The following is a 55,385-nucleotide window of genomic DNA, read 5'->3' on the forward strand; positions in this document are numbered from 1 at the left end:
TATCCAGCGCGGTGCGCGCTACCAGCAAGGGCTACTGACCCCATGACTTCTCCATTGGTACTGGACACGCTGGACGCGGCCATCATTGCCGGCCTGCAGGGCGGCTTTCCGTTGCTGGATACCCCTTATGAGGTAGCCGGCCAGCGCTGGGGCATAAGCGGCAGCCAGCTGCAGCAACGCCTGGCCGCGCTGTTGCAGTGCGGCGTGCTGACCCGCTTCGGCCCCTTGTACCAGATAGAGCGTATGGGCGGCTGCTTCCTGCTGGCGGCGCTGGCGGTACCCGAAGCGCGCTACGACGCGGTGGCTGCGCAGGTGAATGCGCTGCCGGCGGTGGCACACAACTACCGGCGCGAGCACGCATTGAACATGTGGTTCGTGCTGGCTACTACCAGTCAGGCGGGGCTGGCCGAGGCGATGGCCCACATCCAGTTGGATACCGGCCTGTCGGTGTATGGCTTTCCCAAGCTGCGCGAGTACTACGTGGGCATGCAGTTGCTGCCCGGTGGCGACAGCGCGGTGGGGCGGCAGTCGGCCACCGTCACCGATACGCCTGCGCCGGTGCTGGACGACGCCGACTGGCGGCTGATCCGCGCTACCCAGGCCGGCTTGCCGCTGCTGGACGCACCGTGGGCGGCGCTGGAAGCCGGCTGCCAACTGGCACCGGGCGAGGCTTGCCGGCGGCTGGCGGCCTTGCTGGCGGGAGGGGTGATCCGCCGCATTGGCGCGGTGCCCAACCACTACGCGCTGGGCTATGGCGCCAACGGCATGGCGGTGTTCGATGTGGACGACGCGGCAGTGGACGCGCTGGGTACGCTGCTGGGGGCGCAGCCGGAAGTCAGCCATTGTTACCGCCGCGCGCGGCAGCTGCCATCCTGGCGTTACAACCTGTTTGCCATGTGCCACGGCGCCAGCCACGCGCAGGTGACGGCTACGGTAAACCGGCTGCGCGGCCTGCTGGGCGAAGCTTGTGGCGACCATCAGGTGCTGTTTTCCAGCCGTATCCTCAAGAAAACCGGCTTGCGGGTGTAAGGGGCAGCCCAGCTGCGCACCGGTGCGGAAAGGCTTGATAGCCATCAAGGAGCCGGCTCCGCGCCAGGAAGAGCATGAGGCCATTGTCATCCGCGGAGCCTGCCATGCTGCGCCTCAGCCATTACCTGCATACCTTGCTGCATCCCGCCCCCTTGCCGCCGGCGCGCCGCCCGGCCGGCCCGGTGGTGATCTGGAACCTGCTGCGTCGTTGCAACCTTACCTGCCAGCACTGCTACGCCACCAGCGCCGACCGCGACTTTGCCGGCGAGCTGTCGCTGGACGAGCTGTACGCGGTGATGGAAGACCTGAAAGCCTGCGGCGTGTCGGTGCTGATCCTGAGCGGTGGCGAGCCGCTGCTGCACCCGGCTATTCACCAGCTGGGGCAGCGCGCCAAAGCGATGGGCTTCTACGTGGGCCTGTCCAGCAATGGCACGCTGGTGGACGCGGCCAATGTTGGCCGCATTGCCGAGACGGGTTATGACTACGTGGGCGTCAGCCTGGATGGCATAGGCACCACCCACGACCGCTTCCGGCGGCTGGCCGGGGCCTACGACCGTTCGCTGGCCGCCATTCGCCTGCTACGCGATGCCGGCATGAAGGTGGGCGTGCGCTACACAATGACCGAAGGCAATGCCCACGACCTGCCAGCGTTGCTGCAGCTGGTGGCCGACGAAGGCATCGACAAGTTCTACTTTTCGCACCTCAATTACGCCGGCCGTGGCAACAAGCACCGCGACGGCGACGCGCGCCACCAGCGTACCCGCTGGGCGCTGGACTTGCTGATCGACGCCGCGCTGGGCCACGTGCGCGCCGGACGGCAAAAGGATTTCGTCACCGGCAACAACGATGCCGACGCTGTCTACCTGCTGCAGTGGGCGCGCCGGCGCTATCCGCTACAAGCGGATGCATTGGCGGCCCGCTTGCAACAGTGGGGCGGCAACGCCAGCGGCGTGGGAGTAGCCAATATCGATAACCTGGGCAATGTGCACCCGGACACCATGTGGTGGAAAGTGTCGCTGGGCAATGTGCGGCAGCGGCCGTTTTCGGCCATCTGGGCCGACGCGGCCAACCCCTTGCTGGCCGGGCTGCGGCAACGGCCGCGGCCGGTGGCGGGGCGCTGCGGGGCGTGTCGGCACCTGGCCATCTGCAACGGCAATACCCGCATCCGCGCCTGGGAGCTGAGCGGCGATTTCTGGCAGGCCGACCCCGGCTGCTACCTGCACGATGCCGAAATCGGCGTGCCCGATGGCGCCTACCCGCTGCCAGCGCTGTCGCCGTGGCAACGGCCACAGGCACTACTGAGCGAGGTGCAATCATGAGCGCCCGCCACCTTGCCGCCGCGCTGGCCTGGCTGCTGGCTGCGCCACTGTGGGCGGCCACCCCCGTCACCCCCGTCACCCCCGTCACTGGCGCGCGCGCCGCAGCCCTGTACGACCAGCATTGCCTGGCCTGCCACGGTACCGGCCGGCTGGGCGGTATGGGCCCGGCGCTGCTGCCACAAAGCCTGGAGCGGCTGAAACCGGGTGAGATTCTGGCCACGCTGCGCCAGGGGCGGGCGGCCACGCAAATGCCGGCCTTTGCCGGTCGTCTCGACGATACCGAGCTGAACGAGCTGGCCGCCTGGCTGGGCACCCCTCCGGCCCAGCCGCCACAATGGACGGCTACCGATATGGCCGTGTCCCGCGTGCAGTACGTGGCCGAGGCCAGTCTGCCAGCCAGTGCGCAGCTGCCTGCCGGGGTAGACCCGCATAACCTGTTTGTGGTGGTGGAGGCGGGCGATCACCATGTGTCTGTGGTGGACGGCGACCACTTCACGAGGCTGGCGCGCTTCCAGAGCCGCTTTGCCCTGCACGGCGGGCCGAAGTTTTCGCCCGATGGCCGTTTTGTCTACTTTGCCAGCCGCGACGGCTGGGTCAGCCAGTACGACCTGTACAGCCAGCGCATGGTGGCCGAGATCCGCGTCGGCCTGAACACCCGCAACGTGGCGGTATCGGCCGACGGGCGCTGGGTACTGGCCGGCAATACGCTGCCGGAAACGCTGGTGCTGCTGGACGCACACGGCCTGATGCCGCGCCAGACCTGGCCGGTACGCGACAGCCATGGCCGATTGTCGCGGGTGTCGGCGGTTTACGATGCCGCACCGCGGCAGAGCTTTATCGTGGCGCTGAAAGACAGCGACGAGCTGTGGGAGATCAGCTACAACCCGCAGGCGGCGCCGGTCTACCCCGGTATGGTGCACGACTACCGCATGGGCGAGGGCGTGGCGCTGCCGGGTTTCCTGCAGCCGCGTGTTACCGCGCTGGACATGGTACTGGACGACTTCTTTTTCGACCCGGCTTACCGCCACGTGATGGCGGCGTCGCGCGAGGGCCGCGCCGAGGTCATCCAGCTGGACACAGGCGTGAAAGTGGCCGACCTAGCGCTGGATGGCATGCCGCACCTGGGCTCGGGCATTACTTTCGAGCGCGACGGCCAGCGCCTGATGGCCACGCCCAACCTGAAAGGCGGCAAGGTAACGGTGATCGACATGGACCGCTGGCAGTTGGTGAGTCAGATTGCCACGCCGGGGCCGGGGTTCTTCCTGCGTAGCCACGAAAATTCGCCCTACGCCTGGGTGGACGCCATGATGTCGCCGCGCAAGGACACACTGGGCATCATCGACAAGGGCACCTTGCAGCTGGTGAAAACCCTAAGCGTGCGCCCGGGCAAGACCAACGCCCACGTCGAGTTCACCCGCGATGGTCGCTATGTACTGCTGAGCATCATGGAGAACCCAGGCGAACTGGTTGTGCTTGATGCGACCACCTTTGCAGAGGTAGTTAGCCTGCCCATGAGTAAGCCAATCGGTAAATACAATGTGTACAACAAAATCAATCGCTCTGAAGGTACCAGCCACTAGGACTAGGTCATCTGGCCAGTGCCTTAGTCATGGTCGCCTGCGCTAGGCTGCCACTTTTGTCTTGTGGGGGCTTGGCATGAGTCAGATTGATATAGGCGCTTTTTTACAGCACCAGCCATTGTTTCAGCAGCTGTCACCAGCGCAGCGTGCAGCTTTGGTTCCTGGTACGCATGAGGTACGTGGTCAGAAAGGACAGGTCATTTTCCAAAAGGGTGACCCTTGCGATGGCATGTATGTGGTGGTGTTCGGTAAAGTCAAGCTGGCATTGACCGCACAAAATGGCAGTGAAAAGGTGATGGAAATATTGCATCCTGGGCAGAGTTTTGCTGAGGCAGTGATGTTTCTCAACCGGCCTTGCCCGGTTATGGCACAGTTTCTGGAAGATGGGCTCCTACTGCACGTCAGTGCAGAAGTAATCTTTGGTGCTATTGCCAGTGACCCAGGTTTTGCTCAGCGTATGCTAGCCGGTCTATCGCTGCGTTTGCACAGCATGGTGCGTGATGTAGAGCGCTATTCGGTGGAAAACTCATTGCAAAGAGTGATCAGTTACCTTTTACAAGAGGGTCAGCCAGCATGTAATGGTAGGGTGGTGCACTTGCCTGTAAACAAGAACCTGATTGCGTCACGTCTAAATTTGACCCCGGAAACTTTCTCGCGGGTCCTGCATCAACTGGTTGAGTCGGTATTGGTAGAGGTTCGTGGACGTGACATTGTCCTTATGGATGTAGAAGGTATGCAGCAGCTGGTGTCTTGATGGCTGCTGCATCCCGGCTAGCTGTTTCGTAATGAAAAGTGCTCAAAGCGTGTTTTAGTCTCGGACAGTAAGGCTAGGTCTGGCCAGCCAGGGGGAGCGGCCCCTACTGGTGGTATTTGATCCGGTGCTGGGCGCAGCAGTTGCCAGGCGTAGTGGCGTACACCGTGTGTGGAGAGCCAAGCCGCCATCTGCTGCAGCGTTTGTCGGCTATGCCAGTGTGGATGAATGCTACTACGGCACTCAAATGTCACATTGCTGGACAGTAGTAGTGACAGGCTGTTCTGCACATGCTCGCCGCTGCCGGTCACGCCGGTCAGCGCCGCGTAATGTGACGGTAGCGTTTTGATATCTAATCCTACCCAGTCTAGCAGAGGCAAGGCCTTGGCCAATCTGTGTGGATAGCTGCCGCTAGTATGTAGGCCTGTTGCAAATCCCATCGCGCGAACTTGTTGCAAGAGCAGTGGCAGGGAGGGTTCCTGTAGTGGCTCTCCGCCTGAAAATACTACGCCATCTAGTAAACCGCACCGATTTGCCAACCAGGAAATAAAACGAGGCCAGTCCGTTTGCCCATTTTTCCTACGCAGCAAATGAGGATTGTGGCAATAACCACAGCGCCATGGGCATCCGGCCAGAAATACTACCGCACATAGCCGTCCCGGCCAGTCGCAGGCCGAAAACGGCTGCCAGCCACCCAGCCGCGCGCTAGTGGCGTCCTGGTTCGTCAAAGTGACGGCGTTCATAGAATTCGCCTTGTTTACCGGTGTTGAACGATGCCACTGGGCGGTGGTAGCCCATTACTCGGGTCCAGATTTCACAGCGAGTGCGCTCGCTGTCGTCCAGTAGCGGGCGTGTATCGGTGGTAGGTTGAGTCATGCGATAGCTCCTTCAGTGTTGGCCGCAGCGGTGGTCTTGCGCGCCAGAAGTTCGGCATCGCAGCGCGGGCAGAACTCGTGGCGGCCAGACAGATAGCCGTGTTGCGGGCAGATGGAAAATGTGGGAGTGATAGTGATGTAGGGCAAACGGAAGTTTTCCAGCGCCCGGCGCACCAGCTGGCGGCAGGCGTCGGCGCTGGACACCGCCTCGGTCATGTACAGGTGCAGCACGGTGCCGCCGGTATAGCGCGATTGCAGTGCCTCCTGGTGCGCCAGCGCGGCGAACGGGTCGTCGGTGTGGCCGACCGGCAGCTGGCTGGAGTTGGTGTAGTACGGCTTGTTGGCGCTGCCAGCCTGCAGGATGCCGGGGTAGCGCTTGCGGTCTTCGCGGGCAAAGCGGTAGGTGGTGCCCTCGGCCGGCGTGGCTTCCAGGTTGTACAGATGGCCGGTGTCGTGCTGGATGGCCACGATGCGCTGGCGGATATGATCCAGGTAGCGGCAAGCAAAGGCGTGCCCGCTGTTGCTGCTGATGTCGTCTTGCCCGGCGCTGAAGTTGCGGATCATCTCGTTGATGCCGTTTACCCCCAGCGTGGAAAAGTGGTTTCGCAGGCTGCCCAGGTAATGCTTGGTGTACGGATACAGCCCGGCATCGATGTGCTGTTGCACCACGCCGCGGCGCGCTTCCAGCACCTCGCTGCCCAGCGCCAGCAGGCGGTCGGTGGCGGCAAGCAGCGCGGCTTCGTCGCCGGCGTGCAGGTAACCTAGTCGTGCGCAGTTGACGGTAACCACGCCAACTGAGCCGGTTTGTTCGGCACTGCCGAACAGGCCGTTGCCGCGCTTGGCCAGTTCGCGCAGATCCAGTTGCAGGCGGCAGCACATGCTGCGCACCATGTGCGGCTGCAGGTCGGAGTTGACGAAGTTCTGGAAGTAGGGCAGGCCGTACTTGGCGGTCATGGCAAACAGCAACTCGGTGTTGGCGCCGTACCAGTCGAAATCGCGGGTGATGTTGTAGGTGGGGATGGGGAAGGTAAACGCGCGGCCACGGGCATCGCCCGCCAACATCACCTCGATGAAGGCGCGGTTGATCATTGCCATCTCGTCGGCACAGTCGCCGTAGCGGAACGGCATTTCTTCGCCACCGATCACCGGAATCTGCTCGCGCAGGTCGTCGGGGCACACCCAGTCGAACGTGAGGTTAGTGAACGGTGTTTGCGTCCCCCAGCGGCTGGGTACGTTCAGGTTGTATACCAGCTCCTGCAGGCATTGCCGCACTTGGAGGTAGTCAAGCTCATCCCTGCGTATGAACGGTGCTAGATAGGTATCGAACGAGCTGAATGCCTGGGCGCCGGCCCACTCGTTCTGCAGCGTGCCCAGAAAGTTCACGATCTGGCCGCAGGCACTGGAAAGGTGACGTGGTGGGGCCGACTCTACTTTGCCACCGACGCCGGAAAACCCCAGCTGCAGTAGCGTACGTAGCGACCAGCCGGCGCAGTAGCCGGACAGCATGTCCAGGTCGTGGATATGCAGGTCCCCGTGGCGGTGGGCCTGCGCTGCGTCGGCGCTGAACACGGCGTTCAGCCAGTATTCGGCGCTGAGCTTGCCTGCCATGTTAAGGATCATACCGCCCAGGCTGTAGCCTTGGTTGGCGTTGGCCTGAACCCGCCAGTCGGCACGGCTCAGGTATTCCCGCACGGTGCTCACAGCGTCCACGTGGCCGGCGGTGAGGGGTTTTGAATGCATTTCGCATGGCTCCTGATGTAATTAAGTGCAATATATAGTTAAATTTTTCTTTTAAATTACTAGATGTTGTTTTCTTGATCGTTATCAAGCGTGCTAGCGCCGCAGGGCGGGCTCCCCGAAAGTCTTGATATGGGGCAAGGCTGCGCCGCCATCGCGCCGCGTAAGGTCGCCCCGTCTTGAACGGAGGGTTACACCATGCAGCTACCAGAGCTGGTCTGTCCGGCCGGCAACCTGCCCGCCCTGAAGGCCGCCGTGGATCACGGCGCCGACTGCGTTTATCTGGGCTTGAACAACGACACCAACGCCCGCCATTTCGCCGGGCTCAACTTTGATGCCGCCAGCGCCCGCGAAGGCCTGCGCTACGCTCGCCAGCGCGGGGTGAAGGTGCTGCTGGCCATCAATACCTTTGCCCAGGCCGGCGAAGAAGCCCGCTGGCGCGCGGCGGTTGACGAGGCGGCAGCACTGGCGGTGGACGCGGTGATCCTGGCCGATTTCGGCTTGCTCGATTACGCCAGCCAGCGCCACCCGCAGCTGCGCCTGCATCTGTCGGTGCAAGGCTCGGCCAGCAATTACGAAGCCATCAACCTGGCGCAGCGTATGTTTGGCGTGCAGCGGGCGGTGTTGCCGCGCGTACTCAGCCTGGAGCAGGTGGCGCAGGTGATAGCTGGCACTACGGTGGAAATCGAGGTGTTCGGTTTTGGCAGCCTGTGCGTGATGGCGGAAGGGCGTTGCCATCTGTCCAGCTACGCCACCGGCGAATCGCCCAATACCCACGGTGTATGTTCGCCAGCCCGTCACGTGCGCTGGTTGCCACACGCCAACGGTACCGAGGCACGTCTGAACGGGGTGCTGATCGACGATTTTGCCCACGACGAGCCGCGTGGCTACCCCACGCTGTGCAAGGGGCGCTTTCACGTGGGCGACAGCCTGGGCTACGCGCTGGAAGAGCCTACCAGCCTCAACGTGCTGCCTTTGTTGCCAAGGCTAATCGACATGGGCGTAGCGGCCATCAAGGTAGAAGGGCGGCAACGCAGCCCAGCCTACGTGGCGCAGGTAACGCGCACGCTGCGCCAGGCGCTGGACGAGGCACGCCGGTCTGGCTGGCAGCCGCCAGCCGCGCTGATGCAGCAACTGGGCCGGGTTTCCGAAGGACAACAAGTGACACTGGGGGCGTACAGCAGACCATGGAAGTAAGCCGACATACCGCATTACCACTACAGCTGGCCATCGGCCCCTTGCTGTATTTCTGGCCGCGCGACGAAGTGATGCGCTTTTATGCTGACGCGGCAGAGTGGCCTGTGGACCGCATTTATCTGGGTGAGGTGGTGTGCTCGCGCCGCCAGCAATTGAAGGTAGACGACTGGCTGGGTCTGGCGGCGGATCTGCAGGCTGCTGGTAAAGAAGCCGTGCTGTCCAGTCAGGGTTTGCTTGAGAGTGAATCTGACCTCAAGCGCCTGCGCCGCCTGATCGATGGGGCTGGTGTGCTGGTAGAGGCCAACGATACCGGCGCTGTCGGCATGCTGCAGCAGCGTGGCCTGCCATTTGTGGCTGGCCCACACCTCAACATCTATAACGCCGCTACCTTGGCACTGTACCAGCGCTGGGGAGCACAGCGCTGGGTGCCGCCGCTAGAAATGCCGGCACAGCGAGTGCAGGCTATTACTCATGCCTTGCCGCAGCTCGATACCGAAGTGTTTGCATGGGGGCGGATGCCGCTGGCGTTTTCATCGCGCTGTTTTACCGCGCGGCATGAAGGACTCCATAAAGACAGCTGCGAGTTTCGTTGTTTGGCGCATCCGGACGGGATGCCATTGCTCACCCGCGAGCAGCAGGGCTTCCTGCAAATTAATGGTACCCAGACACAGTCGGCCGCCTGCCACAGTCTGCTTGATGAGCTGGATGCCTTGCCTTCGTCGGGTGTGAATGCTATTCGCCTCAGCCCGCATAGCCAGCACTTTGCTGAGGTGGTCCAATGGGCAGCCGCCTGTTTGCGTGGCGAACCGGCTGGCATGCCGCTAGCTGGTCTGGCACCCGCACTGCTGGTCAATGGCTTCTGGCATCGACAGCCCGGTATGCAATTTCACGGAGTGCGCCATGACTGCTATTGACCCCCGTTTCGGTAAGTTGGCCGCACGCTTGTTGCGCGCTTGTCCTGATGCAGCTGCAAGCCAGTTGCTGGCACAGGCATTGAACCTCATGGGTTGGCGCGGTCTGATTCCATTGGATGACCCTATGCTGCAACAGCGCACGTTCCTTGTTGGTGTACGTGATGCAGGCCTAGTGCTATCACTAAGGCACGATGGCAGTACCTTTCGTGCCTGCCCGCGGCTTGCAGCCCCTGACTTTTTCTTGCACGCTGACTTGGCCGATCACTTGGCCCTGCTATGGCGGCAGGAAGATCCGGATACGCTATTTTTCCAGCGCCGTATCGACATCGGCGGCGATACCGAGCTGGGTTTGTGGGTGAAAAATGTGTTAGACAGCATTGATTGGCGATCACAGCTAAAGTTGTATTAATGCGATCAAGCGATACATGCGTTCAAGACAATTCAACGGGCTAGGCCTGCTGCACATGACGGGCTGGGACTTGATGCCAAAGATCAAACAGACTTGGGCCCAAGCCCTTGGCATCCAGTTGTTTCAGGACTCTGAGCTGGTTACTGGTGGGCAGCTAGTAGTGGATTGCCGTTCACATTCAGACTAAAGTATGGCAGGAAGGAGGCGTGCGCTTTCCTCGTCGATTTAGCAGGATGATACGGTCGGCACCGCCGAATTTCTGACCGTCAACAGTCATCCAGAGCGAACCCTGTAACCGGATAGTCTTGTCGTTAGCGTTCATACTTTGCCTCTGTTTATTGCTAACTTTTTGACATAATCAGGTATTGGTCCTGGCGCTTGCATGTTGGGACCTAATTGGTTTTCTGATGGCAAGATGCTGTTACTTGGCGGTCCAGATATCCGTCGCGCAGCTCGACGACATGGTCACCAAAGGTTTGTACGTCCAGCGGGTCATGGGTAATCAGCACCATGGGTATTTGTAATAGCTGCTGTAAATCGCTCAGTTCCCGACGCATGGTATTGCGCAGTGATGGATCGAGTGCTGCGAATGGTTCATCCAGTAACAGTGCCTGCGGTTCGGCAACGATTGTCCGAGCCAGGGCGACACGCTGCCGCTGCCCTCCGGACAGATCATCCGGCAGCTGGTGTGCCATGGCGGCTAAGCCGAAGGTGCGTACCCAGTATTCCACCTTATCGTGTCGATCTCGTGCTCGCGGGTTAAGCCAACCATGACTCAAGCCGAAAGCAATGTTCTGACGCACATTGAGGTGAGGAAATAGCGCATAGTCCTGGAATAGATAACCGACACGCCGCGCTTGCGGAGCCAAGTTCAAACTGGCCGAGTGGTCAAAAAACGTTTGGCCATTGATACGGATATGACCGCGCTCCGGGGTAAGCAGTCCAGCAATCGCCTTCAGAGTCAGGCTCTTCCCGGCGCCGGATGGGCCGTAGATCACATTGCGCTGGCTGCCAGACTGTAATTGCACGTTCAGCGTAAAACTACGCGTGCCTGCGTGCAAGGTCTTGTAGATATCGATATCAAGCTGCATTGCCTGCCTTACTCAATGCCGAACAATGCGCCCAGGCGCAAGATAGCCGGCAGTCAACAGTACCGCTATGCAAACGGCGGAGATGATGTACACAAGGATGTTGGCCAGATCGTCCTGCCCGGCCTGCACCGCCTCGTATACCGCGACGGACAGGGTCTGGGTCTTGCCGGGAATACTGCCAGCCACCATGAGCGTGGCGCCGAACTCGCCCAGCGCCCTGGCGAAGGCGAGTAGCAGCCCGGCCAGGATGCCGCGCCACGCTAGTGGCAGAGTCACCCGGAAAAAGACGGCGACATTGCTGATCCCCAATACCTTGGCGGCTTGCTCCAGCTGACCATCCACAGACTCGAATGCCGCTCGCGCCGGCTTGAATACCAAGGGAAAGATAACTGTGGAGGCCGCGATGACCGCGCCTTGCCAAGTAAAGATCAGGTTAATGCCGAACACATCGAACAACCATGCGCCAAAAGGGCTGCGACGACCGAGCAGAACCAGCAGGTAATAGCCCAATACGGTGGGTGGCAGCACCATGGGCAGGGTTAGCAGCGTGTCTAGCACATTACGCCCCGGAAACTTACCCCTGGCCAACACAAATCCTGCTGTCACACCCAGTACTGTTGTGGCAGTAGTGGCCAGCCCAGCCACTTTCAACGACAAGGCCAAGGCAACCCAGACCGATTCCATGATTGTGCTACTCCCGGGTCAGGGTTTCAGAAAACCGTACTTGCCAAGAATGGTTTGGCCGGCGGGAGACAGGACGTATTCGATGAAGCTCTTGGCTTCCTTTGCATTGCTACTGCTGGTGCTCGCAGCAATCGGGTAACTGATTGCTGAATTGAGCGGCACGGTAAACGCTACTTTCACCTTGTCCGGCATCACCGCTGCGTCTGTTGCGTACACGAAGCCAGCCTCAACCTCGCCTCGTGCTACATAGTCCAAGGATTGGCGAACATTCTGTGTATTGATAGCCTTGGCCCGGATCACTGACCACAGGTTGGCAGTTTCTAGTGCAGCTTGGGTATAGCGGCCAACTGGCACACTGGCAGGTTTTCCAATAGCGACTTTGTCTATTCGAGATTGGGACAGGTCTCTGAGACGCTTGATCGCCAGTTTGCTGTCGAATGGCACAATAAGCACTAAGGCGTTACGTACAAAGTTATGCCGGCTGTTTGCAACGATCAGGCCCTGCTTGAAGGCCTGATCCATTGTTTCCTGATCAGCGGAGGCAAAGACATCCACTGGTGCTCCTTTGGCTATCTGCTGCAGCAGGGCTCCCGAAGCGCCGACGTTCAATAGGACCTTGGTGCCCGGGTGTTGCCCCTCAAATGACTGCGCCAGATCTTTGAAGGCATTGGTCAGACTAGCTGCAGCTGAAACAGTCACATTGCCTGCAGCAGCAAGGTTGCTGAGTATGAGCAGTATGGCGCTCGCAATTGAATTCAGAGTGGGCTTCATGACGTCTCCATTCATGATCATTTTTTCGCAATATAGCCAGGTACATAACGGTGCTCAATACTCCTTACGGCCTAGTCTGCGCTTCGGCAGCTGGGGTTATGAGGTAAGAATGTGACGGCTTAGATATAGACCTCGATCCTAAATTTTTTCACCCACATATCACCTCCATGTCAGCAGGGTGATGATGCCCTGGATTCGCCCCCTCAAACCCCAGCCTAGCTTGGGGTTTTTCTATGGAGTCTGTGATATGTCTCATCTTGTCGAAACCATGGCTTACGTCGGTGCTACCCCTTGGCATGGCCTGGGTAACCAGCTCACCGAACAACAGCCGATTGATGTCTGGCTGCACGAAGCAGGTATGAACTGGACGATCGAGCAAAGCGATGTGCTGTTCAATGTCTCGCAGGACGGCATGCATATCCGCATGCACCGCGATGCGAAGGTGCTGTATCGCTCCGATACTTTGGCACCGTTGTCTGTCGTTTCCCCGCGTTACAAAGTAGTCCAGCCACATGAAGTCCTGCACTTCTATAACGACCTGGTGCATGCCGGGGGCTTTGAGCTGGAAACAGCTGGCGTATTGAAGGGGGGTAAGAAGCTGTGGGCGTTGGCCAAGACCGGTCAGGAAACGTTGGTCCGTAGTGGTGACCGTGTGAAAGCCTACCTATTACTAGCGACCAGTTGCGACGGCACGCTGTGCACCACGGCGCAATTCACGTCTGTCCGAGTGGTATGCAATAACACGCTGCAGATTGCTGTGGGGGATAACCTGGGTGCAGTAAAGGTACCGCACTCGACCGTGTTCGACCCTCTGGCGGTGAAGGATGCCCTAGGTCTGGGGCTGAGCGATTGGGATGTGTTCATGCGCAATATCAAAGCGCTGAGTCAACGGCCCATCTCGCCCGAAGAAGCCCAGCAGTACTTTGCCGATGTGCTGGATGAGCCAATGCCGGTAGAAGACGCCACACCTTCCAAAGCGATGCAGCAGCTCCATGCTTTATATAGTGGGGCAGGGATGGGCTCGATGCTAACCGGTACCCGTGGCACCGCTTGGGGGCTGGTGAATGCCGTGACCGAATATGTGGACCACCACCGTCGGGCACGTAGCAGCGACTACCGTTTGGACTCGGCCTGGTTTGGCCAGGGGGCTACGCTGAAACAACGCGCAATGCATAAGTCATTGATTTTATTGGATTGAATCGCGTCTTCGCTTAACGCTGTCTCTTTCTCTCGTTATCTGCCCTGCAGTGCTCGCCACTGCGGGCGCTGCTGTGGCCAAGGAGTGCTTTATGACTGCTCTGGCTCATTTCCCTAAAACCCTGCGTATCCAGCAACTGAACGACGCCCTGCGTACCCAGTTTGTCGGTGGTCAGGTGCTGCTCACTGCCGGCTTTCAAACCCTACCTGGTGAACAGCAAGCCGCCTTGTTGCTCGCTATTCGCCACTTCAACGACTTCACCCCCGACAATGATCCCTACGGCGAACACGATTTCGTCGCGGTCGAGGTCGATGGTGTGAAGGTGTTCTGCAAGATCGACTACTACGACCCTACGCTGCAGCAGCACTCGGCGGATGCGGCCAACCCTGTGCTGACCCACCGCGTGATGACGGTGATGTTGGCCGCAGAGTACTAAACCCTTTTACTCAAACCGATAGCCCGGACTGGCACTGCCAGCCTGGGCTTTATGCTTTTGGAGGTTTCTATGCGTGAACGCTACGGCCAGGCCAAGCGCCTGGCATCCACCCTCAATCTGCCGCGTGAACAATGGCTGCAGCTGCGCCAGCTGGGCATTGGTTCGTCCGATGCGGCAGCTGCCGTTGGGCTGTCTCCTTATAAGAGTGCACTGTCGCTGTGGCTGGAAAAAACCGGTCGCAAACCGGCAGAAGACCTGTCCGATAAAGCCCCAGTGTTCTGGGGCACCATGCTGGAGCCGGTACTCGCCACCGTGTACGCCGAGCAAACCGGGCGCAAGGTACGGCGGGTGAATGCGGTACTGCAAAGCCCGCAGCACCAGCACATGCTGGCCAACCTGGACCGCGAAGTACGTTGCGGGCGTGATGGTAACGGCATCCTGGAAATCAAGACCGCCAGCTGCCACAGTGCGCCGCAGTGGGAAGAGGGCATTCCTGTTGCTTACCAGTGCCAGGTCCTGCACCAGTTGGCTGTTACCGGATTGGACTGGGCCGACGTGGCCGTACTGATCGGTGGCCAAGACTTCCGCATCTATCGCATTGAACGCGACGACGACAAGATCCTGGACCTGTGCGAACGCGAGGATGGCTTCTGGCAACAGGTCACCCAAGACCAGCAGCCATCGCCCGATGGCTCGGACGACGCGGGTAGGGCACTGAGCTGGATGTTCCCCCGCGACCAAGGCATTACCCTGGACCTGTCCGAATCCATGGAAGCCAACAGCCTGTTTGGCACCTTGCTTGCTCTGCGTGCCAAGCAAGACGACCTCAGTCTGCTGGAAGCCCAAACCCGTCAGCAGCTGCAAAACATCCTCGGCACCGCCAGTGCCGCCGTGTTTGCCGACGGCAAAGTCAGCTGGAAGAAAACCAAAGACCGTACCAGCCCAGACCTGGACAAACTCAGCGCCGATTACCCCGACCTGCTGCCGCAATACAGCAAAACCGTCGAAGGGAGCCGGCGCTTTCTCATTCACACCGCAAGGAGCGCAGCATGATCAAAGGCCTCGCCATCACCCCGCCCGTGATCGGGCGCATCAGCATTGGCAAGCTGGTACAAAAGAACGACAAGTGGCTGCCAGAGAAAGACGACAGCTTCACCCTTACCACCCAGGTACAAAACCGCGACGGCTGGTTGCTGCATCCGTTGCACCAACCGTTGGCCGACCAAGCCAATAACGGCAAGATTCGGGCCATTCCGGTACGTACCCTGTTCAACAGCAGCGAGCTCAACCTGCGTGCTGAATATTGCGCCTTCGACCGCGCCACCGGCCGCCCGCTGTGCGTGGGCAACGGTGAAAGCGCCAAGCTGTACCGCAAAGAAGGCCCCGAAGACGTGAAATGCACCGGGCCAGACCGCTGTATGTACGCCAAAGAAGTAGGCTGCAAGCTCTATGGCCGGCTAAATGTGCAGGTAGACGGGCAACAGGACGCGCTCGGTACCTTCATCTTTCGTACCACCGGCTACAACTCGGTACGCACCTTGGCCGCTAGGCTGCGTTACTTCGAAGCCTTGAGCGGCGGACTTACCCACTACCTGCCGCTGATGTTACGCCTGCGTGCCAAATCCACCACCCAGTCGTATCGCACCCCCGTCTACTACGTGGATCTGACACTGCGCGAAGGTGTGGAGCTGGCCGACGCCATCTCACAAGCCCGGGCCGAAGCGGAGGCCGCGATGGAAGCAGGGGTCAACATCGAGCAATTCGAACAAACCGCGCTGCAGCTATTGGGTACTGGCCTGTTTGAAGAAACGGAAGAAGAGCTGCCACAGGTGATGGAAGAGTTCTACCCGGTAGAAAGCCCACCGCCAGAAGGGAATACACCCCCAGACAGCAAACCTGTGCGGCTCACCGCCAGGCTGGGTAAGCAGACGGCCAAGTCCGCTTAATCACTGCTGTAGTCGGGCACTGAGCTGTTCTACTACCGAGATCACTATGGTGCGATCGGTTGTCGATAGCGGGGACAGGAGACGGGCCAGGTGTTGAGCCTGGCCGTCCGCGTGGCTGGACACTTCGGAGAGTAAAGCCGCGACATCACATTCCAGTATCACGGCAATTTCGACCAAGCGAGCGACAGTGGGCATAACGATCCCGCGCTCCATACGCGATACCGCTTCATTGCCAATGCCGAGCTGTTCCGCCAGTTGCTCCTGCGTTAGTCCTTTGCTCAGACGGTGGCGAGTGATGGCCTTGCCAATCACCTTCGCTAGTTGATCCAGGTCGATAGTTGTCATCACGCTCTCCAGTTCAACCTGAATAGTCGTAACTCAACCCATTGACATGAAGTGCCTGCCGGGTTGAAACTCAACCTATTGAGTTGATAAGCGACGTTTAAAGTTAGCGCCGTGCCAAGAGTTGCACCTTGGCCTGCGCTTTCTTCCATCAAGGAACCCTCATGAAAACCAAAGTACGCACCTTCACGGTGCTGTGTCTGTGCGCAATGGCGTTAGCCGGTTGTGGCGACAAAATCATGGATTTCCGTAATGCCGAGATAGCAAGCGGGAAGATGTACCGCCAGGGTGCAGATGAGCCTTTCAGTGGCAAGGTCACCAACGTGCCACTAGAGCGCCTGATCGATCGCCATGCAGGCTACTTCAAGGTGATGCCGATTGCTTTTGTGGGGACCGGCACCCCAGCACCAGGGCTCGTGTTCCAGGGGCTACAGGTGTATTCCAGCGGTTTGTTTGCACTGTGTGATGCTGACTTTACTGATGGCCAGATGGATGGGGCTATGTCATGCCGTAAGGAAAAGACCAACGAGAAATTGCTGGATGTCCAGTTTGATAAAGGCATGCTTAGTGGCCCTTTCACCTTCTACACCAACCAAGCCTCGGCCAGTATCACGTTCAAGCAAGGCATGCCAGAGGGCGTGTTGACGGTCAAGCTTAGCAAGACAGACAAGCCTGTTCATACCTACACGTTCCAAGGCGGCAAGCTGAATGGCCGCGAGGAGGTGCTGAATGAAGAGACGGGTGCGGTGACCAGCTATGCCAACTATGAGAATGGCTTGCTGGAAGGGGAAGTCGCGAGGTTTACGCCTGATGGTAAACAGATGATCTACCTGGCGACCATGGTGAATAACCTGCAGGACGGCCCAGAGAAGTTCTTCTACCCCTCCGGCAAGTTAATGAAGGCCGGTCAGTGGGTGAAAGGGATGCCTCAAGGCCGCTTCCAGCTCTATGACGAGCAGGGGAATGTCACCCAGGAAGAAATGTGGAAAGACGGCGTAAAGCAAAATCTGAACACCAGTACGCCTGAGTCGTGCCTTGAGGAGAAGATCAATGCATTCCACGCTGAGAACGGTGATGAGCAACCCATCATGAATGACGTGATGACGGAGTGGCAAGGCGAATGCGGTCTGCCTGCTACCGGTTACAACTAGCCCCAAACGGTTATCTAGGAATGCATATGAAAACCAACGTTAGAGCTGTCACGGTGCTGTGTCTGTGTACGATCGCGCTCAATATCAGCCATGCCAACTTGCTGGATTTCCGCCACGCTGACATTGCCAATGGCAAGGTATACCGCCAGGGTGCCAATGCGCCGTTCAGCGGGAAAGTGACCAATATGCCGCTGGAACGCTTGATCAACAATCAAGGCGGCTACTTCAAGGTGATGCCCATCATTTTTTCGGGGACGGGTACCCCCGCACCAGGCATTCTGCTGCAGGGCTTGATGGCGTATTCAAATGGCCTGTTGGCTATCTGTGATGCTGACTTTACTGATGGGCAGATGGATGGCTCGGTCCAGTGCCGTAAAGAAAAAACGGGTGAGCGGCTCCTCAAGATGCAGTTCAAACGAGGGATGCTCAATGGCCCGTTCAACTTCTACGGCAACGTCGCGACAGCCAATGTGAATTTCCAGCAAGGTCACGCGCAGGGTCAGATGACTATACGCATGGTGAAGTCCGGCAAGCTGATCCACACCTTCCAGCTACAGAATGGCCTACTGCACGGGCGTGAGGCTGTACTGAATGAGCAAACGGGGGCAGTGACCAGCTACGCCAACTATGTCAACGGCTCGATGGAAGGGCAGATCGTCAGATTGACCCCCGATGGAAAGCAGATCATTTACCAGGGCACCATGGCCAATAACCAGCAGCATGGCCCAGAGAAGTTCTTCTACCCCTCCGGTCAGTTAATGAAAACCGGCCAGTGGGAGAAAGGTGTACCCGAGGGACTCTTCCAGTACTACGACGAACAGGGCAAGTCGACCAAGCAAGAGCTATGGAAGTATGGCGTGAAGCACGATCCTGTCGTCTATGCGAAGGGTCAGTGTGTGCGAGAAAAAATAGAAGCATTCGAGGAGACCAATCGTGACCCGGACATGATACGTCACGAAATGAGAAGGCTGCAGGACCTGTGCTACGGGCCAAGCCCCGTCGAGGAATAACAGCGAGTAAACAAGATTTCTAAACCATCAAAGCCACCTTCGGGTGGCTTTTTGTATTTGTGAGAGGACGCATAATGCAAGAACCAGACTTCCAGCCAGACCAAGCCCTGGCGCAATTCAAGCAACTTATCGACCGCGCAGAGCTGCAGCTCACCAGCCAGCAGCGCCAGCAGATCCTAGGCGTGGTGAACCAGGTACTGAACTACCACGCCGTAGTAGGCGTGATGGGCAAGACCGGTGCTGGCAAATCCTCGCTGTGCAACAGCCTATTTGGTGCCACGGTTACCGAGGTAAGCGATGTGGGCGCATGCACACGCCACCCTAACGAAATCTCTCTGGTAGCCAAAGGCGATCGTGGCCTATCGCTGATCGACATGCCCGGGGTAGGGGAAAGCACACAACGGGATGTGGACTACAAGCAGCTGTACCAAGAGTGGCTGCCCAAGCTGGACTGCATCCTGTGGCTAATCAAAGCTGACGATCGGGCACTGAGCGTAGATGAAACCTTCTATCGCGATGTGGTGTTGCCAGCCTTGGCCGACAAACCCATCCCCATCCTGTTTGTGCTGAGCCAGGCCGATAAAGTCGAACCCTGCCGCGAATGGAATTGGCAGTTCCAGACGCCAGGCTTCATGCAAGCGGCCAACATTCGCGCCAAAGAAGCGCTGATCTGCCAGCTGTTCAACCTCAGCCCGAAAAGTGTCTGCAGCATCTCGGCAGAAGAGAACTACGGCCTACCCGGCTTGCTAGAAAAACTGGTCTTAGCCCTGCCCGCACAAAAAAAGTGGGCCATGGCCCGTGAAGCGAAAGCAGAATGGGTCAGTGCGGCGACGAAACAAGAAGCGCAAGACGGGTTGTGGTCAGTCGTGGTCGGCACGGTCAAGGAGGTGGCCAAAGAAGCCTGCGACTACGTGGTAGACCGCATCACCACCTTGGCCAGCCGTGTGTTTGGCTGGCTGTGGTAAGCCAAGCGAAGGAACGACGATGAAGATCCTGAGAATCCGCGACGTGATGGCCATGATCGGCTTGGCTAGATCGACCATCTACAAGTACATCGCAGAGGGCCACTTCCCCAAGCAGATCCGTCTGGGTCGAAGGGCCGTGGGGTGGCTGCTATCTGACATCGAACGTTGGCTGCGAATGAAAGTGGCAGAGCGGTGATGTGCAAGCACCATGTCCCATCCGCTTCAAGGCGGGTGGGGCGTGGTATTTCTTTGCTATTGGTAGGCTGATTTAGAGCTGTCTGCTGCTCGGCCATAGCAGTCAATCCACAATAAAAGCAATACAGGCTGCTTTGTGATGGAAAGCAGGCATGTAGGTGGAGCTCTGATGGTCTCGAAAATCCAGACCTGACACAACGCTTGTGACAAGCCGGCCGCTCTACCAAGTCTTGATAAAGGTCATTCTCATGGCATCGCTTCTTCCATAAAAATGCCTCCATTCCCTATCGTTTCATTTCCGCTGCCATGCGTTATATATCAGATTATATATCGATCCATTACATGAACCATGGCAACGATCTACCTAGACAAGGAACATACAAAATGAACTGTTCAACGTACCTAGCAGCTGGCTTACTGTGTTTTTCCGGCATGGCTCAAGCTGATGTCACACTGTTCGCCGCCGGTAGCCTTCGGGGCGCCATGACAGAAATATCGACAGCCTTTACCGATCAAACAGGTATCGTCGTCAAAGGGGAGTATGGTCCTTCGGGCCTGCTGCGAGCCAGGATTGAAAAAGGCGAGCAAGTGGACCTTTTTACCTCGGCAGATATGAATCACCCGCGTAAGTTGGTCGAATCGGGGAAGACTCCCAACGTGGTACGCTTTGTCGGTAACCGCTTGTGTGCAATGGCAAAACCAGAGGTTGGGCTGACATCCGGAAACTTGTTGGATAAGGCGCTTTCACCTGAGATCAAGCTTGGCACTTCTACTCCAATTGCAGATCCTTCCGGGGATTACACTTGGAAAGTCTTTGACAAGGCCGAAGCACTCAGTGCTGGAGCTGGAAAGGCTTTGAAAGCCAAGGCATTGCAACTTGTTGGTGGCCCACAATCGGAAGCCATTCCTGCGGGGCGGAGTGCTGTTCCGTACATGTTCGCCACAGGGAAAGCCGATATGTTTCTTGCTTATTGCACGACAGGCCAGGCGGCCAGCAAGGAAGGCGTAAAACTGGATGTCGTGAATCTACCCCCTGCATTGGCGCAGAGTGCGGATTACGGTATGGCCGTTATCGGGAAAGATGCAGCAACGGCCCAGCTCGCCCTGTTCATTCTGTCAGAACAAGGACAGGTCATTCTTGCAAAGTGGGGGTTCGAGACACCAGGTAATCGCTGAGCAGCCGCTCTAGACATGCTTTCGATTGATAGCTGCCAACACCGGTGTTGGCAGCTATCAACCATGAATGCAGAACGTGATACCGAAGCAATGAATACTGGCTTCAGCTAAATCCTGCTGTTTTGAAAGTAACTTAAGCTGGTACAGCGATTACCACGCTCGATGCCTTGAAAATGGCCGAGGCAGTTTTACCAGCGGCTAACTCTAGGCTATTGCAGCTGTCATTGGTCACAATAGCTGCGACACTTCCGCCACCAGGCAAATCAATAACAATCTCCGTATTGACGGCACCTGGCTGTACCCGAGCGATAACGCCGCTCAATTTGTTGCGGGCGGAAAAGCGTGCACCTTCCTCGTCGGTAACGACGATAATGGAAGAAGACTTGATCAGCGCGAAAGCCTCCGCACCCGGTTTCAGCCCCAGACTCTCGGTGCTTTCATGCGTAACAATGGCGACGATGGCTTGGCCACTGGCAGTTTGAAGTTCGATCTCATCATTCACCGCGCCAACTTTGACCGAAGTCACTTTGCCGAGGAACTGATTACGTGCACTGGTTTTCATTGCCATTCTCCTGATTAACAAGTAGTCATCGGCCAGGCCCTCTGCCTGCTGCGCCAACTGACTAACAAAAGTTTGATGTTCACGCAGGATGGACTGGAAGTTCGCCACCAATTGCACTCCGCGTTGTGTCAGCCGAGTTCCTCCCCCGCCCTTGCCGCCGGTGAGCCTTTCCACCAATGGCTCACCAGCCAGGTTGTTCATCGTGTCGATGGCATCCCAGGCGGTTTTGTAGCTCATCCGTGCCGCCTTGGCGGCCTGTGTAATGGAGCCGCACTCGGCAATTTTGGCTAGCAGGGTTATCCGGTCGGTACCGCCGAAATTCTGACCATCAACGGTCATCCATAGCGAGCCCTGCAATTGGATTGACTTATCAGTAGCGTCCATACTTTCGCCTCTGCGCGTGGTCAATTCGGGAAGCATATCAGGAAATGGTCACAGTGCTGGCACCCCGGAGGGCGTAGTGCAACTAGGCCTTTTGACTTACCTAGCTCGGAGAACAGGAAACGCTTCCACTTCAAGTTGGCCGCATTACCTTGATACAACGGCAAGAAACACGTGGCCAGCAACTCATCCACCTCCTCCCGGCCACTCAGCCCCATGTCTTGCCACAAGTGGCGATTACCAAAGCTTGCGGCAGCAATGACTCGCGCCAACCATTCTCCGAGCTTGCTATCAGTTGACACGGAGCGTTGGGTGCAGAGCATATTGACCAGGTCAGTAAAATCGACCGGTGTGGTCAGCAGAAAATGAGCGTACTGCGTATCCGGCAGCGGCTCAAGGCCGCTTGCCAGCTCGGGAAATATCTCGGCAAGCATGCCAAGCAGCTGTTCCTGGGATAGTCCCAGCGTCCAGGTAAACAGCGGCAGATTACCGTCTTGAGCACCACGCAACACGGCTGCCAGACTGCGCCGCAACAGCTGTGCGATGCGATCTTCTGGCACAGGGTAATTACTTAGCGAATGGATGTGTCTTTGCATGCAGGAGCCTCGCAGGCTTTCTGGAGACAAGACGCCTGTACCTGGTGATCCAGCTCGCCGTCACGCAGCTCGACAATATGGTCACCAAAGGTTTGTACGTCCTGCGGATCATGGGTAATCAGCACCATGGGGATTTGCAGCAACTGCTGTAAGTCACTTAGCTCCCGGCGCATGGTGTCGCGTAGTGAGGGATCGAGTGCCGCGAATGGTTCATCCAGTAGCAGCGCCTGTGGTTCGGCAACAATTGCTCTGGCCAAGGCGACACGCTGCCGCTGTCCACCGGACAGGTCATCCGGCAACTGGTGCGCCATTGCCTCAAGGCCAAAGGTGCGAATCCAGTACTCCACCTTGTCATGCCGCTCCCGCACTCGCGGATTAAACCAGCGGTGACTCAGACCGAATGCAATGTTCTGACGCACGTTGAGGTGGGGGAAGAGCGCGTAGTCCTGGAACAGGTAGCCAACCCGACGCGCTTGCGGCACCAGGTCCACACCGGCCTCACGGTCAAAAACTGTGTGGCCATTGAGCCGGATATGGCCACGTTCCGGTGTGAGTAGCCCGGCAATAGCCTTCAAGGTCAGGCTCTTCCCGGCACCGGACGGTCCATAAATCACGTTGCGCTGGCGGCTAGACTGTAGCTGCACGTTCAGTGTGAAACTACGTTTGCCAGCACGTAAGGTTTTGTAGATATCGATATCAAGCTGCATTGTCTGCCTCACTCAACGCCGAACAATGCGCCCAGGCGCAAGATAGCCCGCAGTCAATAGTACTGCTATGCAAACGGCAGAGATGATGTACACAAGCATGTTGGCCAGATCATCTTGCCCGGCCTGCACCGCTTCGTAGACTGCTACGGACAGGGTTTGCGTCTTGCCAGGAATACTGCCGGCCACCATGAGCGTGGCGCCAAACTCGCCCAGCGCCCTGGCAAAGGCGAGCAGTACCCCGGCCAGGATGCCACGCCATGCCAATGGCAGAGTCACCCGAAAAAAGACGGCGATATTGCTGATCCCCAGTACCTTAGCGGCTTGCTCCAGCTGTCCATCCACAGACTCGAAAGCCGCCCGTGCCGGCTTGAACACCAAGGGAAAGGCAACCGTCGAAGCGGCGATGACAGCGCCTTGCCAAGTGAAGATCAGGTTAATGCCGAACACATCGAGCAACCATGCGCCAAAAGGGCTGCGTCGCCCCAGCAGAACCAGCAGGTAGTACCCCAGTACGGTAGGAGGAAGCACCATGGGCAAGGTCAGCAGGGTATCCAGCACATTACGCCCGGGGAACTTGCCCCTGGCCAAGACAAACCCTGCCGCCACACCCAGTACAGTTGTGGCGGCAGTGGCCAGCCCGGCCACTTTCAACGACAAGGCCAAGGCGACCCATACCGATTCCATGCGTGGGCTACTCTCTAAGTCAGGGCTTCAAGAAACCGTACTTGCCAAGAATGGTCTGCCCGGCAGGAGACAGTACATAGTCGATGAAGCTCTTGGCTTCCTTGGCATTGCTGCTGGTGCTCGCCGCGATCGGGTAACTGATCACCTCGTTGAGCGGTACGGTAAAAGCCACTTTCACCTTGTCCGGCATCACCGCCGCGTCGGTAGCGTACACGAAGCCAGCCTCGACCTCGCCACGTGCTACGTAGTCCAGAGACTGACGCACGTTCTGGGTATTGATGGCCTTGGCACTGATTGCCGGCCAGAGTTTGGCTGCCTCCAGAGCCGCTTGTGTATAGCGGCCAACCGGAACACTGGCAGGGTTGCCAATGGCGACCTTGACCACACCTGACTGGGTCAGATCCTTGAGGCTCTTGATGGCCAGCTTGCTGTCAGACGGCACAGTCAGCACCAAGGAGTTGCGCACAAAGTCATGCCGACTGTTTGCAACGATCAAGCCCTGTTTAACGGCTTGGTCCATTGTTTCCTGATCTGCCGAGGCAAAGACATCCACCGGTGCCCCCTTGGCCATCTGCTGAAGCAGGGCACCCGAGGCACCAAAGTTCAAAAGAATCTTGGTGCCGGGATGCTGCGCCTCGAATGACTGCGCTACATCCTTGAAGGCATTAGTCAGGCTTGCTGCAGCCGAAACGGTGACATCGCCTGCGGCAGCAAAGTGGCTGACCATCAGTAGTGCTGCACTTGCGATTACTTTTAAAGTGGACTTCATGACATCTCCTTGGTGGTCAACTTTCATCGCAATATAACCAGATATATAACGCTGCTCAATACTCCTTACGGCCTAGTGCATGCACGGGACAGCGAGTTCTTGGCATTCAGCGTGGCCAGCTCAGCCACGGCAGATACGCTGGAGGAGATGCCATCAGCCTGCAGTCGCAGGCAGTCTAGCGAGGCTTCAAATGCCACCACCAATCGGGGCGTGGCATGTCCGCATTTCTGTGTAAACCGGCAGTTACTTAGCACTTTGCTGACTGGCCGCTTTGGCCGAACTCAAGCTCTTCCCGCCATGCAGTTCATGACAGCCAATACTCAGATTCCTTCTAACAGAAAAGGAGTCTGACATGGACACTGCGCAAAAACGTGAAGCCTGGAACAAGGGCAAGATGATTGGCCAAAAGCCACCACTCAAGCCAAAAGATATCTGGGCTATCCGGATCCATCTGCAGAACAAGCATGCAGTACGTGACCTAGCAATGTTCAACTTGGCCATCGATAGCAAACTTCGTGGATGTGATCTTGTAAGTTTACGGGTACGTGATGTGACACATGGAACCCAGATTCTGCCCCGTGCGATTGTCATTCAACGCAAGACTCAACGGCCGGTGCAGTTTGAACTGACAGAGCCAACAAGACTGGCGGTGTATGCATGGCTAGAGAAAGCACACTTGCGAAGCGATCAGTATCTGTTTCCTAGTCGGTTAGCAGACTCTCCACACCTATCGACTCGCCAATATGCACGGATTGTGCATAGGTGGGTCTCGACAGCAGGTCTGGACTCATCCATCTATGGCACACACTCATTACGTCGGACCAAGGCAACACTGATCTACAAAAAGACCAAAAATCTGCGTGCTGTACAAATCTTACTTGGTCACACCAAGCTGGAGAGCACCGTTCGGTATCTGGGTATCGAGGTCGATGATGCTTTGGAAATTTCAGAGCAGATTGAAATCTAGTTAACCACAAGGAAGTTGGCAGCGAACGGTCGCTGCCAACAGTACCCTAATCGGCCAAAGCGGAAGTCCACATGGCAAAGCTCGGATGGCTTCTTTCGTGAGGCAACCCGGCGAAGTATCTAGGAAAGCAGGGCGATTCATACCTTAGATATGCTTCTTTCCGTACCCCTTGCATTTGGCAATTGTGCCCTTATGTCATGTAAAAGAAAGCATTCAGGGGATGCAATGACCGACGAAAAAATCAGACCCAACATCCAGCAACGAATCACTACTGCCCAATGGGTTCTTGAGCGTCACTTGGCGTGGATTGCAGCAGCCGAGATCAAAGTCAGTGTGATTGTGACGATAGATACTGCGCTATTGGGCGGGCTTGCCGCCGCCTTTGGTACGTCAGAAAGTGTCGCGAGAACCGCTTGGGCTTATCATTTCATACTTACTGCTTCTGGAGCTGTGGTGCTTGGATTGCTCTGTGCTGCCATGGCAGTTCTCCCTAGAACCAATGGTCCAAAGAACTCGCTACTCTTTTTTGGCCCAATCGCAGCTCAAAACGTGACGAGCTACTGCGCAGAGTTTAAGGATGCAACCGACGAACAGCTACTTACAGACTGGACTGAGCAGATTCACCGGAACGCACAGATAGCGCGAGACAAGTATGTATGGGTGAGAAGAAGTATGGTCTGGTCGTTCTTCGCGGTTGTCCCGTGGATTGCTGCGATCGGTCTACTGGTCAAGTTTTAAGGGGAGAGGATGGCGCTCAAGGATGACTTGTACTCTGAGGTGAGTCAGATATTCAAAGAGCCATGGACCGTAGAGAAAACTCAAGGCGTGCCCGATCCAGATCAACTTCGACTGTACAACCATGCCAAAGATCTTGAGAGAGCAACTGTGCTATACGCGGATCTTAACGGCTCGACGAGCATGGTAGACAATCATGATTGGCATTTCAGCGCAGAAGTGTATAAAGCTTATCTGCGGTGCGCCGCCCGTATCATTGCTGCAGAGGGTGGTATTGTCACTGCCTATGATGGTGACCGCATCATGGCGGTGTTCACTGGTAACATAAAGAATACTAGTGCAGTACGTGCAGCGATGAAGATCAACCATGCTGTGGTCAAAATTATTCGTCCGGCGATTAGAGCGCAGTATCCCAACAAGATTTTTGAATTGAACCATGTCGTCGGTGTGGACACTAGCCAGCTTCGAGCTGCCCGAATCGGGGTGCGTGGGTACAACGACCTTGTTTGGATCGGTCGGGCAGCAAACTACGCAGCTAAGCTCACGACTCTGCCAGGGAAATCACTTTGGATTACCAAGGCAGTTTATGAGGCGATGAACGAAGATGTGAAGTACTCAAGCGACAGGAAAGCTATGTGGGAGAGACGTTCCTGGTCTGCTATGAACAACCTGGACATCTACTGTTCCGATTGGCTATACAGCGTTTGATAACTGCGGGTCTTTCCCGCTCCTCGTTGGAACGAGCTCAAACAGCTTTCACCGTTGCATAACGTTGCACAGGACGAGGGGCATACTTATCAAAGTGGATTTAGCCTATCGCCGCTAACGCCATGATCTTCGGGTAGGCAATGACGGTAAAGCAGTTGAATAGCGTCATACCCACTTGCTGTTCCGCTACTTGTCGATCGGACATGTACGGAATCCCGTGCAAACAAGTCATTATGCACCTCCCTGTGGAAAGATCGCTTCGGCCGACGATCTGCCGCCGATCCCTCACGGGAAGCTGTAGGTCGACCAAGGTGGCCATTTGAGAATGATGATCTTCTGTCAGCTACTTATCAAATAGCGTCCCTCCAGAGCGACTCAAGCATGTCTAGTGAGCTGGGGCCTTTCACCTGGCCAGTCTTGTGGTGAAGTTCGAGAAACCATCTACCGACGCAAAATGGTGCGATGTCGCCGGTCGGGACTGTTTATAGATACTGCCTTGGTATTTCCCCTCATGCGCAGCGATTACCTCTCCCAGTAGTGCGCTGATGCGCATGCAAATGGCATAGTGGCTATGTATGACTAGGAGATGAGGGTGCATAAGAGCGCTACGATCTACTTGAGCTGAGGTGAAGTCGGCCTAGTGGGAGTGCCGGTAGAGTGTCGGTTGTAGCTATCGACCTGAGATGTGATTTGTAACGGTCTGGTTAGAAAGAAATCTGGACACGCCCATTTCAGAGACGGGATCAATCAAAAGCTTGATTTCAGCTGTGTTGCCAATATGCAAATTGCATGAATGCGAGATCATCATGCTGCGGTTTGCACAACATATGGTTGTGTTTTGTTAATTTTTGTGTATATATTGTATAAATGGCTCAGTGCTAGAACGATTGAATATGTGTGTTTGGCTGTAGCGATGCGCTACCAGAGGGGGTGAAATGGCAAGTCGGAAATGGGACAGGAATGAAGCTGAGCGGCGCATCGACACTCGGATGGCTGAGGTCGAGGAAGTCACTATCAAAGAATACGTGCGTGAAACCGACCTGACGGGGCTTCCAACTGGGACAGCTTACCGGGTGGATGGCGTTCATCTCTACATCGACATTCTGAATATCGATGAAATGCTGGACTCCGGTGGAGTGCGAGCTCACCGGCGAACCTTGCGCTTTTTGAACCTGCACTACCGGGCGGTACGCAATATTCTTCTTGATGTTGAAGCCATCCAGGTTGACTTCCACAATCAGCGCTTGCATGCGGTCTTCGCCAAACCCTATGGAGATGAAGTCGCACGTATTCATAAGGCTGTAGCTACTGCAAAGCTGATCTGTGATGTTTTGGCGCGCACCGGTGAAGATAGCGATGATCCTTTGCCTGCCGCGCAAGTACGTGTGGGCATTGACTCTGGCAAAGCCTTGGCAGTTACGAATGGCCGACGTGGTAGTAGGGAGCCGTTGTTCTTGGGTGAACCCGCGAATCTGGCAGCGAAGCTTTCTGGTGGTGGGACCGCTACCGGAATCTACATGACCAACTTTGCGCGCAGTACTGTGGAGTGGGCATCCGTCAAGGATGAGAAAGCTACCAAGCTTTCTGACAAGCAGGTGGAAGAGTCGCAGGACAAGGCTAACCTCGGAATCACAGTAGATGATGTGATTGCGGATTGGGAGGCTGATTTGGACAAGAATCCGATCGGCTCTTTCGATTTCACTCGCCATACCCCACCTTTCGGTAGCCTTGATCTTGACTTGCTGTCACCCAAGAACTCTCGTCGCCAGGAAGCTACCTCCATTTACGCGGATATTGATGGCTTTACAAAGTACGTTGCTGAACGTATTGAAGATGACGAATCGGCGAAGGATGTCGTCAGGACACTTCATGTGCTGAGAGCGGAGCTAGACTCGGTTCTGTATAACGACTTTGCAGGTCTCAAGATCCGTTTTATCGGTGATTGTGTACACGGAATCCTGGTTGAGGGAACCGCGCATACAACAGATGACGATGAGACTGCGAAGAACGCCATGCTTTGTGCGGCGGCCATGCGCAGCAGTTTCGAGTTGGCCATGGAGACCCTTACGGAAGAAGGCGTCGATGCCGGGAATCTTGGATTGGCAATCGGCTTGGAGCATGGATTTTTAGTTGTAACAAGGCTTGGCATTAAAGGAGAGATGATCCGCTGCTGTATTAGCAGGTCGGTCCTTAGCTCTGAAGAAGAGCAGCTTCGTTGCGATGGGTCTGAAACTGCTATCGGGCCGGAACTTAACAAGTCAGCCCCGGATACTTTCAAAGAGCTGTTTGGTGAGGAAAGAATCAGGTCGGGTTTTGACTATGATGAAGCCACCCTCAGTCTTGAGAAAAAGACAAAGGCATCGACCGCACGTGCAGAGGGCAATTTGCTCCGCCCTGCTACTGTTGCGACCGCTGTGGCAAGCACCGCGACCGCAGGGTTTAGTTTCCCCTCGCAAGCAGCATCTCCGTCTAAAATTCCGCCGGGCTTTGCCTGATGTGGTTCGTCAGTAACCTTGAGAGACTTGATACCGAGATGGCGGCTCTTAAGGTATTGAGTTACGAGGGCTGGATAGACCAGGCAGAGTGGCAGGTCGAACGGGAGAGCGGCACGTTACGAGTTAAACTCGATTTTCGTGTGGGCGAAAAAGTATACGAAGCTTGGCTCTCCTATCCGCATGTATTTCCCTGGGCACCTCCACAGATAGTACCTCGCAGAGAAGGAGAGATTTGGTCGGGGCATCAATGGGGTGTCGGAGGCGAACTGTGCTTGCAGATCCGTTCAGACAATTGGAGCCCCCTCTACACTGGCGCTGACATGGTCCGTAGTGCACGTTCGCTGCTGTTGACCGAGTGCGCCTCCGACGGGAAGGGGTATCGGCGGACTGCACCTAGCTCTCATGTGTTGAGCGAAGGGCAGCAAATGCTCTGGCAATTCCAGCGTTTGGTAGTTATGCCTGCCTTCCTGAATAAGCTGATGGAGCAGCCTGCAGGATGTAGATGTCGCCTTGCTATCTCCTTCAGCGAGAGTGCAGTGATTTATACTCCGGCCACCCTTATGCTGGCCGATGGAACAGAGTGGGCGGACCCTAGTGTCCCCGCTGCATTTAGGGGGCGTGCCTTTACTAATGGTTATGCGCTTCCCCTTGCCACTGACGATGCCAATGCGAGCCTTGCAAAACGGCCTGATAAACTCACTGCTACCGAACTATGGTCGCAGTTCTCCGTTGAGCCGTTGACGGAAGATATGGTGCTGTTTCTCGCTCGTCCTGAGGAAGTCTATTGTCATTACCTGGATGCCAAAAAAGACACCGTTTCGAAGGTCGGGATACTTAAGCAGGAGTACGCGGCACGGCTATCTCCATCAAATGCGGTCCTTGCTTCAAAACGTATTGGACTGATCGGCGCTGGCTCCATGGGGAGTAAGATTGCCGCGAGCATTGCGCGTGCTGGGGCTCGGAAATTTCTGGTCATTGATGATGACTTAATGACTGATGGTAACTTGGTAAGGCATGATTTAGATTGGAATTCAGTCGGTGCGCATAAAGCCGAAGCAATAAAAAAACGGTTAGAGCTGATCGCTCCAGGTATTGATGTTCAAGTATTGCGCATGAAGTTAGGTGGGCAAACCTCAAGGCTTTGTTGCACAAATCAGTGCTTGCGTCCGTCCGGTAGAATGACCGCATGAGCAAGCCCCTTCCTCCCAAGTACCAAACCATCAACTGGCAGTCATACAACCAGTCCCTCAAGCAACGAGGGCAGCTCCTTCTCTGGCTCGACAAAGGCATGAACTGGTTGGCACCGGCTACCGGCAGGCGGGGACGGCAGCTAACTTTTTCTGATGCTGCCATCCAGTTCTGTCTCACCATCAAATGCCTCTTTGGCCTGGCGCTACGGCAAGCCACAGGTATGGTCGAAAGTATGTTGCGCCTGGCTGGCCTTGACTGGGCCGTCCCCGACTTCAGCACGCTTTCCCGCCGCCAGAAAGACCTGCAAGTCCGCATCCCGGTACAGAAAAAGCAAGGTTGTCTGCATCTCTTGGTGGATAGCACCGGCATCAAGATGATGGGTGAAGGCGAGTGGAAGGTGAAAAAGCATGGCGCTGATTACCGCCGCCAATGGCGCAAGCTGCATCTGGGCATAGATGCGCAAACGCTGGAAATCCGGGCAATGGAAGTGACCGACAATCGCACTGGAGATGCCACGATGCTGCCAGAGCTGCTATCGCAAATTCCGGCGGGAGAGGGACTGGTAACCGTCACCACGGATGGGGCGTACGACACACGCCTATGTTACGCAGCGATTGCAGAGCGTGGGGCGGCAGCCATCATTCCCCCACGTCGAAATGGCCAATTCTGGAAAGGGAATTTACGGGGCAATCAGGCTCGCAATGAGTCGCTACGAGCGGTGAAGTATCTGGGGCGCGCGCTCTGGAAAAAGTGGAGTGGCTACCATCGCCGCAGCTTGGTCGAAACGAAGATGCACTGTTTCAAATTGCTGGCAGATCGGGTTAAGTCACGGGACTTTGACCGGCAAGTAGCGGAGCTTCAAATCTGTGCAGCGATTCTGAATCGCTTCACAGCACTGGGCACGCCGCAAACGGTCCGTATGGGATAAATCCGTCTGGGGATTGGGGTAGTTCGACCTACGGCTGATTTGTGCAACAAAGCCGATAGACAGAGAAACACTTGTAGATGCTATTAGTCTGGTTAGATGGTATATCAATGAGTTTCAAGTTGTATTCACAAGTAAAGAAACAGGTGTTGCATATGAGAGGTATGCACAGGAACTAGATGCATGGTTTGATAAAGTTGCACAAAAATCAGACCGGAGATTTTTCAAGAAAAATGAAATAAGGCGACATGGTCCAAATAAACTGAGGAACAAAAATAAGCTGGAAGGTGCTCTGTTGTATTTAACGCATAATGGCAGAATTGAATTTTACGCGGAAGACTCAGTTGTGGATCTTCGTCCGCAGCAGCCGTTTGATCCTGATGAATACTACGAAACTATCGTTGCTTATAGAAAGGGTGATTTAGCATTCTATCATTCGTAAAATGGCCATTGAGTGTTTTATATGCTTGACATTATGGAGGTCTCTCACCAGGCCTCCATAATGCTGAGTGAGTGTGACATCATTTGGAGTGAAATTTTTTCAGCAGGATGATCAGCGTGAGTTGGTACTCTCAAGGCTCCTAGCACCAGCCTTATCTCGTATTTTGGATCCAACCTTCTAATAGAGCTAGGTTGACTGTTGCCGAGATATGGTTGATGGCACAAGCGCTTCCAGGGTTCAGTGAGTGGAAATTGGCCGCCCCCCCCACCGACTGATGCAATGCAAGCCACTGCTCATCGTCGACCGTTGAGGTGTGGTAACCGCGAACCTAAGCGTCATCTGTGGCAACCGCCAAGATCTGGCAGCTTTTCGAAACGTCGAAGGGCTACCATGACACTTCTTGCTGTGATCAAATTATAAGCTGATAAGAGTTGCGATATTGACTAGTGCAGCGAGGCTCTCATGTATCGCAGCGTCTATATCGCATGTTTTTGACATGGATCTATCTACTTTGGAAGGTGTCTAGGTGCGCATTGCATCTTATTCATGCTCGCTTGTTTCTGATTTTCCTACGCGTTGTTGACAGGATTTATTGCCAAGTATTCTTAGTGCCCGAGCGGCGTTGGTGGCATTTTGCAAAGTATCACCTGCGTTTTTGCTACTCAGCAGCAAAAACGCAGCTGTGCCATACCGCAGAAGTTATGTAATGGCCCAGACCTTTCTGCACAGGTCAGGCTATTGATACGCTATCGCAGGCGTCTTCATCCCCAGAGCCTGGTGCGGGCGCCTGTAGTTGTAGAACCCGATCCAGTCTGCAATCACCCGACTGGCGTGCGCCAAGCTTTCAAAGCGGTGCCGATGCGCGCATTGCTCTTTCAAGGCGTTGATCACCTGTTTCTCTATGAGATTCTGTTTTCCAACAGGAACCACTCTGGTACTCGTTTCAAGCGACCAAAGAGGCTGATCTGCGCATGCTACTACGCCGACTCTGCTATTTTGAACCGGCCTCTGTGCGACAGGTGCCAGATCAGTGGCTCGTAGGTGCTTTGTAGCCAATGACCAAACCAGGTGGCTCTACTAGCTTTGTCGGCCCAAGTACGGTGCAGGTCGTTCAAGGTGATGAGATCATTACCTTTGTTAAGGATAGCCAACCCCTACAATAGCCCTACAAGTTTTTTGTGCAAAGAAAAAGGACCTGCAGCATGTGCTGCAAGTCCTTGTTTTCTTTGGTGGGCCCCCCGGGAGTCGAACCCGGCACCAACGGATTATGAGTCCGCTGCTCTAACCAGGCATGAGCTAGAGGCCCTAAAGGGGGTCAATTATAGCAAATAATTTGCTTATTGGTTACCCGGTTCGTTGTCCAGGAAGCTGCGCAGGCGCTCGGAGCGGGTAGGGTGGCGCAGCTTGCGCAGGGCCTTGGCTTCGATCTGGCGGATACGCTCGCGCGTTACGTCAAACTGTTTGCCTACTTCTTCCAGCGTGTGGTCGGTGTTCATGTCGATACCGAAACGCATGCGCAGTACCTTGGCTTCGCGCGGGGTGAGCGAGTCCAGTACTTCTTTGGTTGCGTCGCGCAGGCTGGCGTACATGGCGGCTTCGGCCGGAGCTACGGTCACCGAATCTTCGATGAAGTCGCCCAGGTGGCTGTCGTCGTCGTCGCCGATCGGGGTTTCCATCGAGATAGGCTCTTTGGAAATCTTCATGATCTTGCGGATCTTGTCTTCCGGCATCTCCATTTTTTCGGCCAGCTCGGCCGGGTCCGGCTCGCGGCCGGTTTCCTGCAGGATCTGGCGGCTGATGCGATTCATCTTGTTGATGGTTTCGATCATGTGTACCGGAATACGGATGGTACGTGCTTGGTCTGCAATGGAGCGGGTGATGGCCTGGCGAATCCACCAGGTGGCGTAGGTGGAGAACTTGTAGCCACGGCGGTATTCGAACTTGTCCACCGCCTTCATCAGGCCGATGTTGCCTTCCTGGATCAGGTCGAGGAACTGCAGGCCGCGGTTGGTGTATTTCTTGGCAATGGAGATCACCAGGCGCAGGTTGGCCTCGATCATTTCGCGCTTGGCCAGGCGGGCTTTGGTTTCGCCCGACGACATCTGGCGGTTGATCTCTTTCAGATCGTTGATGCTCAGCATGGATTTCTGCTGCATATCGGCGATCTTGGTTTGCTTCTCGATAATGGCGTATTTGAAGCGGCCCAGTACGTCGGACCAGTCTTTGCCACTGGCGATTTCTTTTTCAACCCACTCCAGCTTGCATTCGTTGCCGGGGAAGTTTTTCACGAAGTACTGGCGGTCCATGCGTACGCGTGTGACGCAGATGTCCAGGATTTCGCGTTCCAGCTTGCGGATGCCGTTTACGCTGCTGCGCAGGCTTTCGCACAGGCTTTCGATCTGGCGGGTGGAGAAGCGCACGCCCATGAACAGCTCGGTGATGGCAGCTTGGGCTTCGTTGTACTGTTTGCTGGCGAAGCCGTGTTTTTCCAGGGCTTTGAGCAGGGCGTCGTATTGCTCGCGCACTTGGGCAAAGTGGGCCAGGGCTTCTTGCTTCAGCTCTTCCAGATTGGCTTCGCTGACGGCAGCTTCGTCGACGGCTTCGTCTTCTTCGTCTTCTTCTTCGTCTTCGTCGGCCAGCTCGGCGTCTACTTCTACCGGCTCGGCAAACTCGACGGCGACAGCGGTGTCGGCTTCGGGGTCGATCATGCCATCGATGACTTCATCGATGCGCAGCTCGCCGGCTTCGACACGGCTGATCAGCGCCAGTACCTCTGCCACGGAACCCGGGCAGGCGGACAGCGCCTGAATCATGAACTTCAGGCCTTCTTCGATACGCTTGGCGATAACGATTTCGCCTTCGCGGGTCAGCAGCTCTACCGAGCCCATTTCACGCATGTACATGCGCACGGGGTCGGTGGTGCGGCCGAACTCGGAGTCGACCGAGGACAGGGCGGCTTCGGCTTCTTCTACTGCGTCTTCGTCTGCCACGGCCGGGGTGGCGTCGGACATCAGCAGGGTTTCAGCATCGGGCGCTTCGTCGTAAACCTGGATGCCCAGGCCACCAATCATGGTGACGATGTTTTCGATCTGTTCGGCGTCGGAGACGTCTTCGGGCAGGTGGTCGTTGATCTCTGCATACGTGAGATAGCCACGTTCCTTGCCCAGAGCAATCAGCTGGCGCAAGCGTTTACGCTGCTCTTCCAGGCTCATTGGCTCGGTTGCCGGTTCGTTGTTCTGTTTCTTGGTGTCGGGAGATGCCGCCATTTGGTTTCCTGCTCGAAAAAGCCGAAAAAAACAATTGATTATATCACAACTACGTGTACGGGGCTCGGTCAGCTGGCTGGGGTTGGCCGCATGCGGCGGGCTAGCAGGGTGCGCAGAAGCTGTAGTTCTTCTTGCGACAGGTGCTCGTAGCCTTTGTTAGACAGTGTCGAAACCAGCTCGTCATCGTAGCGGTCCATGAGTTTGTCAAAACCCAGTATGAAGTTTTCCCGGTCCAGCTCGTTGGGGTTGATGAATTCTTCACTTCTGAGTTGTGAGTCTTGCAGCACCGAATCGATGATGGATTCGTGCTCGGTATGGCGGAAACCTTCCGCCAGCACGGCGCAGCTGGGTAGCTGTTCGCTGGCTTGTACTCTTTCGATGATGGCCACCAGGGCGGCCATTTCGCCTTCGTATATCTCGTTTTCGCGTATCTGTATGGCCAGCGCCCATTCCGGGTTCATCAGCACGTCGCGTATCTGCTTGCGCATGATGGGTGTGCTGGCCGGGCGGGTGGATTCGCGTGGCAGGCGGTATTCGCGCCGGCCTTTGCGCTCGGGCCGGCTGTGGCCCATCAGCATGTCGATCTCGTCGACTTCCATCTGCGCCAGCTCGGCCAGGCGCTTCTTGATGATATAGCCCAACATGGGGGCGGCTATCTGGTCTAGCAAGGGTTTGGCTTGCTTGATCAGCTCGGCGCGGCCCTCGGGGCTGGACAGATCAACGCTGGCGGTCAGCTCGCGCGTGAAGTAGGCCGACAGCGGGATGCTTTGTTCGCGCAGGGCGGCTTCGAAAGCTTCGCGGCCGTGTTCGCGGATGTAGCTGTCCGGGTCGTGCTCTTGCGGCAGAAACAGAAAGTGCAGTGCCTTGCCGTCTACCAGCTGCGGCAGGCTGTTTTCCAGCGCGCGCCAGGCGGCTTTCTGGCCAGCTTTGTCGCCGTCGAAGCAGAAGTACACCTGGTCGGCGTGGCGCAGCAGCTTGCGTACGTGTTCGCCGGTGGTCGCGGTGCCCAGCGTGGCCACGGCGTATTCCACGCCGTATTGTGCCAGGGCGACCACGTCCATATAGCCTTCTACCACCAGTACGGCGTTGGCGTGGCGAATGGCCTGGCGGGCTTCGTACAGGCCGTACAGCTCGCGGCCCTTTTCGAACAGCGGGGTTTCCGGCGAGTTCAGGTATTTGGGCTCGCCTTTGCCCAGCACGCGGCCGCCAAAGCCGATGATGGCACCACGCTGGTTGCGGATGGGGAACATCACGCGGTCGCGGAAGCGGTCGTAGCGGCGGCCGGTATCTTCGGCCTCGATCACCAGGCCGGATTCCAGCAGGGCGGGGTTCAGGTACTCGCTGAAGACGGCTTGCAGGTTTTGCCAGTCGCCGGGGGCGTAGCCCAGGCCGAAGCGAGCGGCAATTTCGCCGGTGAGGCCGCGGCCTTTCAGGTAGCTGATGGCGTTAACGGCACTTTTGAGCTGCTGCTTGTAGTAAGCAGCGGCCTGGCTGAGGGCGCTTTCCAGCGACAGCTGTTTTTCGCGCGCGGCACGGCTGGCTTCAGGGTTGGCCGCACGTTCTTGCGGTACTTGCAGGCCTATGCCTTCGGCCAGGCTTTTGACGGCGTCCACAAAGGGCAGCCCCTGGTATTCCATCACGAAGCCGATGGCGGAGCCATGCGCGCCGCAGCCAAAGCAATGGTAGAACTGCTTGGTGGGGCTAACAGTGAAAGACGGGGATTTTTCTTTGTGGAACGGGCAGCAGGCCATGTAGTTCTGGCCTGCCTTTTTCAATGGGACGTAGCGATCCACCACGTCGACAATGTCGACGCGGGACAGGAGCTGATCGATGAAGTCCTGCGGGATCATCCGGCGGGCTTAGCCGGCCAGCTTGGCTTTGATGCGGGCAGACACGGCGCCCATGTCGGCACGGCCGGCCATGTGCGGTTTCAGCAGGGCCATGACTTTGCCCATGTCCTGCATGCCGGCAGCGCCGCTGGCGGCGATGGCGCCGTCGATCATCACGTCGATTTCTTCGGCAGTCAGCTGTTGTGGCAGGTAGGCGGTCAGCACTGCCATTTCGGCTTTTTCTTTATCGGCCAGGTCCTGGCGCTGGGCGGCTTCGTACTGGGTGATGGAGTCACGGCGCTGTTTCAGCATTTTGTCCACCACGGCAGTGATGCCGGCGTCGTCCAGCTCCACGCGCTCGTCCACTTCTTTTTGCTTGATGGCCGCCATCAGCAGGCGAATGGCTGCCAGACGGTCGGTTTCGCGAGCTTTCATCGCGGTTTTCATGTCTTCGGAGATGCGGGCTTTCAGGCTCATGATGGGATCCGTGCGTGGTGGGGTAAGGTTGGCCGCAGCAGGGCTGCAGCCAGCGCATAAATGGCAAAACCGCAGGGCGGGCCTGCGGTCTTGTGCTTGCTACCGTAAAGCTTAGAACAGCTTCGGTGGCAGCATTTGGCTGCGGATACGCTTGTAGTGGCGTTTCACGGCAGCAGCTTTTTTACGCTTACGTTCAGCGGTTGGCTTCTCGTAGAATTCGCGTGCGCGCAGTTCGGTCAGCAGACCGGTTTTTTCGATAGCGCGCTTGAAGCGACGCATAGCAACTTCAAACGGTTCGTTCTCTTTAACGCGGATAGTCGGCATTTAGCTGAGGTCCTTAAATCTTTTGGCTTGAGGCATTTCTGCCTCGAGGAAAATGAGTATTCTAAACAACGTTGTAGCTTTTGTAAAAGCCAGATGCGTGGCAACGGGTATTAGTGTGCACTGCGCATCATCCCGAACGGGAAGAAATCACCCCCTCACGTGGCGAACTCGGTGTCGCCGAATAAAAGCGTTTAGGCATACGCCCGGCCAGGTACGCTTCGCGACCGGCCTGGACGCCCAGTTTCATGGCCAGTGCCATACGCACAGGGTCTTGTGCGGCGGCAATGGCGGTATTCATCAGTACCCCGTGGCAACCCAGCTCCATGCCGATGGTTGCGTCCGAGGCGGTACCCACGCCGGCGTCAACCAGCACGGGGACATTCGATTGCTCGATAATGAGCTGCAGGTTCCACGGGTTCAGTATGCCCATGCCCGAGCCGATCAGGCTGGCCAGCGGCATGATGGCGCAGCAGCCTATCTGTTCCAGCTCTTTGGCGACGATGGGGTCATCCGAGGTGTAAACCATCACGTCGAAGCCTTCCCTCACCAGGGTTTCGGCGGCTTTGAGTGTGTCGCGTACGTTGGGGTACAAGGTATGCGGGTCGCCCAGTACTTCCAGCTTCACCAGGCGATGGTCGTCCAGCAGCTCACGCGCGAGGCGCAAGGTCCGCACGGCGTCGTCTGCGGTATAGCAGCCTGCCGTGTTGGGCAGCAGTGTATACCGGTTTTTTGGCAAAAAGTCCAGCAAATTCGGCTCGTTAGGGTTTTGCCCCAGGTTCACGCGGCGAATGGCCACGGTGACAATCTCGCAGCCGGAGGCGTCCAGCGCGTCGGCGGTTTGCTGGAAGTCGCGGTATTTGCCGGTGCCAACCAGCAGGCGCGATTGGTAGGATTTTCCGGCGATGATCAATGGGTCTTGCACGCTTGGTCCCTTGCTAAAGTTAACCGCCGCCCACGGCGACGACGATTTCCAGCGCATCACCCTCTGCGAGCGGGGTGTTGGCATGCTGGCTACGCGGTACGATTTCGCCATTGCGCTCGATGGCAATGCGTTTGCCGGTGAGGCCCAGCTCGGCAATCAGGGCGGCCAGGCTGTCTACGTGCCCGGAGAGCGTGCGGTCTTCACCGTTAATGCGGATGCATGGCATGGTGCTAGCGTCTTTCTGCGCGCTGGACGACTTCCACTTGCTGGACCTGTGCCAGCACTTTTTCCAGATGCTGCAGATTGTCTACCTGCAGGCGGAAGTGAATATGGATGTAGCCGTCCTGGCTGTGGTTGTCTTGCGTGTCGACGGTTTCGATATTGGCCGAGGCGTGCGAGATGGCGGCGGCAATGTCGGCCAGCGCACCGCGCTGGTTAAACGCCAGAATGCTGATGTTGACCCCGAACATGCGGTCTTTTACCGTTTCCCAGCGTACTTCCAGCAGCTTTTCCGTTTCCACGCGCTGTACGTTATGGCAGCTGCCGCGGTGAATCAGCAGGCCCTGGTCTTTCTTGGCGATGCCGACAATCTGGTCGCCCGGTATCGGGTTGCAGCAGCTGGACAGGTGGATGGCTGCGCCTTCGTTGCCGCGGATGGCAATCGGGCCCAGCGCGGCCTGTTGCGCTTGCTGGCCGGATAGCTCCAGCAGCTTGCGCGCCACCACGGCGGCCAGCTGTTTGCCGGTACCGATGTCGGCCAGCACATCGCTGAAGCGGCGGTTGCGTTCGCCCAGGCGCGCCAGTAGTGCATCTTCCAGCTCTGGCGTGATGTCCGGCTCGAAGGCCGACAGCGCGCTGGCGGCCTGGCGCAGCAGTTTTTGCCCCAGCTGGATGGCGTCTTGTGCCTGGAGCGACTTCAGGTAATTGCGGATGCCGGAGCGTGCGCGGCCACTTTGTACGAAATTCAGCCACGACGGGTTGGGCTTGGTTTGCGTGGAGGTAATGATGTCCACGGTGTCACCGTTACGCAGCACGCTGCGCAGCGGCACCAGGTTGTGGTTCACGCGGGCGGCGATACAGCGGTGCCCCACGTCGGTGTGTACCGCGTAGGCAAAATCCACCGGGGTGGAGCCATGCGGCAGCACGATGATCTTGCCCTTCGGTGTAAACACGTACACCTCGTCGGGGAACAGGTCGATCTTGATGTGTTCCAGGAACTCGACGGCGTCGTCGCTCTCGGCCTGCATGTCCAGCAGGCTTTGCAGCCACTGGTGCGTGCGCTGCTTGGCGGCATCAATGCTGGCGTGGCCGGATTTGTACATCCAGTGCGAGGCAATGCCGGCTTCCGCTACCGCGTTCATTTCGCGGGTACGGATCTGCATTTCCACCGGTGTGCCGTAGGGGCCGAACAGGGTGGTGTGCAGGCTCTGGTAGCCGTTGCCCTTGGGGATGGCGATGTAGTCCTTGAACTTGCCCGGAATCGGCTTGTACAGGCTGTGCAGCGCGCCCAGCGCCAGGTAGCAGCCGGGGTTGTCTTTCACGATGATGCGAAAGCCGTAGATATCCAGCACTTCGGAAAACGACAGGCTTTTTTCCTGCATTTTCTTGTAGATGCTGTACAGGTTTTTCTCGCGGCCCTTGATGGTGGCCTCGATATTGGCCTCCACCAGCTTCTGGCTCACCGCTTTCAGGATCTTGTCCACCACCTCGCGCCGGTTGCCGCGCGCGGCGCGCACGGCTTTGGACAGCACGTGGTAGCGGTGCGGGTGCAGGTGCATGAACGCCAGGTCCTGCAGCTCGCGGTAGACCTTGTTCAGGCCGATGCGGTTGGCGATGGGGGCGTAGATTTCCAGCGTTTCCAGCGCAATGCGCTGGCGCTTGTCTTCGCGCATGGCGTCCAGCGTGCGCATATTGTGCAGGCGGTCGGCCAGCTTCACGATGATCACGCGGATGTCGCGCGCCATCGCGAGCACCATCTTGCGGAAGTTTTCCGCTTGCGCGGTTTCCTTGGTCTGGTATTCCAGTTTTTCCAGCTTGGACAGGCCATCGACCAGGTCGGCGATGGTGCGGCCAAACTGGTCGGACAGCGTGGGCTTGGTGACCCCGGTGTCTTCCAGTACGTCGTGCATCAGCGCTGCGGCCAACCCTTGGGCATCCAGCCGCCAGTCGGTCAGCATGCTCGCTACCGCTAGCGGATGGGTGATGTAGGGTTCACCGCTTTTGCGGGTCTGGCCTTCGTGCGCGTCGCGTGCCGTGATGAAAGCCTGGCGCAGCAGCTGCACGTCTTCGGGCTTCAGGTAGCGCGACGCGGCCAGGAATAACGCCTCGGCCTCGGCGTCAACGAGGGCGTTGTAGTCGATTGGGGAGGCGTTATCCGCGGTCATCGGCAGAATCAGCCTTTGTGGCGGGTCAGGATTTCGCGGCCAACGTGGCCACCGGCGATTTCGCGCAGGGCAACAACGGTAGGCTTGTTACGGCCTTGCTCTACAAAAGCGGTGGCACCGGAGGCTACCTGACGGGCACGGTAGGCTGCTGCCAGGGTCAGGTCGAAGCGGTTGTGGATGCGGTCGAGGCAATCGTCAACGGTAATACGGGCCATGGTATGTCTCTTTCACAAAGGGTGAAGCAAAAAGATAAGGGATTGTGCGATCGGGATAAAGCCCTAGCGCGGCGTTTGCATGCCGGCAATCGCGTCGGCATGGCGCTGTAGCTGGCGGGCAGCCTGCAGGCGCTGGCTGCGGATCACGCTGATCAGGTCCAGGCGGGCCTGGTCGAAATCATCGTTTACGATCAGGTAGTCGTATTCGGCAACCTGGTCGATTTCCATGCGTGCCTCGGACAGACGGCGCTGGATCACGTCTTCGCTATCGGTGGCGCGGCCACGCAGGCGGGCCTCCAGCACCGGCAGTGACGGCGGCAGGATGAACACGGCCACGGCGTCGCCAAAGACCTTGCGCACCTGGCGTGCGCCCTGCCAGTCGATTTCCAGCAGGATGTCGTGGCCTGCGGCCAACCTTTCGCGCAGCCAGCGTGCGCTGGTGCCGTAGTAGTTGCCGTAGACCTCGGCGTATTCCAGGAAGTCGCCGGCGGCGATCATGCCTTCAAAAGCGGCACGGTCGACAAAATGGTAGTTCTTGCCGTCGATTTCGCCTTGGCGCGGGGCACGGGTTGTATAGGAAACCGACAGCTCTACGCCGGGTTCAGCCTGCAATAGTGCGGCCACCAGCGAGGTTTTACCGGCGCCAGAAGGGGCCACCACGATAAAAATCGAGCCTTGGGCTGACGTCATGTAAGCGCTTCCTAACGAACTTGAGCAATATTTCAGGATACCACAAGGCGCTGTTGTGGTTAAGCAGGGCTTGCCGCAGACAAACTGCAGCGCAACAAACAAGCGTTTCAGGTTAAAATCGCGCGTTTTTCAAACAGTTACGTCTCAAAAGACGAGGGGAGGGCATGTCATCATGCTAGAAAGCTTCTTCAAGCTTAAAGAGCACGGCACCGACGTCAAGACCGAGGTCATTGCCGGTTTCACCACGTTCCTGACAATGGCTTACATTGTTATCGTGAACCCGGCCATCCTGTCGATTACCGGCATGGATTTCAACGCCGTGTTTGTTGCTACCTGCCTGGCCGCCGCGCTGGGTACCGCCATCATGGCACTGGTGGCCAACTACCCGATCGCGCTGGCGCCGGGTATGGGCCTGAACGCCTACTTTACTTTTACCGTGGTAAAAGGCATGGGCGTGCCGTGGGAAGCGGCGCTGGGCGCCGTGTTCATTTCCGGTATCGTGTTCCTGGCGGTGAGCCTGTTCAAGGTGCGCGAAGCCATCGTGAACGCCATTCCCCAGTCGCTGAAGTTTGCCATTTCGGCCGGTGTGGGTCTGTTCCTGGCCATCATCGCGCTGAAAAACGCCGGTGTGGTGGTGGATCACCCTGCCACCCTGCTGACCATGGGCAATATGCACGACCCGAAAGTGCTGCTGGCCATTCTGGGCTTCTTCATCATCGTGGCGCTGGAGTACCGCAAGGTGCACGGCTCCATCATCATCGGCGTACTGGCGGTGACGGCACTGTCCATCATGCTGGGCCTGTCCAACTTTGAAGGCATTTTTGCCCCGGTGCCGAGCATCGAGCCGACCTTCATGAAGATGGACCTGCAAGGCGCCATGACCGCTGGCCTGCTGGGCGTGATTTTCGTGTTCTTCTTTGTCGATCTGTTTGATACCACCGGTACGCTGGTTGGTGTGTCGCACCGTGCCGGCCTGCTGGACAAAGACGGCAAGCTGCCACGCCTGAAGCGCGCGCTGATGGCTGACTCGGTGGCCATTACCGCCGGCGCTGTGATGGGCACCTCGTCCACCACCGCGTATATCGAATCGGCTGCCGGCACCGCCGTGGGCGGCCGTACCGGCCTGACCGCGCTGGTGGTGGCCATCCTGTTCCTGGCTTGCCTGTGGATTTCGCCGCTGGCCAAGACCGTACCGGCTTACGCTACCGCACCGGCACTGTGCTATGTAGCCGTGCTGATGACCCGTGGCCTGGCCGAGATCAACTGGGACGACCTGACCGAATCCGCCCCGGCGGTGATGACTGCGGTGGCCATGCCGTTTACCTTCTCCATTGCCGACGGTATCGCTTTTGGCTTTATCAGCTACGCCGTGATCAAGATCCTGGCTGGCCGTTTTGCCGACCTGAAGCCTGCGGTACTGGTGATTGCCGGTCTGTGGGTGGTGAAGCTGGCGTTCTTCCACTAAGGCATACAGCATGGAAAACCTGAGTAACCTGGACTATTCGCGCTATCTGAAGGGCTGGATCCGCACCGTGCCGAACTGGCCGAGCGAGGGGGTAATGTTCCGCGATATTACCCCGCTGCTGCAGAACCCCAAGACCTTCCGCATGCTGATCGATATCTTCGTGCACCGTTATATGGGGGAGAAGATCGATATGGTGGCGGGCCTGGACGCGCGTGGTTTCATCATCGGTTCGGTGCTGGCCTACGAGCTGAATGTCGGCTTTGTGCCTATCCGCAAAAAGGGCAAACTGCCGTTCACCACGGTGGCGGAAGAGTACGAGCTGGAATACGGCAACGCGACGGTAGAAATGCACACCGACGCGGTAAAGCCGGGTGACCGTGTGGTGCTGATCGACGACCTGATCGCCACCGGTGGCACCATGATGGCAGGTTACAAACTACTGCAGCGCCTGGGCGCTGACGTGGTGGAAACCGCGGGCATCATCGAGCTGCCCGAGCTGGGCGGCGGCGATCTGATGCGCGGCCTGGATATCCCGCTGTTTACCGTGTGCTCGTTCGACGGCCACTAGCCGTTGCGGCCTCGGCCAAAAGCCCCGTTTGCGCGAGCAAGCGGGGCTTTTTTATTTGGGTTGGCCGCAGGGCATGGCGCCACGGCTGCGGCCAACCTTGGCAGGTGCTTACAGCTTGAAGCGCGCCAGCAGGTTTTGCAGCTCGCCGGCCAGCCGCTGCAGGTCGGCTACCGCACCGCTGGCGTGTAGCAGCGAGGCATCGGTATCCGCCGTCATGGCGTGAATCGCCTCGATGTGGCTGGCAATGCTGCGGCTGGCGGCCGATTGCTCGGCGGTAGCCGCGGCAATATGGCCTACCGTGTCCAGCACGCCCAGGTTGTGGCTGCGAATCTGAGTGATGGAGCCTGCGGCACGCTCGGCCAGCATGACGCCATTTTCTACCTGGCGAATCGCGTCATCCATACTGCCGGCCGCGCCGGCGGTTTCTTCCTGCACCTGGCGAATGCTGGCGGCGATTTCCACCGTGGCCGAGGACGTGCGCTCTGCCAGCTTGCGCACCTCGTCGGCAACCACGGCAAAGCCGCGACCCTGCTCGCCCGCCCGCGCGGCCTCGATCGCCGCATTCAGCGCCAGCAGATTGGTTTGCTCGGCAATGTCCTTGATCACCTGCACGATGCTGCTGATCTGCTCGGAGCGGTTTTCCAGCCCGTCCAGTACGCTGCCTATGCCGCGGATGGTATCGGCAATGCGGCCAATCTCGCTGGCAGTGCTGTGCACACTATCGGCCACTTGTTCGGCCTCGTCCCCCGCACTGCGCGCGGCTTGTTCTGCCGCACGGGCCGATTCGGCAATACGGCTGATGCTGCCGGATAGCTGGCTGACAGCGCCGGCGGTATGGGTGGCGGCCTGCGCCTGCTGGCTGGAGTGCTGGCTGATATCGGCCGTTTCGCTGGCCAGGGCGGTGACGGCCTGATTGACCTGGCCGGTACGCTCGCGCACGTCCAGCAGCATGTGTCGCAGGGCCTGGCTGAAGTGGTTGAAGGCGCTGGCGGAAGCGCCGATTTCGTCCTGGCCGCTGATGTGCAATTGCCGGGTGAGGTCGCCATCGCCGCCAGATAATTCACTGAGTGCGCTTTGCAGCCGGCCCAGCGGCGCCACCAGCTTGCCCAGCAGCAGCGCCAGCGCCAGCAGGATCAGCAGCAGTGCCAGCAAGCTGAGCCCGGCGGTTTGCAAGGTGGCGGCGCGGGTGTCGGCAAAAGCACTGGCCAGCGGGATGGAGATGCGTACCGCCCAGGGCTGGGTGGTGCGGCCAACGTTGACCGGCTCAATCAGGTGCAGGCTACCCTGTTCGGTGTATTCGTAAGCCTTACCCTGCCGGATGGCGGCCATGGCCTCGGCGGGCACGCTGTCATCCTTTTTGCCCACGCGGGCCTGGTCGGCGCTGCCCAGCACCATGCCGCTGTTGGAGTAGATCGTCATGAAGCCGTCGCCGTATGGCTTGACCTGGGCGGCGAGCGCTTGCAGCTTGCCCAGCCCCATGTCGATGCCGGTGACACCCAGGAACTGGCCATCGCGTACGATGGGGTAGGACAGGGTGGCCATCAGCACCTTGATATCACGGTCTTCGTAGGGCTCGGTCATCACCGGCTGTTTGCTGCTTTTGGGGCTGGCGTAGTATTCGTCGCTATCGACGTCTTCTGCGCCCCAGACAGCGTCTTCCTTGCCATCTTTGCGAAACCAGTACACGCCGGCGCGGCCTTGGGCGTCGTTTTCCGGCTTGCCCGCCATCTCGCTGTCGCGCCCGTCCAGGGCGTTGGGCTCCCACAGGGTAAAAATCCCCACTGCGTCCGGGTGCTGTGTCAGCAGGGCGCGTGTTTGCTGGCTGGCGAGGCTGCGCATGTCGGGGGTGGCGCTACCGGGTAGGGCTTGCATGCTGGTGGCCAGCGCCTCTACCGCGATATAACCGCGTTCCAGCAGGATGCGCAGTTTGTCGGCCTCGCCTTGGGCCTGTGTACGGGCGTGTGCCAGTACGCTGTTTTCGGCGTGCTTCAGGGTAAGCCAGCTGTTCAAACCGATAATGGTGGCAAAGCCCACCATGACCAGCAGCCCGGCACCGAGCAGTAATTTGGTTTTGATGCTGAGGCGCATGTTTCATCCTCGTTTAAGATATTCAACATTATTCAGGCTTTTTACTGCTTTGAGCAATGAAATCAGCACCGTCATGGCCACCTGCCTGGCTGATTGTGGCTATCTTAAACTTTAGACTTTTGTGCGCAGCTTGCCTGCCCGGCCAGGATAAAAAACAAAAAAGCCCCTGACGGGGCTTTTTTGCGGAGCAAGCAATGCTTAGCTGTTGCTGCGGGTAATGTTGGCACCCACGGCGTTGAGCTTGTCCTCGATGTGCTCGTAGCCACGATCCAGGTGGTAGATGCGGTCCACTACGGTTTCGCCTTCGGCAACCAGGCCGGCAATCACCAGGCTGGCAGAGGCGCGCAGGTCGGTAGCCATGACGGTGGCTCCGGACAGCTTTTCCACGCCTTTGACGATGGCGGTATTGCCTTCCACTTCGATATTTGCACCCATGCGGTTCAGCTCCGGCACGTGCATGAAGCGGTTTTCGAAGATGGTTTCCGTCATCACGGCAGTGCCTTCCGCGATAGTGTTCAGCGTCATCATCTGCGCTTGCATATCGGTGGGGAAGGCAGGGTGCGGCAGGGTGCGTACGTTCACTGCTTTGGGGCGACGCTTCATGTCCAGCGAGATCCAGTCGTCACCGCATTCGATGATGGCGCCGGTTTCGGCCAGCTTGTCCAGAATCACGTCCATGGCGCGCGGCGCGGCGTTGCGCAGCACCACATGGCCCTGGGTCATGGCCCCGGCTACCAGGAAGGTGCCGGCTTCGATACGGTCCGGCATGATGGCGTGTTGTGCGCCGTGCAGGCGTTCTACGCCTTCGATCACCAGGCGGTCGGTGCCGATGCCCTGGATCTTGGCGCCCATGGACACCAGGCAGTTGGCCAAGTCGACGACTTCCGGTTCGCGCGCGGCGTTTTCCAGAATGGTGACGCCTTCGGCCAGCGTGGCGGCCATCATCAGGTTTTCGGTACCGCCAACGGTGACCATGTCCATCATGATATGCGCGCCGCGCAGGCGCTTGGCGCGGGCTTTCACGTAGCCGTGCTCGATGGAGATTTCTGCCCCCATGGCGACCATGCCCTTGATGTGCTGGTCTACCGGGCGGCTACCGATGGCGCAGCCGCCTGGCAGCGACACGGTGGCCTCGCCGTAGCGGGCCAGCATGGGGCCCAGCACCAGGATGGAGGCGCGCATGGTTTTGACCAGCTCGTACGGGGCCACCAGCGTATCCAGCTGCGACGCGGTAATTTCGACTTCGTGCACGTTGTCGGTCATCACGCGCACGCCCATGCCTTGCAGCAGTTTTTGCGTGGTAGACACATCGCGCAGCATCGGCACGTTGCTGAGTTTCAGCGTGTCGGCGGTCAGCAGGCCTGCACACAGGATGGGCAGGGCGGCGTTTTTGGCGCCGGATACGCGGATTTCACCATTGAGCGGGCCGTTGCCGCCTTGAATGACCAATTTTTCCATTATGTTTTTTTTAGCCTTGTTGCTGCGCCCATTCTTCCGGGCTGAGTGTCTTCATCGACAGCGCGTGGATTTCGGCACGCATGCGGTCACCCAATGCGTTGTAGACCAGCTGGTGACGCTGTACACGGTTGCGGCCGGAAAACTCGGGGCTGACGATGACTGCTTCAAAGTGGGTACCATCGTCACCCAGTACCTGGATATGCTCACAGGCGAGGGTGGAGGTGATGACGTTCTGGATATAGTCTGCACTAACCATGGTAAATCCTGTAGGAAAGCTGTCAAAAAACGGTGCGGGCTTACTGGCGTAATTTGTAGCCGCTACCGATCAAATACAAGGACCAGCTTGCCAGTGCGGCAAAACTGCCCCCCACTACAGCCAGCGACAACCAGGGGGAGACATCACCCTGGCCAAAGAAGCCGTAGCGGAAGCCGTCAATCATGTAGAACACCGGGTTCAGGTGCGACACGGTTTTCCACAGGGGTGGCAGGCTGTTGATGGAGTAAAACACCCCCGACAGGAAAGTCAGCGGCATGATGATAAAGTTCTGGAATGCGGCCAACTGGTCGAATTTATCGGCCCAGATACCTGCCACAATGCCCAGTGTACCCAGTACGCCACAGCCTAAGGCGGCAAAGGCCAGAATCCACAGCGGGTGGCTAGGCAGTGGCAGGCCAAACCAGGCCGTTACCGCCAGTACGCCAGCGCCCACTACCAGGCCGCGCACGATGGCGGCCAGCAGGTAGGCACCAAAAAATTCCAGCGCCGTCAGCGGTGGCAGCAGCAGGAACACGATATTGCCGGTGATCTTGCTCTGTATCAGGCTGGACGAGCTGTTGGCAAAGGCATTCTGTGCCATCGACATCATCACTAGGCCCGGTATCAGAAAAGCGGTATAGCTCACGCCCGGGTAGGCTTCAACGTGCTGCGACAGCACATGCGAGAAAATCAGCTGGTAGAGCAGGGCGGTCAGTACCGGCGCCATCACGGTCTGGAAGGCCACTTTCCAGAAGCGCAGGATTTCTTTTTTGAACAGCGTCATGAAGCCGTGCATCACACGCGCCCCCCATGCATCATTTTCACAAAAACCTGTTCCAGGTCGGTTTCGTGGATGGACAGCTCGCGCACCTCCACTGCGGCCAACCTCAGCTCGCGCAGTACGTCTTCCAGGCGGGCAATATCGGCCAGCTGCAGAATGTGGCGGCCATCCGCCTCGCGCACTTTCAGCGGCTGCAGGCTGGCGGGCAGCGCTGCGGCCAGCTTCAGCGAGATTTCGCGGGTGGCGCTGTGCGCCAGCAGCTTGTCTTTGTTTTCCAGCGCCAGCAGCTTGCCTTTTTTCAGCATGGCAATGCGGCTGCACAGGGTTTCGGCTTCTTCCAGATAGTGGGTGGTCAGCACGATGGTGTGGCCGGCCTGGTTCAGCTCCTGCACAAAGGCCCACAGGCTCTGGCGCAGTTCTACGTCTACCCCGGCGGTAGGCTCGTCCAGCACGATCACCGGCGGGCGGTGCACCAGCGCCTGCGCCACCATCACGCGGCGTTTCATGCCACCGGACAGTGCGCGCATATTGGTGCCGGCTTTGTCAGTGAGGCCCAGCTTGTGCAGCAGCTCGTCGATCCAGGCGTCGTTGTGGCGGATGCCGAAATAGCCGGACTGGAAAGTCAGCGCTTCGCGCACGGTGAAGAAGGGGTCGAACACCAGTTCTTGCGGTACCACGCCCAGCGTCATGCGCGCCTGGCGGGCGCTGGCTACCGTGTCGTGCCCCATGATGCGGATATGGCCGCTATCCGGGCGCGACAGGCCAGCCATGGCTGAAATCAGGGTGGTTTTGCCGGCGCCGTTGGGGCCGAGCAAGGCAAAGAACTCGCCCTGCGCTACGGTGAAGCTGACGCTATCCAGTGCCTGCAAGCTTCCGAAACGCTTGCTGACAGACTCGATGCTGATCGCGTGGGTCATGGCCAAATGCGGTGTTGTCTGCGGGAAAGCGCGGAGTATACGCCAATCAGGCGGCGGGCGCAGCGCCCTGTAGCCAGCAATCGTCCTGGAAAACCCCGACAAAATAAGGGCTTAACATGGCAGATAGATGGCGATGAATGGTGTCGTTATCGATGGCGATCATCCAGCTATGGCACAGGCCGCCGTACAGCGAGTGCAGGCCGATGGCGGCCAGGGCGGGAACGATCCCCGGACGCAACAGTCCTTGCTGCCCGGCCTCTTCCAGTACCCGCGTCAGCTGGGCTTCTTTTTCCTGCGTCCAGCTAAGCTGTTCCAGCAGCAGCGGTGCCATTTCGCCGACCTGCTCGCAACCTATGTGATGAATGGCGCAGATGCGGCGCATGCGCTGGTCGTGGTACAGCAGGTCGAACATGGCGTGCACGTGCCGCCACAGCCGCGCCGCCGGGTTGTAATGGGTATCCAGCAAGATGCCGTCGATGATTTCCAGCGCCGGCACGATGCGGTCGCATAGCGCATTGAACAGGTCCAGCTTGTTGGCAAAGTGCCAATAGATTGCACCACGCGTCAACCCCGCTGCCGCAGCAATGTCGGTCAGCGAGGTGGCGGCCACGCCTTGCTCCCAGAATACCTTTTCGGCGGTATCCAGTAGCAGCTGGCGGGTTTGTTCGGCTTCTTCGCGGGTTCTTCTGGCCATATCGATAAAAGGGGTATCAAAGCGGGCGTAAGGATAGCGACAAACTGCGGCGTCTGCAGTACTGTTTGTTTACATACATACGTGAATGTATGTATTATCGCACCAAAATCGCCAATGTGCTGCCTGAATGTATGCTGCATTGCCGCAAACGTACCGATACTGTCTGCTGTCATGTCACTTGAATTGTGCAGCCAGCGGCTACACTGAAAACCATCACACACCGTCGGGTGGGCCCTGTTGCCCGCCCGGCTAATTTGCGTTGAATAAGCCTGCATTGTTGTCAGGCAAAACCCTTCTCTTATCAAGGAGCGTTCCGTGATACCCACCAAACTGAACCACGCCGCACTGTTGCCTCTGGCTGTCTTGCTGGCTGCTTGCGGCCAACCTGCTGGCCAGGCGGGCGGCCATGGCGGCCAGATGCCCCCTATGCCGGTGTCGGTAAAAACCATGCAGGCGGCCGATGTGCCGCTGGTAAGCGAGTACGTGGCGCAAACCAGCGGCTCGCGCGAGGTGGAAGTACGCGCCCGCGTGTCCGGCATTCTGCAGAGCCGTGCCTACACCGAAGGCAGCACCGTCAAGGCCGGTGACCTGCTGTTCCAGATTGATGCCGCCCCGTACCAGGCCGCAGTAGACCAGGCGGCGGCCGCGCTGAAGCTGCAGGAAGCCAGCCTGATTCGCGCGCAGCAAGACCATGACCGCGTGATTCCGCTGTTCAAGGAAAACGCTGTCAGCCAGAAAGACCGTGACGACGCCGTAGCCGCACTGGCCAGCGCCAAAGCCTCGGTAGCGGCGGCACGCGCCGGGCTGAAAAGTGCCCAGATCAACCTGGACTACACCCGTGTGACCGCGCCGATCGGCGGCGTAACCAGCGCCGAAGTGCGTTCCGAAGGTAGCCTGGTACAGCCGGGCGAGGGCGGCCTGCTGACGCGTATCTCGCAGCTGGACCCGATTTACGTGAAATTCTCGCTGTCTGACAACGACGTGCTCAAGGCACAGAAGTTGGCCGCAGAGGGCAAGCTGCGCCTGCCGGCAGGTAACCGCTACACCGTCAGCCTGAAGCTGCCGGATGGCGCACAGTACGGCCGTGATGGCGTCATCGACTACGCCGACCGCGTGATCGACCCTGCCACCGGTACCTCGGCCGCGCGCGCCACCTTTGCCAACCCGCAAGGCCAGCTGCGCCCCGGCCAGTTTGTACGCGTCCAGCTGAAGGGCGCGACCCGTCTGGGCGCACTGGTAGTGCCGCAGCAAGCCGTGCTATCCAGCCAGCAGGGCAAGATGGTATGGGTGGTGGGCAAGGACAACACCGCCCAGCCGCGCCCGCTGCAGCTGGGTGAAGCCACGCCAGCCGGCTTTATCGTGGAGGGCGGCCTGAAAGCGGGCGAGCAGGTAATCGTGGATAACCTGATCAAGCTGCGCCCGGGTGCCAAGGTGGTGCCGCAAGCGGCCAAACCTGCTTCTGCGCCGGCTAACGGCTAACCAAGGGGAAGCACACCATGTTTTCAGCCTTTTTCGTACGCCGGCCGATTTTTGCCAGCGTGATCTCCATCGTCATCCTGCTGGCCGGTTTCTTTGGCATGCGGGCGCTGCCGGTGGAGCAATACCCGCAGATCGTGCCGCCGTCGGTAGCGGTGACGGCCAACTACCCGGGTGCCTCTGCCGAAGTCGTTGCCGATACGGTAGCGTCGCCGCTGGAGCAGGCCATTAACGGCGTGGACGACATGCTGTACCTGCAGTCCACCAGCTCCAGTAACGGCCGCCTCACGGTAACGGTTACCTTCAAGATCGGTACCAACCCCGACCAGGCCACCATTAACGTGAACAACCGCGTGCAGTCCGCGCTGTCGTCGCTGCCGGAAGAAGTACGCCGCCAGGGCGTGAACGTGCGCAAGCAGGCCGCGACCTTCCTGCAGGTGATCTCGCTGTATTCGCCGGACAAACGCTTCGACACCCTGTTCATGAGCAACTACGCGCTGCTGAACGTGGTGGACGAGCTCAAGCGTATTCCGGGTGTGGGCCAGGTGACCAACTTTGCCGGCCAGGACTACGCCATGCGTATCTGGCTGCGCCCGGACCGCCTGTCGCAGCTGAACCTCACGCCGGGTGATGTGGCGCGCGCCATTCGCGAACAGAACGCGCAGTTTGCCGCCGGCAAGGTGGGGGGCACCCCGACTGCGGGCACGCAGCCTGACTTTACCTACACCATTACCACCCAGGGCCGTTTCAGCGAGGTGTCCGAGTTCGAGAACATCATCGTGCGTAGCGGCAGTGGCGGGCAGCAGGTACGCCTGAAAGATGTGGCACGGGTAGAGCTGGGGGCGCTGTCGTATGACTTCTCCGGCCTGCACAATGGCCGCCCCACTATTCCTATCGGTATCAACCTGGCACCGGGTGCCAACCAGCTGGACACCGCCAAGGCGGTACAGCAGCGTATGGACGAGTTGGCCGCACGTTTCCCGCAGGGCCTGTCCTACGCCATTCCGTACGACACTACCCGCTTTGTGGAAGTGTCCATCGACGAGGTGATTCACACGCTGGCCGAAGCCATGGTGCTGGTGTTTGCCGTGGTGTACCTGTTCTTGCAGAACTGGCGCGCCACGCTGATCCCGGGCCTGGCGGTACCGGTATCCATTGTGGGTACCTTTGCCGGTATGTATATCTTTGGCTATTCCATCAACACGTTGACGCTGTTCGGCATGGTGCTGGCCATCGGTATCGTGGTGGATGACGCCATCGTGGTGCTGGAAAACGTCGAGCGCATCATGTCGCAAGAGGGCAAGCCGCCGTACGAGGCTACCTTGCAGGCGATGAAGGAAGTGAGCGGCCCGGTGGTTGCCATCGTGCTGGTACTGTGCTCGGTGTTTATCCCGGTGGCCTTCCTGGGCGGTATTGCCGGCCAGATGTACAAGCAGTTCGCCATCACCATTGCCATCTCGGTGACCATCTCCGGCATTGTGGCGCTGACGCTGACCCCGGCACTGTGCGCGCTGATGCTCAAGCCCGAGCACCAGCACAGCAACCGCTTCTTTGACGGCTTCAACCGCTTCTTCGACCGCATGACCGCCAGCTACGGCAACGGCGTGTCCTTCCTGATTCGCCGCAGCCTGCTGGCGCTGGTGATGTTCGGCGTGCTGATTGGCGCCTCGGTATGGCTGTTCAAGCTGATCCCGTCGTCGCTGGCCCCCGAGGAAGACCAGGGCTACATCATTGCGGCCACCATCCTGCCCGACGGCGCGGCCATCAACCGCACCCAGAGCGTGATGAACCGCTTCGACAAGCAGATTGCGGCCAACCCGGCGGTAAAAGACGTGATGAGCTTTGCCGGCTTCGACATCCTGTCCGGTACCAACCGCAGCAACACCGGTGTGACCTTCATTACCCTGAAACCGTGGGACGAGCGCAAAGCGCCCAACCTATCGGCACAGGCGGTGGTCGGCGATGTGTTCCAGAAAGGCATGATGGTGCCGGAAGGCCTGGTGCTGGCATTTAACCCGCCGCCGATTTCCGGCATGTCGTCTACCGGCGGTTTCGAGGCCTATCTGCAAAGCCGTAACGGTGCTACCAGCGCCGAGCTGGCCCAGCAGGCACAAAAGCTGATGATGGCGGCAGCCAAACGCCCCGAGCTGGCTGGCGTGCAAACCACCTTCTCGGCCAACGTGCCGCAGCTGAACGTGCAGCTGGACCGCGACAAGGCCAAATCGCTGGGCGTAGCGGTAGGGGACGTCTTCGACGCCATGAGCAGTACCTTCGGCTCGCTGTACGTGAACGACTTCAGCAAGTTCGGCCGCATCTTTACCGTGCAGCTGCAGTCCGAAGCCGACTTCCGCGATAGCGTGGAAGACCTGCGCAATGTGTTCGTGCGTGGCCAGAACGGCCAGATGATCCCGCTGACCAGCCTGGTCACCATCGAGCAGCGTACCGGCCCCGAAGTGGTAGACCGTTACAACGCCTTCCCGGCAGCCAAGTTCGTGGGCGGCCCGGCACCGGGTTATAGCTCGGGCGAGTCGCTGGCGGCCATGGAGCAGTTGGCCAAGGAAGTGCTGCCGGACGGCTATACCCTGGCGTGGACCGGCTCGGCCTTCCAGGAAAAATCCACCGGTGGTTCGTCGTCCATGGTGTTTGTGGTGGCGCTGCTGATGGTGTTCCTGATCCTGTCGGCGCAGTACGAACGCTGGACGCTGCCGTTTGCCGTGCTCACCGCGGTGCCGTTTGCCGTGTTTGGCGCGCTGCTGGCCACCTGGATGCGCGGCCTGGCTAACGACGTGTACTTCCAGGTAGCGCTGGTCACGCTGATCGGTCTGGCGGCCAAGAATGCCATCCTGATCGTGGAGTTCGCCGTCATCAAGATGGAAGAGGGCATGAGCCTGGCCGACGCCGCCATCGACGCCGCCAAGCTGCGCTTCCGCCCCATCGTGATGACCTCGCTGGCCTTTATTCTGGGTTGCGTACCGCTGGCTATTTCTAGCGGTGCCGGCTCGGCCAGCCGTCACGCCATCGGTACCGGCGTGATTGGCGGCATGTTGGCCGCAACCTTTATTGCGGCGCTGTTCATCCCGCTGTTCTTCAAGCTGATCATGCAGATGTCGCAGGGCAAGGCCGCCAAACAAGGAGAAAAACATGAAGTTTAAGCAAGCCCTGATGCCGCTGCTGGTTGCCGCCGCGCTGTCGGCTTGCGCCGCAGTCGGCCCGGATTACCAGCGCCCCAGCCTGCCACTGCCGCAGGGTAGCCAGCAGGTGCAGGTAGACGCGCACTGGTGGCGCCAGTTTGGCGATGCCACGCTGAACCGCCTGATTGCCGATGCCCAGCAATACAACCGTGATCTGCAGCAAACGGCCGCGCGCGTGGAAGAGGCCGCGGCTGCGGCCGGCGCCGCCCGTGCCAGCCAGCTGCCGCAGGTCAATGCCAGCCTGGGCGGTGCCCGCGCGCAAACCTCGCGCTACAGCAGTGGTGCCGGTGCCATTGGCGAAAGCTACAACGGTGGCCTGTCCGCCAGCTGGGAGTTCGACCTGTGGGGCAAGGAAGCGCGCAAGCGCGAGGCGGCCAACGCCGACCTGGCGCAAAGCCAGCGCCTGCTGGACGGCGCGCGCCAGTCGCTGAGCGCCCAGGTGGCCG

56 protein-coding genes and 1 tRNA gene (2 of these 57 cut by a window edge) are annotated in these 55,385 nt (G+C 58.3%); 28 read left to right on the forward strand and 29 right to left on the reverse strand.

Features of this window, described 5'->3' with window-relative positions:
- The 5 genes from LCH97_RS16215 to LCH97_RS16235 all read left to right on the forward strand — a co-directional run.
- Positions 1–46 carry the final stretch of an Lrp/AsnC family transcriptional regulator gene (locus LCH97_RS16215; protein WP_017507124.1) on the forward strand. Its footprint begins 947 nt before the window's first position, so 46 of the gene's 993 nt are visible here — the last part of the coding sequence; the start codon falls outside the window, past its left edge; the stop codon is at positions 44–46.
- Positions 43–1,029: an Lrp/AsnC family transcriptional regulator gene (locus LCH97_RS16220; RefSeq protein ID WP_026107647.1), complete on the forward strand. Its 987-nt coding sequence runs from the start codon at positions 43–45 to the stop codon at positions 1,027–1,029. Before LCH97_RS16215 ends, LCH97_RS16220 begins: the two co-directional genes overlap by 4 nt.
- Positions 1,030–1,133: 104 nt before the next feature.
- A complete protein-coding gene (gene nirJ, locus LCH97_RS16225) occupies positions 1,134–2,348 on the forward strand; it encodes a heme d1 biosynthesis radical SAM protein NirJ (protein ID WP_227302561.1) in 1,215 nt (404 codons plus the stop codon).
- Positions 2,345–3,928, forward strand: coding sequence for a nitrite reductase (locus tag LCH97_RS16230; protein ID WP_227302562.1), 1,584 nt, complete (start codon positions 2,345–2,347; stop codon positions 3,926–3,928). The genes nirJ and LCH97_RS16230 overlap by 4 nt, the downstream gene beginning before the upstream one ends.
- Positions 3,929–4,004: 76 nt before the next feature.
- Entirely contained in the window at positions 4,005–4,682 is a 678-nt protein-coding gene (locus LCH97_RS16235) for a Crp/Fnr family transcriptional regulator (RefSeq protein WP_017507128.1), read from the forward strand.
- Positions 4,683–4,699: 17 nt separating this feature from the next.
- Here LCH97_RS16235 and LCH97_RS16240 read toward each other — a convergent pair whose 3' ends face one another.
- The 3 genes from LCH97_RS16240 to LCH97_RS16245 are packed head-to-tail and all read right to left on the reverse strand — an operon-like array spanning position 4,700 to position 7,294.
- Positions 4,700–5,422, reverse strand: a complete 723-nt coding sequence (locus LCH97_RS16240; protein WP_227302563.1) for an anaerobic ribonucleoside-triphosphate reductase activating protein — start codon at positions 5,420–5,422, stop codon at positions 4,700–4,702.
- Entirely contained in the window at positions 5,385–5,555 is a 171-nt protein-coding gene (gene nrdD, locus LCH97_RS18745; RefSeq protein WP_147683191.1) for an anaerobic ribonucleoside-triphosphate reductase, read from the reverse strand. The genes LCH97_RS16240 and nrdD overlap by 38 nt, the downstream gene beginning before the upstream one ends.
- On the reverse strand, positions 5,552–7,294 hold the full coding sequence (locus LCH97_RS16245) for a ribonucleoside triphosphate reductase (RefSeq protein WP_017507129.1): 1,743 nt from the start codon (positions 7,292–7,294) through the stop codon (positions 5,552–5,554). The genes nrdD and LCH97_RS16245 overlap by 4 nt, the downstream gene beginning before the upstream one ends.
- 195 nt (positions 7,295–7,489) lie before the next feature.
- Between LCH97_RS16245 and LCH97_RS16250 the strand changes: the two genes are divergently transcribed.
- Genes LCH97_RS16250 through LCH97_RS16260 form a run of 3 tightly spaced genes read left to right on the forward strand, consistent with a single transcriptional unit; the run spans position 7,490 to position 9,811 of the window.
- Positions 7,490–8,488 carry a peptidase U32 family protein gene (locus LCH97_RS16250; protein ID WP_017507130.1) on the forward strand — a complete coding sequence of 333 codons (999 nt, stop codon included), beginning with the start codon at positions 7,490–7,492 and terminating at the stop codon, positions 8,486–8,488.
- Positions 8,479–9,402, forward strand: coding sequence for a U32 family peptidase (locus LCH97_RS16255; RefSeq protein ID WP_017507131.1), 924 nt, complete (start codon positions 8,479–8,481; stop codon positions 9,400–9,402). The genes LCH97_RS16250 and LCH97_RS16255 overlap by 10 nt, the downstream gene beginning before the upstream one ends.
- Complete coding sequence (locus LCH97_RS16260; RefSeq protein ID WP_370630707.1) at positions 9,389–9,811, forward strand: SCP2 domain-containing protein; 423 nt, start codon at positions 9,389–9,391, stop codon at positions 9,809–9,811. Before LCH97_RS16255 ends, LCH97_RS16260 begins: the two co-directional genes overlap by 14 nt.
- A gap of 392 nt (positions 9,812–10,203) precedes the next feature.
- Here the strand turns inward: LCH97_RS16260 and LCH97_RS16265 are convergent, their stop codons facing one another.
- The 3 genes from LCH97_RS16265 to modA (LCH97_RS16275) are packed head-to-tail and all read right to left on the reverse strand — an operon-like array spanning position 10,204 to position 12,357.
- Positions 10,204–10,902: an ABC transporter ATP-binding protein gene (locus tag LCH97_RS16265; protein ID WP_017507134.1), complete on the reverse strand. Its 699-nt coding sequence runs from the start codon at positions 10,900–10,902 to the stop codon at positions 10,204–10,206.
- A 12-nt stretch (positions 10,903–10,914) separates the two neighbouring features.
- Positions 10,915–11,586 (reverse strand): molybdate ABC transporter permease subunit, encoded by a 672-nt coding sequence (modB, locus tag LCH97_RS16270; protein WP_017507135.1) that lies wholly within the window; start codon positions 11,584–11,586, stop codon positions 10,915–10,917.
- 18 nt (positions 11,587–11,604) lie between these two features.
- The gene (gene modA / locus LCH97_RS16275; RefSeq protein WP_026107649.1) at positions 11,605–12,357 is read right to left on the reverse strand and encodes a molybdate ABC transporter substrate-binding protein; all 753 of its coding nucleotides are present in this window, start codon (positions 12,355–12,357) and stop codon (positions 11,605–11,607) included.
- Positions 12,358–12,604: 247 nt separating this feature from the next.
- Here modA (LCH97_RS16275) and LCH97_RS16280 point away from each other — a divergent pair, with 247 nt between their 5' ends.
- From LCH97_RS16280 to LCH97_RS16295, 4 genes are all read left to right on the forward strand, one after another.
- Entirely contained in the window at positions 12,605–13,555 is a 951-nt protein-coding gene (locus LCH97_RS16280; protein ID WP_227302564.1) for a DUF932 domain-containing protein, read from the forward strand.
- Positions 13,556–13,646: 91 nt separating this feature from the next.
- Complete coding sequence (locus LCH97_RS16285; protein WP_227302565.1) at positions 13,647–13,991, forward strand: DUF3768 domain-containing protein; 345 nt, start codon at positions 13,647–13,649, stop codon at positions 13,989–13,991.
- A 69-nt stretch (positions 13,992–14,060) separates the two neighbouring features.
- Entirely contained in the window at positions 14,061–15,044 is a 984-nt protein-coding gene (locus tag LCH97_RS16290; RefSeq protein ID WP_227302566.1) for a YqaJ viral recombinase family protein, read from the forward strand.
- Positions 15,041–15,937 carry a hypothetical protein gene (locus LCH97_RS16295; protein WP_227302567.1) on the forward strand — a complete coding sequence of 299 codons (897 nt, stop codon included), beginning with the start codon at positions 15,041–15,043 and terminating at the stop codon, positions 15,935–15,937. The genes LCH97_RS16290 and LCH97_RS16295 overlap by 4 nt, the downstream gene beginning before the upstream one ends.
- Here the strand turns inward: LCH97_RS16295 and LCH97_RS16300 are convergent, their stop codons facing one another.
- Positions 15,938–16,282 carry a helix-turn-helix domain-containing protein gene (locus LCH97_RS16300; protein ID WP_227302568.1) on the reverse strand — a complete coding sequence of 115 codons (345 nt, stop codon included), beginning with the start codon at positions 16,280–16,282 and terminating at the stop codon, positions 15,938–15,940.
- A 161-nt stretch (positions 16,283–16,443) separates the two neighbouring features.
- Here LCH97_RS16300 and LCH97_RS16305 point away from each other — a divergent pair, with 161 nt between their 5' ends.
- The 5 genes from LCH97_RS16305 to LCH97_RS16325 all read left to right on the forward strand — a co-directional run bounded on the left by LCH97_RS16305 (position 16,444) and on the right by LCH97_RS16325 (position 20,776).
- Positions 16,444–17,430, forward strand: a complete 987-nt coding sequence (locus LCH97_RS16305) for a toxin-antitoxin system YwqK family antitoxin (protein ID WP_227302569.1) — start codon at positions 16,444–16,446, stop codon at positions 17,428–17,430.
- Between the two features lie 26 nt (positions 17,431–17,456).
- On the forward strand, positions 17,457–18,440 hold the full coding sequence (locus LCH97_RS16310) for a toxin-antitoxin system YwqK family antitoxin (protein WP_227302570.1): 984 nt from the start codon (positions 17,457–17,459) through the stop codon (positions 18,438–18,440).
- A gap of 74 nt (positions 18,441–18,514) precedes the next feature.
- Positions 18,515–19,405, forward strand: coding sequence for a GTPase family protein (locus LCH97_RS16315; protein ID WP_227302571.1), 891 nt, complete (start codon positions 18,515–18,517; stop codon positions 19,403–19,405).
- A gap of 19 nt (positions 19,406–19,424) precedes the next feature.
- Entirely contained in the window at positions 19,425–19,601 is a 177-nt protein-coding gene (locus LCH97_RS16320; RefSeq protein ID WP_227302572.1) for an AlpA family transcriptional regulator, read from the forward strand.
- A gap of 383 nt (positions 19,602–19,984) precedes the next feature.
- Complete coding sequence (locus LCH97_RS16325; protein WP_227302573.1) at positions 19,985–20,776, forward strand: molybdate ABC transporter substrate-binding protein; 792 nt, start codon at positions 19,985–19,987, stop codon at positions 20,774–20,776.
- Positions 20,777–20,909: 133 nt separating this feature from the next.
- On the opposite strand, the gene LCH97_RS16330 is transcribed toward LCH97_RS16325, so the two are convergent.
- Genes LCH97_RS16330 through modA (LCH97_RS16350) form a run of 5 tightly spaced genes read right to left on the reverse strand, consistent with a single transcriptional unit; the run spans position 20,910 to position 24,475 of the window.
- Entirely contained in the window at positions 20,910–21,722 is an 813-nt protein-coding gene (locus LCH97_RS16330) for a TOBE domain-containing protein (RefSeq protein ID WP_227302574.1), read from the reverse strand.
- Between the two features lie 20 nt (positions 21,723–21,742).
- Positions 21,743–22,315, reverse strand: a complete 573-nt coding sequence (locus LCH97_RS16335; RefSeq protein WP_227302575.1) for a nitrogen fixation protein NifQ — start codon at positions 22,313–22,315, stop codon at positions 21,743–21,745.
- A complete protein-coding gene (locus tag LCH97_RS16340; protein WP_227302576.1) occupies positions 22,291–23,022 on the reverse strand; it encodes an ABC transporter ATP-binding protein in 732 nt (243 codons plus the stop codon). The genes LCH97_RS16335 and LCH97_RS16340 overlap by 25 nt, the downstream gene beginning before the upstream one ends.
- Positions 23,023–23,034: 12 nt before the next feature.
- A complete protein-coding gene (gene modB, locus LCH97_RS16345; protein WP_227302577.1) occupies positions 23,035–23,706 on the reverse strand; it encodes a molybdate ABC transporter permease subunit in 672 nt (223 codons plus the stop codon).
- A 19-nt stretch (positions 23,707–23,725) separates the two neighbouring features.
- Positions 23,726–24,475 (reverse strand): molybdate ABC transporter substrate-binding protein, encoded by a 750-nt coding sequence (modA, locus tag LCH97_RS16350; RefSeq protein WP_227302578.1) that lies wholly within the window; start codon positions 24,473–24,475, stop codon positions 23,726–23,728.
- A gap of 352 nt (positions 24,476–24,827) precedes the next feature.
- On the opposite strand from modA (LCH97_RS16350), the gene LCH97_RS16355 reads away from it, so the two are divergent.
- The 6 genes from LCH97_RS16355 to LCH97_RS16380 all read left to right on the forward strand — a co-directional run bounded on the left by LCH97_RS16355 (position 24,828) and on the right by LCH97_RS16380 (position 31,499).
- Positions 24,828–25,442 (forward strand): tyrosine-type recombinase/integrase, encoded by a 615-nt coding sequence (locus LCH97_RS16355; protein ID WP_227302579.1) that lies wholly within the window; start codon positions 24,828–24,830, stop codon positions 25,440–25,442.
- Positions 25,443–25,667: 225 nt separating this feature from the next.
- On the forward strand, positions 25,668–26,180 hold the full coding sequence (locus LCH97_RS16360) for a Pycsar system effector family protein (RefSeq protein WP_227302580.1): 513 nt from the start codon (positions 25,668–25,670) through the stop codon (positions 26,178–26,180).
- 9 nt (positions 26,181–26,189) lie between these two features.
- Positions 26,190–26,885 (forward strand): adenylate/guanylate cyclase domain-containing protein, encoded by a 696-nt coding sequence (locus LCH97_RS16365; protein ID WP_227302581.1) that lies wholly within the window; start codon positions 26,190–26,192, stop codon positions 26,883–26,885.
- A 989-nt stretch (positions 26,886–27,874) separates the two neighbouring features.
- Positions 27,875–29,380, forward strand: coding sequence for an adenylate/guanylate cyclase domain-containing protein (locus LCH97_RS16370; protein ID WP_227302582.1), 1,506 nt, complete (start codon positions 27,875–27,877; stop codon positions 29,378–29,380).
- Entirely contained in the window at positions 29,380–30,570 is a 1,191-nt protein-coding gene (locus LCH97_RS16375; protein ID WP_227302583.1) for a ThiF family adenylyltransferase, read from the forward strand. Before LCH97_RS16370 ends, LCH97_RS16375 begins: the two co-directional genes overlap by 1 nt.
- Positions 30,567–31,499, forward strand: a complete 933-nt coding sequence (locus LCH97_RS16380) for an IS5 family transposase (RefSeq protein WP_227301451.1) — start codon at positions 30,567–30,569, stop codon at positions 31,497–31,499. Before LCH97_RS16375 ends, LCH97_RS16380 begins: the two co-directional genes overlap by 4 nt.
- Positions 31,500–32,673: 1,174 nt before the next feature.
- Here the strand turns inward: LCH97_RS16380 and LCH97_RS18905 are convergent.
- The 11 genes from LCH97_RS18905 to gmk form a co-directional block, all read right to left on the reverse strand.
- On the reverse strand, positions 32,674–32,868 hold the full coding sequence (locus LCH97_RS18905) for a transposase (RefSeq protein ID WP_227302584.1): 195 nt from the start codon (positions 32,866–32,868) through the stop codon (positions 32,674–32,676).
- Positions 32,869–33,165: 297 nt separating this feature from the next.
- Positions 33,166–33,244: transfer RNA gene (locus LCH97_RS16390), tRNA-Ile, on the reverse strand.
- A gap of 31 nt (positions 33,245–33,275) precedes the next feature.
- Positions 33,276–35,204, reverse strand: coding sequence for an RNA polymerase sigma factor RpoD (rpoD, locus tag LCH97_RS16395; RefSeq protein WP_017509863.1), 1,929 nt, complete (start codon positions 35,202–35,204; stop codon positions 33,276–33,278).
- A gap of 68 nt (positions 35,205–35,272) precedes the next feature.
- Positions 35,273–37,054, reverse strand: a complete 1,782-nt coding sequence (gene dnaG / locus LCH97_RS16400) for a DNA primase (protein ID WP_227302585.1) — start codon at positions 37,052–37,054, stop codon at positions 35,273–35,275.
- 9 nt (positions 37,055–37,063) lie between these two features.
- Positions 37,064–37,510 carry a GatB/YqeY domain-containing protein gene (locus LCH97_RS16405; RefSeq protein ID WP_017509861.1) on the reverse strand — a complete coding sequence of 149 codons (447 nt, stop codon included), beginning with the start codon at positions 37,508–37,510 and terminating at the stop codon, positions 37,064–37,066.
- Between the two features lie 111 nt (positions 37,511–37,621).
- Entirely contained in the window at positions 37,622–37,834 is a 213-nt protein-coding gene (gene rpsU / locus LCH97_RS16410) for a 30S ribosomal protein S21 (protein ID WP_026108126.1), read from the reverse strand.
- 127 nt (positions 37,835–37,961) lie between these two features.
- Positions 37,962–38,756: a thiazole synthase gene (locus LCH97_RS16415; protein ID WP_227302586.1), complete on the reverse strand. Its 795-nt coding sequence runs from the start codon at positions 38,754–38,756 to the stop codon at positions 37,962–37,964.
- A gap of 19 nt (positions 38,757–38,775) precedes the next feature.
- On the reverse strand, positions 38,776–38,982 hold the full coding sequence (thiS, locus tag LCH97_RS16420) for a sulfur carrier protein ThiS (RefSeq protein ID WP_147696089.1): 207 nt from the start codon (positions 38,980–38,982) through the stop codon (positions 38,776–38,778).
- 4 nt (positions 38,983–38,986) lie between these two features.
- Positions 38,987–41,140: a bifunctional (p)ppGpp synthetase/guanosine-3',5'-bis(diphosphate) 3'-pyrophosphohydrolase gene (locus LCH97_RS16425; RefSeq protein WP_227302587.1), complete on the reverse strand. Its 2,154-nt coding sequence runs from the start codon at positions 41,138–41,140 to the stop codon at positions 38,987–38,989.
- A gap of 8 nt (positions 41,141–41,148) precedes the next feature.
- A complete protein-coding gene (gene rpoZ, locus LCH97_RS16430; protein WP_017509856.1) occupies positions 41,149–41,355 on the reverse strand; it encodes a DNA-directed RNA polymerase subunit omega in 207 nt (68 codons plus the stop codon).
- Positions 41,356–41,418: 63 nt separating this feature from the next.
- Complete coding sequence (gene gmk, locus LCH97_RS16435) at positions 41,419–42,045, reverse strand: guanylate kinase (protein ID WP_227302588.1); 627 nt, start codon at positions 42,043–42,045, stop codon at positions 41,419–41,421.
- A 172-nt stretch (positions 42,046–42,217) separates the two neighbouring features.
- Between gmk and LCH97_RS16440 the strand changes: the two genes are divergently transcribed.
- Together LCH97_RS16440 and LCH97_RS16445 are read left to right on the forward strand one after the other, a co-directional pair.
- On the forward strand, positions 42,218–43,510 hold the full coding sequence (locus LCH97_RS16440; protein WP_227302589.1) for an NCS2 family permease: 1,293 nt from the start codon (positions 42,218–42,220) through the stop codon (positions 43,508–43,510).
- Between the two features lie 10 nt (positions 43,511–43,520).
- On the forward strand, positions 43,521–44,078 hold the full coding sequence (locus tag LCH97_RS16445) for an adenine phosphoribosyltransferase (protein WP_227302590.1): 558 nt from the start codon (positions 43,521–43,523) through the stop codon (positions 44,076–44,078).
- A 108-nt stretch (positions 44,079–44,186) separates the two neighbouring features.
- Here LCH97_RS16445 and LCH97_RS16450 read toward each other — a convergent pair whose 3' ends face one another.
- From LCH97_RS16450 to LCH97_RS16475, 6 genes are all read right to left on the reverse strand, one after another.
- Positions 44,187–46,166 carry a methyl-accepting chemotaxis protein gene (locus tag LCH97_RS16450; RefSeq protein ID WP_227302591.1) on the reverse strand — a complete coding sequence of 660 codons (1,980 nt, stop codon included), beginning with the start codon at positions 46,164–46,166 and terminating at the stop codon, positions 44,187–44,189.
- Between the two features lie 198 nt (positions 46,167–46,364).
- Positions 46,365–47,624 (reverse strand): UDP-N-acetylglucosamine 1-carboxyvinyltransferase, encoded by a 1,260-nt coding sequence (murA, locus tag LCH97_RS16455; RefSeq protein WP_227302592.1) that lies wholly within the window; start codon positions 47,622–47,624, stop codon positions 46,365–46,367.
- Positions 47,625–47,634: 10 nt separating this feature from the next.
- Positions 47,635–47,880 (reverse strand): BolA family protein, encoded by a 246-nt coding sequence (locus tag LCH97_RS16460; RefSeq protein WP_017509850.1) that lies wholly within the window; start codon positions 47,878–47,880, stop codon positions 47,635–47,637.
- A 40-nt stretch (positions 47,881–47,920) separates the two neighbouring features.
- Complete coding sequence (locus tag LCH97_RS16465) at positions 47,921–48,676, reverse strand: ABC transporter permease (protein WP_017509849.1); 756 nt, start codon at positions 48,674–48,676, stop codon at positions 47,921–47,923.
- A complete protein-coding gene (locus LCH97_RS16470; RefSeq protein ID WP_227302593.1) occupies positions 48,676–49,578 on the reverse strand; it encodes an ABC transporter ATP-binding protein in 903 nt (300 codons plus the stop codon). Before LCH97_RS16470 ends, LCH97_RS16465 begins: the two co-directional genes overlap by 1 nt.
- 46 nt (positions 49,579–49,624) lie before the next feature.
- On the reverse strand, positions 49,625–50,272 hold the full coding sequence (locus tag LCH97_RS16475) for a TetR family transcriptional regulator (RefSeq protein ID WP_017509847.1): 648 nt from the start codon (positions 50,270–50,272) through the stop codon (positions 49,625–49,627).
- 315 nt (positions 50,273–50,587) lie between these two features.
- Between LCH97_RS16475 and LCH97_RS16480 the strand changes: the two genes are divergently transcribed.
- The 3 genes in view from LCH97_RS16480 to LCH97_RS16490 are tightly spaced (at most 17 nt apart) and all read left to right on the forward strand, a layout consistent with a single transcriptional unit that may run on beyond the window.
- Positions 50,588–51,751, forward strand: coding sequence for an efflux RND transporter periplasmic adaptor subunit (locus tag LCH97_RS16480; RefSeq protein ID WP_017509846.1), 1,164 nt, complete (start codon positions 50,588–50,590; stop codon positions 51,749–51,751).
- A 17-nt stretch (positions 51,752–51,768) separates the two neighbouring features.
- A complete protein-coding gene (locus tag LCH97_RS16485) occupies positions 51,769–54,900 on the forward strand; it encodes an efflux RND transporter permease subunit (RefSeq protein WP_227302594.1) in 3,132 nt (1,043 codons plus the stop codon).
- A protein-coding gene (locus tag LCH97_RS16490; protein WP_227302595.1) for an efflux transporter outer membrane subunit crosses the window boundary here: on the forward strand, positions 54,890–55,385 show its beginning. Its footprint extends 887 nt past the window's final position; only the first 496 of its 1,383 coding nucleotides appear in the window; the start codon lies at positions 54,890–54,892; its stop codon lies off the right edge, out of view. Before LCH97_RS16485 ends, LCH97_RS16490 begins: the two co-directional genes overlap by 11 nt.

This window comes from Vogesella sp. XCS3, assembly GCF_020616155.1.
GTDB lineage: Bacteria > Pseudomonadota > Gammaproteobacteria > Burkholderiales > Chromobacteriaceae > Vogesella.

Bases quoted from the DNA above. Each gene is read 5' to 3' on its own strand.
- LCH97_RS16220 (WP_026107647.1), top strand. From the start codon at position 43: ATGACTTCTCCATTGGTACTGGACACGCTGGACGCGGCCATCATTGCC.
- nirJ (WP_227302561.1), top strand. From the start codon at position 1,134: ATGCTGCGCCTCAGCCATTACCTGCATACCTTGCTGCATCCCGCCCCC.
- LCH97_RS16230 (WP_227302562.1), top strand. From the start codon at position 2,345: ATGAGCGCCCGCCACCTTGCCGCCGCGCTGGCCTGGCTGCTGGCTGCG.
- LCH97_RS16235 (WP_017507128.1), top strand. From the start codon at position 4,005: ATGAGTCAGATTGATATAGGCGCTTTTTTACAGCACCAGCCATTGTTT.
- LCH97_RS16240 (WP_227302563.1), bottom strand. From the start codon at position 5,422: ATGAACGCCGTCACTTTGACGAACCAGGACGCCACTAGCGCGCGGCTG.
- nrdD (WP_147683191.1), bottom strand. From the start codon at position 5,555: ATGACTCAACCTACCACCGATACACGCCCGCTACTGGACGACAGCGAG.
- LCH97_RS16245 (WP_017507129.1), bottom strand. From the start codon at position 7,294: ATGCATTCAAAACCCCTCACCGCCGGCCACGTGGACGCTGTGAGCACC.
- LCH97_RS16250 (WP_017507130.1), top strand. From the start codon at position 7,490: ATGCAGCTACCAGAGCTGGTCTGTCCGGCCGGCAACCTGCCCGCCCTG.
- LCH97_RS16255 (WP_017507131.1), top strand. From the start codon at position 8,479: ATGGAAGTAAGCCGACATACCGCATTACCACTACAGCTGGCCATCGGC.
- LCH97_RS16260 (WP_370630707.1), top strand. From the start codon at position 9,389: ATGACTGCTATTGACCCCCGTTTCGGTAAGTTGGCCGCACGCTTGTTG.
- LCH97_RS16265 (WP_017507134.1), bottom strand. From the start codon at position 10,902: ATGCAGCTTGATATCGATATCTACAAGACCTTGCACGCAGGCACGCGT.
- modB (WP_017507135.1), bottom strand. From the start codon at position 11,586: ATGGAATCGGTCTGGGTTGCCTTGGCCTTGTCGTTGAAAGTGGCTGGG.
- modA (WP_026107649.1), bottom strand. From the start codon at position 12,357: ATGAAGCCCACTCTGAATTCAATTGCGAGCGCCATACTGCTCATACTC.
- LCH97_RS16280 (WP_227302564.1), top strand. From the start codon at position 12,605: ATGTCTCATCTTGTCGAAACCATGGCTTACGTCGGTGCTACCCCTTGG.
- LCH97_RS16285 (WP_227302565.1), top strand. From the start codon at position 13,647: ATGACTGCTCTGGCTCATTTCCCTAAAACCCTGCGTATCCAGCAACTG.
- LCH97_RS16290 (WP_227302566.1), top strand. From the start codon at position 14,061: ATGCGTGAACGCTACGGCCAGGCCAAGCGCCTGGCATCCACCCTCAAT.
- LCH97_RS16295 (WP_227302567.1), top strand. From the start codon at position 15,041: ATGATCAAAGGCCTCGCCATCACCCCGCCCGTGATCGGGCGCATCAGC.
- LCH97_RS16300 (WP_227302568.1), bottom strand. From the start codon at position 16,282: ATGACAACTATCGACCTGGATCAACTAGCGAAGGTGATTGGCAAGGCC.
- LCH97_RS16305 (WP_227302569.1), top strand. From the start codon at position 16,444: ATGAAAACCAAAGTACGCACCTTCACGGTGCTGTGTCTGTGCGCAATG.
- LCH97_RS16310 (WP_227302570.1), top strand. From the start codon at position 17,457: ATGAAAACCAACGTTAGAGCTGTCACGGTGCTGTGTCTGTGTACGATC.
- LCH97_RS16315 (WP_227302571.1), top strand. From the start codon at position 18,515: ATGCAAGAACCAGACTTCCAGCCAGACCAAGCCCTGGCGCAATTCAAG.
- LCH97_RS16320 (WP_227302572.1), top strand. From the start codon at position 19,425: ATGAAGATCCTGAGAATCCGCGACGTGATGGCCATGATCGGCTTGGCT.
- LCH97_RS16325 (WP_227302573.1), top strand. From the start codon at position 19,985: ATGAACTGTTCAACGTACCTAGCAGCTGGCTTACTGTGTTTTTCCGGC.
- LCH97_RS16330 (WP_227302574.1), bottom strand. From the start codon at position 21,722: ATGGACGCTACTGATAAGTCAATCCAATTGCAGGGCTCGCTATGGATG.
- LCH97_RS16335 (WP_227302575.1), bottom strand. From the start codon at position 22,315: ATGCAAAGACACATCCATTCGCTAAGTAATTACCCTGTGCCAGAAGAT.
- LCH97_RS16340 (WP_227302576.1), bottom strand. From the start codon at position 23,022: ATGCAGCTTGATATCGATATCTACAAAACCTTACGTGCTGGCAAACGT.
- modB (WP_227302577.1), bottom strand. From the start codon at position 23,706: ATGGAATCGGTATGGGTCGCCTTGGCCTTGTCGTTGAAAGTGGCCGGG.
- modA (WP_227302578.1), bottom strand. From the start codon at position 24,475: ATGAAGTCCACTTTAAAAGTAATCGCAAGTGCAGCACTACTGATGGTC.
- LCH97_RS16355 (WP_227302579.1), top strand. From the start codon at position 24,828: ATGGACACTGCGCAAAAACGTGAAGCCTGGAACAAGGGCAAGATGATT.
- LCH97_RS16360 (WP_227302580.1), top strand. From the start codon at position 25,668: ATGACCGACGAAAAAATCAGACCCAACATCCAGCAACGAATCACTACT.
- LCH97_RS16365 (WP_227302581.1), top strand. From the start codon at position 26,190: ATGGCGCTCAAGGATGACTTGTACTCTGAGGTGAGTCAGATATTCAAA.
- LCH97_RS16370 (WP_227302582.1), top strand. From the start codon at position 27,875: ATGGCTGAGGTCGAGGAAGTCACTATCAAAGAATACGTGCGTGAAACC.
- LCH97_RS16375 (WP_227302583.1), top strand. From the start codon at position 29,380: ATGTGGTTCGTCAGTAACCTTGAGAGACTTGATACCGAGATGGCGGCT.
- LCH97_RS16380 (WP_227301451.1), top strand. From the start codon at position 30,567: ATGAGCAAGCCCCTTCCTCCCAAGTACCAAACCATCAACTGGCAGTCA.
- rpoD (WP_017509863.1), bottom strand. From the start codon at position 35,204: ATGGCGGCATCTCCCGACACCAAGAAACAGAACAACGAACCGGCAACC.
- dnaG (WP_227302585.1), bottom strand. From the start codon at position 37,054: ATGATCCCGCAGGACTTCATCGATCAGCTCCTGTCCCGCGTCGACATT.
- LCH97_RS16405 (WP_017509861.1), bottom strand. From the start codon at position 37,510: ATGAGCCTGAAAGCCCGCATCTCCGAAGACATGAAAACCGCGATGAAA.
- rpsU (WP_026108126.1), bottom strand. From the start codon at position 37,834: ATGCCGACTATCCGCGTTAAAGAGAACGAACCGTTTGAAGTTGCTATG.
- thiS (WP_147696089.1), bottom strand. From the start codon at position 38,982: ATGCCATGCATCCGCATTAACGGTGAAGACCGCACGCTCTCCGGGCAC.
- LCH97_RS16425 (WP_227302587.1), bottom strand. From the start codon at position 41,140: ATGACCGCGGATAACGCCTCCCCAATCGACTACAACGCCCTCGTTGAC.
- rpoZ (WP_017509856.1), bottom strand. From the start codon at position 41,355: ATGGCCCGTATTACCGTTGACGATTGCCTCGACCGCATCCACAACCGC.
- gmk (WP_227302588.1), bottom strand. From the start codon at position 42,045: ATGACGTCAGCCCAAGGCTCGATTTTTATCGTGGTGGCCCCTTCTGGC.
- LCH97_RS16440 (WP_227302589.1), top strand. From the start codon at position 42,218: ATGCTAGAAAGCTTCTTCAAGCTTAAAGAGCACGGCACCGACGTCAAG.
- LCH97_RS16445 (WP_227302590.1), top strand. From the start codon at position 43,521: ATGGAAAACCTGAGTAACCTGGACTATTCGCGCTATCTGAAGGGCTGG.
- LCH97_RS16450 (WP_227302591.1), bottom strand. From the start codon at position 46,166: ATGCGCCTCAGCATCAAAACCAAATTACTGCTCGGTGCCGGGCTGCTG.
- murA (WP_227302592.1), bottom strand. From the start codon at position 47,624: ATGGAAAAATTGGTCATTCAAGGCGGCAACGGCCCGCTCAATGGTGAA.
- LCH97_RS16460 (WP_017509850.1), bottom strand. From the start codon at position 47,880: ATGGTTAGTGCAGACTATATCCAGAACGTCATCACCTCCACCCTCGCC.
- LCH97_RS16465 (WP_017509849.1), bottom strand. From the start codon at position 48,676: ATGCACGGCTTCATGACGCTGTTCAAAAAAGAAATCCTGCGCTTCTGG.
- LCH97_RS16470 (WP_227302593.1), bottom strand. From the start codon at position 49,578: ATGACCCACGCGATCAGCATCGAGTCTGTCAGCAAGCGTTTCGGAAGC.
- LCH97_RS16475 (WP_017509847.1), bottom strand. From the start codon at position 50,272: ATGGCCAGAAGAACCCGCGAAGAAGCCGAACAAACCCGCCAGCTGCTA.
- LCH97_RS16485 (WP_227302594.1), top strand. From the start codon at position 51,769: ATGTTTTCAGCCTTTTTCGTACGCCGGCCGATTTTTGCCAGCGTGATC.